At 68.9% G+C, this 56261-nt stretch carries 55 protein-coding genes and 1 tRNA gene (1 of these 56 running past the window's edge); 30 read left to right on the top strand and 26 right to left on the bottom strand.

Annotated elements, in window-relative coordinates; translation table 11 throughout:
- Positions 1-66: 66 nt before the first annotated feature.
- Positions 67-1866 carry a DEAD/DEAH box helicase gene (locus ESP57_RS01640; RefSeq protein ID WP_056008880.1) on the top strand — a complete coding sequence of 600 codons (1800 nt, stop codon included), beginning with the start codon at positions 67-69 and terminating at the stop codon, positions 1864-1866.
- Positions 1867-1931: 65 nt separating this feature from the next.
- A complete protein-coding gene (locus tag ESP57_RS01635) occupies positions 1932-3311 on the top strand; it encodes an MFS transporter (protein ID WP_129230350.1) in 1380 nt (459 codons plus the stop codon).
- Between the two features lie 35 nt (positions 3312-3346).
- Here ESP57_RS01635 and ESP57_RS01630 read toward each other — a convergent pair whose 3' ends face one another.
- The gene (locus ESP57_RS01630; protein ID WP_129230349.1) at positions 3347-4579 is read right to left on the bottom strand and encodes a trans-sulfuration enzyme family protein; all 1233 of its coding nucleotides are present in this window, start codon (positions 4577-4579) and stop codon (positions 3347-3349) included.
- Between the two features lie 109 nt (positions 4580-4688).
- On the opposite strand from ESP57_RS01630, the gene ESP57_RS01625 reads away from it, so the two are divergent.
- Positions 4689-5165, top strand: a complete 477-nt coding sequence (locus ESP57_RS01625; RefSeq protein WP_179550138.1) for an Lrp/AsnC family transcriptional regulator — start codon at positions 4689-4691, stop codon at positions 5163-5165.
- Positions 5166-5325: 160 nt separating this feature from the next.
- A complete protein-coding gene (locus ESP57_RS01620) occupies positions 5326-6429 on the top strand; it encodes a VIT1/CCC1 transporter family protein (RefSeq protein ID WP_129230348.1) in 1104 nt (367 codons plus the stop codon).
- A gap of 37 nt (positions 6430-6466) precedes the next feature.
- On the opposite strand, the gene ESP57_RS01615 is transcribed toward ESP57_RS01620, so the two are convergent.
- From ESP57_RS01615 to ESP57_RS01590, 6 genes are all read right to left on the bottom strand, one after another.
- On the bottom strand, positions 6467-7345 hold the full coding sequence (locus ESP57_RS01615; protein ID WP_129230347.1) for a DUF3097 domain-containing protein: 879 nt from the start codon (positions 7343-7345) through the stop codon (positions 6467-6469).
- Between the two features lie 86 nt (positions 7346-7431).
- Positions 7432-8619, bottom strand: coding sequence for an MFS transporter (locus ESP57_RS01610; protein ID WP_129230346.1), 1188 nt, complete (start codon positions 8617-8619; stop codon positions 7432-7434).
- 88 nt (positions 8620-8707) lie between these two features.
- A complete protein-coding gene (locus tag ESP57_RS01605) occupies positions 8708-12145 on the bottom strand; it encodes an error-prone DNA polymerase (protein ID WP_129230345.1) in 3438 nt (1145 codons plus the stop codon).
- Positions 12146-12192: 47 nt separating this feature from the next.
- Entirely contained in the window at positions 12193-13776 is a 1584-nt protein-coding gene (locus tag ESP57_RS01600; protein ID WP_129230344.1) for a DNA polymerase Y family protein, read from the bottom strand.
- Positions 13776-14492, bottom strand: coding sequence for a hypothetical protein (locus ESP57_RS01595; RefSeq protein ID WP_129230343.1), 717 nt, complete (start codon positions 14490-14492; stop codon positions 13776-13778). The genes ESP57_RS01600 and ESP57_RS01595 overlap by 1 nt, the downstream gene beginning before the upstream one ends.
- 202 nt (positions 14493-14694) lie before the next feature.
- Positions 14695-14778, bottom strand: a tRNA-Leu gene (locus ESP57_RS01590).
- Positions 14779-14891: 113 nt separating this feature from the next.
- On the opposite strand from ESP57_RS01590, the gene ESP57_RS01585 reads away from it, so the two are divergent.
- Positions 14892-16217 (top strand): M20/M25/M40 family metallo-hydrolase, encoded by a 1326-nt coding sequence (locus tag ESP57_RS01585; RefSeq protein WP_129230342.1) that lies wholly within the window; start codon positions 14892-14894, stop codon positions 16215-16217.
- Positions 16218-16288: 71 nt separating this feature from the next.
- Positions 16289-17107 (top strand): undecaprenyl-diphosphate phosphatase, encoded by an 819-nt coding sequence (locus tag ESP57_RS01580; RefSeq protein WP_056008847.1) that lies wholly within the window; start codon positions 16289-16291, stop codon positions 17105-17107.
- A gap of 19 nt (positions 17108-17126) precedes the next feature.
- On the opposite strand, the gene ESP57_RS18820 is transcribed toward ESP57_RS01580, so the two are convergent.
- The 3 genes from ESP57_RS18820 to ESP57_RS01570 are packed head-to-tail and all read right to left on the bottom strand — an operon-like array spanning position 17127 to position 18846.
- Positions 17127-17354 carry an SDR family oxidoreductase gene (locus tag ESP57_RS18820; protein ID WP_207904461.1) on the bottom strand — a complete coding sequence of 76 codons (228 nt, stop codon included), beginning with the start codon at positions 17352-17354 and terminating at the stop codon, positions 17127-17129.
- Complete coding sequence (locus ESP57_RS01575; protein WP_207904460.1) at positions 17351-17893, bottom strand: SDR family NAD(P)-dependent oxidoreductase; 543 nt, start codon at positions 17891-17893, stop codon at positions 17351-17353. Before ESP57_RS01575 ends, ESP57_RS18820 begins: the two co-directional genes overlap by 4 nt.
- Before the next feature lie 38 nt (positions 17894-17931).
- Positions 17932-18846 (bottom strand): PAC2 family protein, encoded by a 915-nt coding sequence (locus ESP57_RS01570; RefSeq protein ID WP_056008840.1) that lies wholly within the window; start codon positions 18844-18846, stop codon positions 17932-17934.
- 75 nt (positions 18847-18921) lie between these two features.
- Here ESP57_RS01570 and ESP57_RS01565 point away from each other — a divergent pair, with 75 nt between their 5' ends.
- From ESP57_RS01565 to lnt, 9 genes are read left to right on the top strand one after another with little or no spacing between them, the layout of a single operon-like run.
- Positions 18922-19596, top strand: coding sequence for an HAD family hydrolase (locus tag ESP57_RS01565; protein ID WP_243648365.1), 675 nt, complete (start codon positions 18922-18924; stop codon positions 19594-19596).
- Entirely contained in the window at positions 19593-20663 is a 1071-nt protein-coding gene (locus ESP57_RS01560; RefSeq protein ID WP_115957990.1) for a tRNA (adenine-N1)-methyltransferase, read from the top strand. The genes ESP57_RS01565 and ESP57_RS01560 overlap by 4 nt, the downstream gene beginning before the upstream one ends.
- Positions 20664-20705: 42 nt before the next feature.
- A complete protein-coding gene (locus tag ESP57_RS01555; protein WP_158556681.1) occupies positions 20706-21653 on the top strand; it encodes an FKBP-type peptidyl-prolyl cis-trans isomerase in 948 nt (315 codons plus the stop codon).
- 50 nt (positions 21654-21703) lie between these two features.
- Positions 21704-22744 carry a helix-turn-helix transcriptional regulator gene (locus tag ESP57_RS01550; protein ID WP_243648364.1) on the top strand — a complete coding sequence of 347 codons (1041 nt, stop codon included), beginning with the start codon at positions 21704-21706 and terminating at the stop codon, positions 22742-22744.
- Positions 22744-23763: a helix-turn-helix transcriptional regulator gene (locus ESP57_RS01545; RefSeq protein ID WP_129230341.1), complete on the top strand. Its 1020-nt coding sequence runs from the start codon at positions 22744-22746 to the stop codon at positions 23761-23763. The genes ESP57_RS01550 and ESP57_RS01545 overlap by 1 nt, the downstream gene beginning before the upstream one ends.
- Positions 23764-23801: 38 nt before the next feature.
- Positions 23802-24014 carry a twin-arginine translocase TatA/TatE family subunit gene (gene tatA, locus ESP57_RS01540; RefSeq protein WP_056008823.1) on the top strand — a complete coding sequence of 71 codons (213 nt, stop codon included), beginning with the start codon at positions 23802-23804 and terminating at the stop codon, positions 24012-24014.
- Positions 24015-24064: 50 nt separating this feature from the next.
- Positions 24065-24817 (top strand): twin-arginine translocase subunit TatC, encoded by a 753-nt coding sequence (tatC, locus tag ESP57_RS01535; RefSeq protein ID WP_056012707.1) that lies wholly within the window; start codon positions 24065-24067, stop codon positions 24815-24817.
- A gap of 12 nt (positions 24818-24829) precedes the next feature.
- Entirely contained in the window at positions 24830-27262 is a 2433-nt protein-coding gene (locus ESP57_RS01530; RefSeq protein ID WP_056008820.1) for a DEAD/DEAH box helicase, read from the top strand.
- Between the two features lie 30 nt (positions 27263-27292).
- Positions 27293-28858, top strand: coding sequence for an apolipoprotein N-acyltransferase (gene lnt / locus ESP57_RS01525; protein ID WP_129230340.1), 1566 nt, complete (start codon positions 27293-27295; stop codon positions 28856-28858).
- Here lnt and ESP57_RS01520 read toward each other — a convergent pair.
- The 4 genes from ESP57_RS01520 to ESP57_RS01505 all read right to left on the bottom strand — a co-directional run bounded on the left by ESP57_RS01520 (position 28855) and on the right by ESP57_RS01505 (position 31467).
- Positions 28855-29220: an RNA polymerase-binding protein RbpA gene (locus ESP57_RS01520; RefSeq protein ID WP_056008813.1), complete on the bottom strand. Its 366-nt coding sequence runs from the start codon at positions 29218-29220 to the stop codon at positions 28855-28857. The genes lnt and ESP57_RS01520 overlap by 4 nt on opposite strands.
- Before the next feature lie 84 nt (positions 29221-29304).
- Entirely contained in the window at positions 29305-30060 is a 756-nt protein-coding gene (locus ESP57_RS01515) for a glycerophosphodiester phosphodiesterase family protein (protein WP_129230339.1), read from the bottom strand.
- A gap of 10 nt (positions 30061-30070) precedes the next feature.
- Complete coding sequence (locus ESP57_RS01510) at positions 30071-31000, bottom strand: SPFH domain-containing protein (protein WP_207904459.1); 930 nt, start codon at positions 30998-31000, stop codon at positions 30071-30073.
- Positions 31000-31467, bottom strand: coding sequence for an NfeD family protein (locus tag ESP57_RS01505; RefSeq protein ID WP_243648418.1), 468 nt, complete (start codon positions 31465-31467; stop codon positions 31000-31002). Before ESP57_RS01505 ends, ESP57_RS01510 begins: the two co-directional genes overlap by 1 nt.
- 140 nt (positions 31468-31607) lie before the next feature.
- Here ESP57_RS01505 and ESP57_RS01500 point away from each other — a divergent pair, with 140 nt between their 5' ends.
- A complete protein-coding gene (locus tag ESP57_RS01500; RefSeq protein ID WP_129230336.1) occupies positions 31608-32381 on the top strand; it encodes an SDR family oxidoreductase in 774 nt (257 codons plus the stop codon).
- A gap of 88 nt (positions 32382-32469) precedes the next feature.
- Here the strand turns inward: ESP57_RS01500 and ESP57_RS01495 are convergent, their stop codons facing one another.
- A complete protein-coding gene (locus ESP57_RS01495; protein WP_056008794.1) occupies positions 32470-33081 on the bottom strand; it encodes an HdeD family acid-resistance protein in 612 nt (203 codons plus the stop codon).
- A gap of 177 nt (positions 33082-33258) precedes the next feature.
- Between ESP57_RS01495 and ESP57_RS01490 the strand changes: the two genes are divergently transcribed.
- The gene (locus tag ESP57_RS01490) at positions 33259-33933 is read left to right on the top strand and encodes a M23 family metallopeptidase (RefSeq protein ID WP_129230335.1); all 675 of its coding nucleotides are present in this window, start codon (positions 33259-33261) and stop codon (positions 33931-33933) included.
- Between the two features lie 18 nt (positions 33934-33951).
- On the opposite strand, the gene ESP57_RS01485 is transcribed toward ESP57_RS01490, so the two are convergent.
- The 3 genes from ESP57_RS01485 to ESP57_RS01475 all read right to left on the bottom strand — a co-directional run bounded on the left by ESP57_RS01485 (position 33952) and on the right by ESP57_RS01475 (position 36316).
- Positions 33952-34617, bottom strand: coding sequence for a DsbA family protein (locus ESP57_RS01485; RefSeq protein WP_129230847.1), 666 nt, complete (start codon positions 34615-34617; stop codon positions 33952-33954).
- A gap of 302 nt (positions 34618-34919) precedes the next feature.
- On the bottom strand, positions 34920-35987 hold the full coding sequence (locus tag ESP57_RS01480) for a permease prefix domain 1-containing protein (RefSeq protein ID WP_129230334.1): 1068 nt from the start codon (positions 35985-35987) through the stop codon (positions 34920-34922).
- Complete coding sequence (locus ESP57_RS01475) at positions 35984-36316, bottom strand: PadR family transcriptional regulator (protein ID WP_056012701.1); 333 nt, start codon at positions 36314-36316, stop codon at positions 35984-35986. The genes ESP57_RS01480 and ESP57_RS01475 overlap by 4 nt, the downstream gene beginning before the upstream one ends.
- A 395-nt stretch (positions 36317-36711) precedes the next feature.
- On the opposite strand from ESP57_RS01475, the gene ESP57_RS01470 reads away from it, so the two are divergent.
- From ESP57_RS01470 to ESP57_RS01460, 3 genes are all read left to right on the top strand, one after another.
- Positions 36712-37497: a maleylpyruvate isomerase N-terminal domain-containing protein gene (locus ESP57_RS01470; protein ID WP_129230333.1), complete on the top strand. Its 786-nt coding sequence runs from the start codon at positions 36712-36714 to the stop codon at positions 37495-37497.
- A gap of 196 nt (positions 37498-37693) precedes the next feature.
- Positions 37694-39964, top strand: a complete 2271-nt coding sequence (locus tag ESP57_RS01465) for a LuxR family transcriptional regulator (protein ID WP_129230332.1) — start codon at positions 37694-37696, stop codon at positions 39962-39964.
- Between the two features lie 47 nt (positions 39965-40011).
- Positions 40012-40581 (top strand): dihydrofolate reductase family protein, encoded by a 570-nt coding sequence (locus ESP57_RS01460; protein ID WP_129230331.1) that lies wholly within the window; start codon positions 40012-40014, stop codon positions 40579-40581.
- A gap of 19 nt (positions 40582-40600) precedes the next feature.
- Here the strand turns inward: ESP57_RS01460 and ESP57_RS01455 are convergent, their stop codons facing one another.
- On the bottom strand, positions 40601-40867 hold the full coding sequence (locus tag ESP57_RS01455; protein ID WP_056008782.1) for a hypothetical protein: 267 nt from the start codon (positions 40865-40867) through the stop codon (positions 40601-40603).
- Between the two features lie 75 nt (positions 40868-40942).
- On the bottom strand, positions 40943-41170 hold the full coding sequence (locus ESP57_RS01450) for an RNA-binding S4 domain-containing protein (protein ID WP_129230330.1): 228 nt from the start codon (positions 41168-41170) through the stop codon (positions 40943-40945).
- A gap of 138 nt (positions 41171-41308) precedes the next feature.
- On the opposite strand from ESP57_RS01450, the gene bsh reads away from it, so the two are divergent.
- Positions 41309-42283 (top strand): choloylglycine hydrolase, encoded by a 975-nt coding sequence (bsh, locus tag ESP57_RS01445; RefSeq protein WP_129230329.1) that lies wholly within the window; start codon positions 41309-41311, stop codon positions 42281-42283.
- A 113-nt stretch (positions 42284-42396) separates the two neighbouring features.
- Here bsh and ESP57_RS01440 read toward each other — a convergent pair whose 3' ends face one another.
- Complete coding sequence (locus ESP57_RS01440) at positions 42397-43281, bottom strand: AraC family transcriptional regulator (RefSeq protein WP_129230328.1); 885 nt, start codon at positions 43279-43281, stop codon at positions 42397-42399.
- 106 nt (positions 43282-43387) lie between these two features.
- Positions 43388-43720, bottom strand: coding sequence for a hypothetical protein (locus tag ESP57_RS01435; protein ID WP_056008771.1), 333 nt, complete (start codon positions 43718-43720; stop codon positions 43388-43390).
- 95 nt (positions 43721-43815) lie between these two features.
- On the opposite strand from ESP57_RS01435, the gene ESP57_RS01430 reads away from it, so the two are divergent.
- The gene (locus ESP57_RS01430) at positions 43816-44580 is read left to right on the top strand and encodes an SDR family NAD(P)-dependent oxidoreductase (protein WP_129230327.1); all 765 of its coding nucleotides are present in this window, start codon (positions 43816-43818) and stop codon (positions 44578-44580) included.
- A gap of 11 nt (positions 44581-44591) precedes the next feature.
- Here the strand turns inward: ESP57_RS01430 and dhaM are convergent, their stop codons facing one another.
- From dhaM to dhaK, 3 genes are read right to left on the bottom strand one after another with little or no spacing between them, the layout of a single operon-like run.
- Positions 44592-45317: a dihydroxyacetone kinase phosphoryl donor subunit DhaM gene (gene dhaM, locus ESP57_RS01425; protein ID WP_129230326.1), complete on the bottom strand. Its 726-nt coding sequence runs from the start codon at positions 45315-45317 to the stop codon at positions 44592-44594.
- Position 45318: 1 nt separating this feature from the next.
- Positions 45319-45966 carry a dihydroxyacetone kinase subunit DhaL gene (dhaL, locus tag ESP57_RS01420; RefSeq protein ID WP_056008762.1) on the bottom strand — a complete coding sequence of 216 codons (648 nt, stop codon included), beginning with the start codon at positions 45964-45966 and terminating at the stop codon, positions 45319-45321.
- 31 nt (positions 45967-45997) lie between these two features.
- The gene (dhaK, locus tag ESP57_RS01415) at positions 45998-46999 is read right to left on the bottom strand and encodes a dihydroxyacetone kinase subunit DhaK (RefSeq protein WP_129230325.1); all 1002 of its coding nucleotides are present in this window, start codon (positions 46997-46999) and stop codon (positions 45998-46000) included.
- 206 nt (positions 47000-47205) lie between these two features.
- Here dhaK and ESP57_RS01410 point away from each other — a divergent pair, with 206 nt between their 5' ends.
- Positions 47206-47991, top strand: a complete 786-nt coding sequence (locus tag ESP57_RS01410; RefSeq protein ID WP_129230324.1) for an MIP/aquaporin family protein — start codon at positions 47206-47208, stop codon at positions 47989-47991.
- A 92-nt stretch (positions 47992-48083) separates the two neighbouring features.
- Positions 48084-49598: a glycerol kinase GlpK gene (gene glpK, locus ESP57_RS01405; protein ID WP_129230323.1), complete on the top strand. Its 1515-nt coding sequence runs from the start codon at positions 48084-48086 to the stop codon at positions 49596-49598.
- 63 nt (positions 49599-49661) lie between these two features.
- Here glpK and trpD read toward each other — a convergent pair whose 3' ends face one another.
- A complete protein-coding gene (gene trpD / locus ESP57_RS01400; protein WP_129230322.1) occupies positions 49662-50714 on the bottom strand; it encodes an anthranilate phosphoribosyltransferase in 1053 nt (350 codons plus the stop codon).
- A 135-nt stretch (positions 50715-50849) separates the two neighbouring features.
- On the opposite strand from trpD, the gene ctaE reads away from it, so the two are divergent.
- From ctaE to ESP57_RS01370, 6 genes are all read left to right on the top strand, one after another.
- Complete coding sequence (ctaE, locus tag ESP57_RS01395; protein ID WP_056008750.1) at positions 50850-51482, top strand: aa3-type cytochrome oxidase subunit III; 633 nt, start codon at positions 50850-50852, stop codon at positions 51480-51482.
- Positions 51483-51531: 49 nt separating this feature from the next.
- Positions 51532-52326: a cytochrome bc1 complex diheme cytochrome c subunit gene (qcrC, locus tag ESP57_RS01390; protein ID WP_056008747.1), complete on the top strand. Its 795-nt coding sequence runs from the start codon at positions 51532-51534 to the stop codon at positions 52324-52326.
- Positions 52327-52365: 39 nt separating this feature from the next.
- A complete protein-coding gene (gene qcrA / locus ESP57_RS01385; RefSeq protein WP_056008744.1) occupies positions 52366-53442 on the top strand; it encodes a cytochrome bc1 complex Rieske iron-sulfur subunit in 1077 nt (358 codons plus the stop codon).
- A complete protein-coding gene (gene qcrB / locus ESP57_RS01380; protein ID WP_056008741.1) occupies positions 53439-55046 on the top strand; it encodes a cytochrome bc1 complex cytochrome b subunit in 1608 nt (535 codons plus the stop codon). Before qcrA ends, qcrB begins: the two co-directional genes overlap by 4 nt.
- A gap of 152 nt (positions 55047-55198) precedes the next feature.
- Entirely contained in the window at positions 55199-55975 is a 777-nt protein-coding gene (locus ESP57_RS01375; RefSeq protein WP_165877350.1) for a methyltransferase domain-containing protein, read from the top strand.
- 57 nt (positions 55976-56032) lie between these two features.
- A protein-coding gene (locus tag ESP57_RS01370; RefSeq protein ID WP_207904458.1) for a methyltransferase domain-containing protein crosses the window boundary here: on the top strand, positions 56033-56261 show its 5' portion. Its footprint extends 461 nt past the window's final position; 229 of the gene's 690 nt are visible here — the first part of the coding sequence; it begins with the start codon at positions 56033-56035; its stop codon lies off the right edge, out of view.

Below are 56261 nucleotides of genomic sequence, written 5' to 3'. Positions count from 1 at the left end.
GTTCCCGGTTCGGGGATCTCGCTCCCGGTTCGGGGATGTCGGGCGCCTCCGCTACGCTCGGATCCAGTGAGCACAGCGATCCCTTTCGGCCCCCAACCGGGCACGTCAGCCGCCGAGCACCTCTCACCCTCGTTCCCCGAACGCGCTGCGTGGGGCACGGCCTCGAAGCTCCGGGCCTGGCAGGCCGATGCACTCGAGCAGTACCTCGCCGAGCTGCCGCGCGACTTCCTCGCCGCCGCGACGCCGGGTGCCGGCAAGACGACCTTCGCCCTCCGGCTCGCGGCCGAGCTGCGTGCCCGACGCATCATCGACCGCATCACCGTGGTGGCGCCGACCGACCACCTGAAGCGGCAGTGGGCCGACGCGGCAGCCCGCGCCGGCATCCGGCTCGACCCCGATTTCCGCAATGCCCACGGCCGCAGTTCGCGCCACTATCACGGGGTCGCCGTCACCTATGCGCAGGTCGCCATGCGGCCGGGCCTGCACCGCGACGTGACGCTCTCGGGCAAGACCCTCGTCATCCTCGACGAGGTGCACCACGGCGGCGATGCGCTCTCGTGGGGCGACGCGATCCGCGAGGCGTTCGAGCGCGCCGAGAAGCGACTCTCGCTGACCGGCACGCCGTTCAGATCCGACACCGCGCCCATCCCGTTCGTGCAGTACGTGCCCGACGCCCAGGGTGTGCGGCTCTCGAAGTCCGACTACAACTACGGCTATGGTCGCGCCCTCGCCGACGGCGTCGTGCGCCCGGTGCTCTTCATGGTCTACGCGGGCCACATGCGCTGGCGCACGAAGGCCGGCGACGAGATGGAGGCGAAGCTCGGCGAGGACAACACGAAGGACATCACCTCCTCGGCCTGGCGCACCGCCCTCGAGCCGAGCGGCGAGTGGATCCCCGCTGTCCTCGCGGCTGCCGATCGACGTCTCACCGAGGTGCGGCACGGTATCCCCGATGCAGGCGGTCTCGTCATCGCGACCGACCAGACCGTCGCCCGCGCCTACGCGCAGATCCTCGAGCAGATCTGCGGCGAGAAGGTGACGATCGTGCTCTCCGACGAGAAGGAGGCGAGCTCGCGCATTGAGGAGTTCTCGGCGAACACCAGCCGCTGGATGGTCGCCGTGCGCATGGTGTCCGAGGGCGTCGACGTGCCGCGCCTCGCGGTCGGCGTCTACGCCACGAGCGCCTCGACGCCGCTCTTCTTCGCGCAGGCGATCGGCCGCTTCGTGCGGGCGCGTCGCCGCGGTGAGACCGCCACGGTCTTCCTCCCGAACGTGCCCGGCCTCATGGCGCTCGCCTCGCAGCTCGAGCTCGAGCGCGATCACGCCCTCGACCGACGCGGAGGCGATGACGACGACGACGGCCTCGACGACAGCCTGCTCGAGTCCGCCAACCGCGAGGAGCGCGCCTCCGAAGAGGAGCTGGGGCTCGGCACCTGGGAGGCCCTCGGGTCGGATGCCTCGTTCGACCGCGTGCTCTACGACGGCACCGAGTTCGGCACCCTCGCCGAGCCAGGCAGCGACGAGGAGTACGACTTCATCGGCATCCCCGGCATCCTCGAGCCCGAGCAGGTCTCCGAGCTGCTCAGGCATCGCCAGGCACGGCAGGCCCGGCGCGCGGGGGAGCGCCGCAAGCACGTGGTCGCCGACGAGAATCCCGAGCCGGTCGCGCTCTTCCGCACGCTCAAAGAGCAGCGGTCGCTGCTCAACAGCCTCGTCGGGCTCTGGGCCCGGCACACCGGCGAGCCGCACTCGCAGGTGCACGGCGAGCTCCGCCGCATCTGCGGCGGGCCGGCCGTCGCGCAGGCCACGGTCACGCAATTGCAGGCGCGCATCGAGTTTCTGCGGAAGCGACTCGGCAGCCGCTGACAGGGTCGACTGCAGCGAGCGGATGCCTCGGCTCGCGGCATCCGGAGCGGGTCTAGCATGGCCGTATGGACCGTCGTTCGCGCGTACTCGTCGTCGCCATCGTCGTCTCCTTCATCGCCTTCCTCGACGGCGCGGTCATCAACGTCGCGCTTCCCGCGATCGAGGCCGAGCTCGGCGGCGGACTCGCGCTGCAGCAGTGGGCCGTCGACGCCTACCTGCTGACGCTCGGCTCGCTCATCCTCCTCGCGGGCTCGTTGTCGGACTCGTACGGGCGCCTCCGGATCATCCGCATCGGGCTCTACGGCTTCGCCGCGACATCCGTGCTCTGCGCCATGGCGCCCGACGGCCTCGTCTTCGTCATCGGGCGTGGGCTGCAAGGCGCGGCCGGCGCCCTGCTCGTGCCGAGTTCGCTCGCGCTCATCATCGCGACGTTCCCCGCTGCGGCACAGGGAAAGGCGATCGGACGTTGGACGGCGTGGACGACCGTCGCGTTCCTCGTCGGACCGCTGCTCGGCGGTGTGCTCGTGGACCTCGTCTCCTGGCGGCTCGTCTTCTGGATCAACCTGGTGCCGATCGCCTTCTCCCTCGTCTTCATGCACGCGCTCGGTCGCGACGCCGCAAACCCTGCGAAGGAGCGCATCGACTGGCCGGGGGCGGCGCTCGGCGTCGTCGGCCTAGGCGGCACCGTCTTCGCGCTCATCGAGCAGGGGCGATTCGGCTGGTCGTCGCCAGTCGTCTACATCCCGCTCGTCGTCGGGCTCATCGCCCTCGTCGTGTTCGTGTGGTGGGAGAACCGGACTCCGCAGCCGATGCTGCCCCTCAGCCTCTTCCGGGCGCGCAACTTCGCGGCGGGAAATCTCGCCACGCTCTTCATCTACGCGGCGTTCTCGCTCGGGCCGTTCGCGATCACCATCTTCCTGCAGGAGTTCGCGGGATTCTCCGCGACCGCCGCCGGGCTCGCGACGCTGCCGCCCACGATCATGATCGTGTTCCTCGGCTCCTGGTTCGGCGGGTTGTCGACCCGGTTCGGGCCGCGCATCTTCATGACGCTCGGCCCGATCACGGTGGCCGTCGGGTACCTCCTCACGCTCACGGTCACGACCGAGGTGTCGTACTGGACCCAACTGCTGCCGGGCATCATCGTGATGGGGCTCGGCATGGCGATGACGGTGGCGCCGCTGACCGCTGCGATCCTCGGCGCGGTGGACCCGGCCCGGGCGGGCATCGGATCGGCCGTCAACAACGCGGTCGCTCGAATCGCAGGACTCGTCGCGATCGCCTCGATCGGCGTCATCGTCGGTGCTCAGCTCGATGTCGCGGGCTTCCACCGGGCGGCGATCGCGACGGCGGCGTTCCTCGTGGTCGGCGGCATCGTGTCGTGGATCGGCATCAGAAACCCCGTGCACGCCGCCTCGACGCCGGCGAGTGAGCCGGCGCGCGACTGAGCCGGGACCCGCTCAGCGCACGCCGGGACGGGTCCTCAGCGCGCGTTCGCGGCTTCCCTGGTTTCGGCGCCGCCGTCGAGCCCGCCGAGCTCGGCTGCCCGGTCGAGCGCGGCCATGAGGTCGTCGGTGAGGTCGTCGACGTGCTCGAGGCCGATCGCGAGGCGCACGATGCCCGCACCGGGCTTCGCCTCGCCGGCGACGGGCCGGTGGGTCAGCGATGCCGGGTGCTGCACGAGCGAGTCCACGCCGCCGAGGGACACGGCGTGCGTGACGAGCTCGCAGGACTCGGTGAACCTCGCTGCGGCGTCGTATCCGCCGACGAGGTCGAGCGCGATGATCGACCCCGGTCCCTCGAGCTGACGACCGATGAGGCCTGCAGGGTCTTGGCCGGGGAGCCCCGGGTAGTGCACGCTCGCGACGGCGGGATGGGCGAGCAGACGCTCGGCGAGCGCCGCGGCGGTCGCCTGCTGCGCGCGGACGCGCAGCGGAAGGGTGCGGAGGCCACGGTGCAGGAGGTACGCGCCCATCGGGTGCAGCAGCCCGCCGGTCAGGGCGCGAACCTGCCGAAGGCGTTCGACCCAGGCCGCGTCGGCGGCCACGACTCCGCCCATGACATCGCCGTGGCCGCCCAGGTACTTGGTCGCGCTGTGCAGCACGAGGGTGGCGCCGTGCTCGACCGGGCGTTGCAGCACGGGGGTCGCGAAGGTGTTGTCGACGAGCACGGGCACGTCGCCCGCGGCATCCGCGATCGCCCGGATGTCGAGGAGTTCGAGCGTCGGGTTCGCGGGCGTCTCGATGACGACGAGGCCGGTGTCGGGCCGAATGGCGCTCGCGATGCCCGCGGCATCCGTCCAGGTGACCTCGGTGCCGAGCAGGCCGCTCGCGAGCACGTGGTCGGTGCCGCCGTACAAGGGGCGCACCGCGACGATGTGGGGGCGACCCGCGGACGCCGTGGCGATGAGCACGGCGGCGAGCGCCGCCATGCCGCTCGCGAACGCGACCGCACCCTCGGTGCCCTCGAGCCCCGAGAGCGACGCCTCGAATCGTGCCACGCCGGGCTGCCAGAGCCGCTGGTACACCGCCGACCGGCCCTCGCCGAGGTCGTGGCCCGTTGCGAGTTCCTCATACGAGGCGCCGCCGGTCTCGACGTCGCCGAGCGGGTTCGTGGTGGAGAAGTCGATCACTGGCACATGGGATCCGCTCTCTCGAACGCCCGTCATACCGCCGTGGACGGCACGGGTCTCGAGATGCGACGACGATGTCTGCATGGGTCGAATCAAGCAGAATCTGTGACGTTCGGCAAACCAACGTGAAGGTTCGATGCGATACGCTCGAAATCTCGAATGTTCTGCAGTTTCGACCCCTGAGGAGACCACCGTGGCGCAGAAGCCGGAACTCGATCGAGTCGACCGGGCTCTCCTTCAGGCCCTCTCGACGAATGCACGCGCCTCGGGTGCCGCCCTCGCCGCGGAAGTCGGGGTCGCCGAGTCCACCGTATCGCTCCGGCTCCGACGCCTGCAGACCCTCGGTACCGTTCGCGGCTATCGCGTCGATGTCGACCTCGCCTCGCTCGGCGTCTCATTGCAGGCGCTCATCGCGATCCGTCTCGTCAAGCACGACCGCAGCGAGATCGACGCGTTCCGTCAGGCCGTGCCGCACCTGCCGGGCGTGATCGGCGTCTTCCACATGGCCGGCGCCGAGGACTACCTGATCCACGTCGCCGCGCGCGATGCCGAAGAACTGCGGGAGTTCGTGCTGAACTACCTGACAGGGCACCCCGCCGTCGCACACACCGAGACGAACCTCATCTTCGAGCACGCCGATGGCGACGGCTGGAACAAGCTCGTCGGCTGAACCCGGTTCGGCGATCCGAAATCCTGCCAATCCGCGTGAATCCGGCGATCGCGACGACCCTGCCCGATAGCGTGGCGGAGGCCGTTCGAACGGCCGCATGCGATGGCGCGGGACGAGCTCGGGTCGCAGGCAGCCGAGCGCCCGCGATGACGGGAGCAGGATGAACGACGTACAGCCGACCGGCGCGACCGGCACGGCCGCCGACCGGGCGAGATGGCGGCGATACCTCGCCGACGAACGCGCAGAGGCCGCCGTCTACCGCGAACTCGCAGCTCGCCGCGACGGCGAGGAGCGCGACATCCTCCTGGCCCTCGCAGCAGCAGAGGGGCGTCACGAAGCCCACTGGCTCGCCCTGCTCGGCGGCGATGACCGCGGCATGCCCCGAGCCGATGTGCGCACACGCCTGCTGGGCACCCTCGCGCGCCGATTCGGCTCGATCTTCGTGCTCGCGCTCGCGCAGCGCGCCGAAGCCCGATCACCGTATGCCACCGATCCCGATGCCACGGCCGCCATGGCCGCCGACGAACGCATCCACGGCGAAGTCGTGCGCGGGCTCGCCTCGCGCGGCCGGCGACGGCTCGCGGGCACCTTCCGCGCCGCGGTCTTCGGCGCCAACGACGGACTCGTCTCGAACCTGGCCCTCGTGCTCGGCATCGGCGCAACCGGCGTGCCCGCGGCGGTCGTGCTCTTCACGGGCATCGCGGGCCTCCTCGCCGGCGCCCTGTCGATGGGTGCCGGCGAGTACGTCTCGGTGCGGTCGCAGCGCGAGCTGCTCGAGGCATCCGCTCCCGACCCCTCCGCCCGTGAGGCGCTGCCCGACCTCGACATCGACGCCAACGAGCTCGCGCTCGTCTACCGTGCCCGCGGCATGGAGCAGCAGGAGGCCGTCGACCACGCCGCTCTCGTCGTCGCGCGCGTGCACGCGGCAGAGCAGTTGCAGGCGCCGACCGATGCATTGAGCGTCGTCGAGCACGACGACGAAGCGGTCGGCACCGGCCTGTCCGCCGCGATCTCGAGCTTCTGCTTCTTCGCGTCCGGCGCCCTGATCCCGGTGCTGCCCTATCTCTTCGGCATGACCGGCCTCCCGGCGATCCTGACGGCGACGGTGCTCGTGGGCATCGCCCTGCTCGCGACCGGCGCGATCGTGGGCCTGCTCTCGGGCGCCTCGCCGCTGAAGCGGGCGCTGCGCCAGCTCGGCATCGGCCTCGGCGCGGCGGCAGTCACGTACCTCCTCGGCCTCGCCTTCGGCACCACGATCGTCTAGCGGGAAGCGTCACGGGCACTCGCGCGCGGTCGACTCGTCAGCCGGCGGGTGCCGTCACGAAGTCGATGAGCTCCTCCACTCGGCCGAGCAGAGCGGGTTCGAGGTCGCCGTAGCCGCGCACCCGCCCGAGGATGTGCTGCCAGGCCCGCGCGATGTCGGCCTGCTCGCCGTGCGGCCAGCCGAACGCGTCGCACACGCCGTGCTTCCACTCGATGCCCCGCGGAATCACGGGCCACGCCTCCTTGCCGAGGCGCGCCGGCTTCACGCCCTGCCAGATGTCGATGAACGGATGCCCCACGACGAGCACGTTCGCCCCGTGCGGACCGCGCATGACGGCGTCGGCGATGCGCTGCTCCTTCGAGCCGGCCACGAGGTGGTCGACGAGCACCCCGGCCCTGCGGCCGGGTCCGGGCCGGAATTCGGCGAGCACGTCGGCCAGCACGTCGACGCCCTCGAGGTACTCGACGACGACGCCCTCGACGCGGAGGTCGGCGCCCCAGACCTTCTCGACGAGTTCGGCGTCGTGCCGCCCCTCGACGAAGATGCGGCTCGGCAGGGCGACTCGCGCGGGCGACGACTCCACGGCGAACGAGCCCGACGCCGTGCGCAGCCGACCGGTCGGCGCTTTCGGCTTCGGCTTCACCAGTTGCACGGCCTCGCCGTCGATGAGGAAGCCCGGGCCCAAGGGGAACATGCGTCTGGCACCGAATCGGTCCTCGAGCACCACGATGTTCTTCTCGATGCCGATCACGGCACCGCAGAACCCGTTCTCGGCGAGTTCGACGACGAGATCGCGTTCGGCCTCGACCGTCGGGATCACCGTGCGCCCGCGCGCCTTCCAATCGCCGGCGAGCACATCGCCGCCGTATCGGTCATGGGGGTCGCTGCGGAAGGAATCATGAGGCGTCGCGGGCACCGATCGAGGCTAACGGATGCCGCGTGGTCGGCGTTGCGCCGACACGGTGGTGCGGCGAACCACCTCTGGCGACATCCGACCTGGCGTCAGGTGGGCAGGTTCGCCTGCGAGCGAGCGGATGCACCGGTGCGGCGGAGGAGGACGAGCGTCCACAGTGCACCCATGGCGGCGACGGCCGCCCCGACGACGAACGCCCACGGGATGCCGGCGGCGTGGGCGACGAGTCCGAGCACGATCGGCCCCAGCCCGAGTCCGAGGTCGATGGCGGCACTCGCCGTTCCCGATGCCACGCCGCGCTGTGACGGTGACGCGGTCGCGAAGATCGCGCCGAAGAACGCCGGGGTGCTGAACGCGACGCCGATCGCTGCGACGCCAGTGCCGAGCACGAGGCCGATCGGCGACGCCCACGCCGCGATGAGCGCGAGGCCGATGCCGATCGTCACGAGCGCCGCTGCTCCGAGGGCGAGCGGAGGCACCCGATCGGGAAGACGGGCGAAGACGATGCGGCACACCACGACCACCCCTCCGTAGACGAGCAGCGGGGCGCTTGCGGCCACCGAGCCGACGGCCTCCGCCTGCAACGCCGCGAACGTGAGGAAGCCACCGATCGGCACGAGGGATGCGAGGAAGCCGAGCGAGATCGGCACCGCCGGTCGGTGGATGATCCGCCGATCCGCCTTCGCGGGCGGCGGCCCCTCCCTCGTCTCGCCGACGAGGAGCGAGAGACCGGCGGCGACCACGGCGAGGGCGGCAGCACCGATCCACGCGAGCCCGAATCCGGAGACGCCGACGAGCACCTCGCCGAGTGGCGGTCCGAGGGCGATGCCGAGGTAGAGACCGAGCGAGTTGTACGACAGGGCCTCGCCCATGCGTGCGGGCGGCGCCAGGTCGGCGAGGGCCGCGAATCCGGCGACGAAGAACGCCGCCTCGGCGACGCCGGCGAGGAGGCGCAACGCGATGATCGTGACGAGGTCGCCGGCGGTCGCGAGCAATGCCAGGCTCAGCGCTGCGGTGAGTGCGCCCCCGAGGAGCAGGGGCCGCCGGCCGAGGGTGTCCGTCAGGCGCCCGGCGACGGGACGCAGTACCAGGGCGGACAGGGCGAAGGCCCCGAACGCCAGGCCTGCCATCGCCTCGTCGCCGCCGATCGGGCCGGTGACGGTGAGCGGCAGTGCGTAGATCGACACCCCGACCGCGGTGAAGTAGGCGAGCTCCGCGACGCCCAGCGCGATGAAGGCGGGCGAGAACAGGCGCTGTGCGGCAGGCGGGCCCGTCATCGCGGGGCGCCTCGGCTCGGTGCTCGTGGATCGCAGCTGTCCACGACCTCAGGGTATTCCGCAGGACCGCTCCCGGCAGCTGCGAGGTTCAGCGGAAGTCGCGCGATCGGTGCGGCGCCGTCACGGTGAGTGGCTCGAATCGATCGGCGACGAGGTTGGTGACGCCCTCCGGCGAGCGCTCGAGCATGCCGCGCACGATCATGGCCGGTGCCTCGCGGGCGATGCGGCGGTAGCGGTTCCACACCCCGACGCCCGCGATGACGTTCAGCGTGCCCGATTCGTCTTCGAGGTTGAGGAAGGTGATGCCGCTCGCGGTCGCCGGCCGCTGGCGGTGCGTGACGACCCCGCCCACCTCGAGGCGCCGCCCCGACTCCGCCTGCTGCAGCAGGTCGATGCGGATGACCCCGCGCTCGTCGAGTCGTTCGCGCACGTGCCTGATCGGGTGGTCGTCGGGGGAGATGCCGGTGGCCCAGAGGTCGTAGACGACTTGCTCGGCCGGGCTCAGCATCGGCAGCAACGGCGGCTGCACGACGACGACGGAACCCGCGAGGTACTCCTCGCGGTCGAGCGCCGCCTCGCCCGCCATCCAGAGCGCCTCGCGACGTTCGAGGCCGAATCCGTCGAACGCGCCGGCCGCGGCGAGCGCCTCGAGCTGTGCGGCATCGAGCGCGCCCCGACGCGAGACGTCGGCCATGTCGCGATACGGCCCGCGGGCCTCGCGCTCGGCGACGAGCCGTTCGGCGACCGCCTGCCCGATCGAGGAGACGTCGGCGAGCCCGAGCCGCACCGCGAACGCGCCGTCACGCCGGTGCTCGGTGCTGCGGTCGGGCGCGCGACGATCGAACCCGCCGACGGGCGCCTGCACGGCCTCGGCGCACGCTTCGAGACCGGTGGGTGCGCGGCATCCGTCGTCGCGACCTGATTCGGCAGCGGCCGGGCCGCCGCCTGTGGCCTCGAGGCCCGCGTGCACCCCTGATCGCAGGATGTCGGGCCGCAGCACCTCCACGCCGTGGCGGCGTGCGTCGGCGGTGAGCGTCTGGGGTGAGTAGAAGCCCATGGGCTGGGCGCGCAGCAGCGCCGCGAGGAACGCGGCCGGGTAGTGCAGCTTCAGCCAGGAGCTCGCGTACACGAGGAGCCCGAAGCTCAGCGCGTGGCTCTCGGCGAAGCCGAAGTTCGCGAAGGCCTCGATCTTCTCGTAGATCGAGTCGGCGACCTCGCCCTCGATGCCGTTCTCGGCCATGCCGGCGTAGAGCTTCGCCTTCAGCCGCTCGATCTTCTCGACCCCGCGCTTGGAGCCCATGGCCCGCCGCAGCAGGTCGGCGTCGGCGGCGCTGCAGTTGCCGACCGCGACCGCCATCTGCATGAGCTGCTCCTGGAAGAGCGGCACGCCCAGCGTGCGCTCGAGCACCGGTTCGAGTTTCGGATGCAGGTAGCTGACCTGCTCTTCGCCCGTGCGACGGCGGATGTACGGATGCACCGCGCCGCCCTGCACCGGACCGGGCCTGATGAGCGCGATCTCGACCACGAGGTCGTAGAAGCACCGGGGCTTCAGCCGGGGGAGCGTGCCCATCTGCGCACGGCTCTCGACCTGGAACACGCCGATCGAGTCGGCGCGGCAGAGCATGTCGTAGACCGCCCCCTCCTCTTTCGGCAGGGTCGCGAGCTCCCACACCTCGCCCGTCGACTCGCGCACGAGGTCGAACGTGTACTGCAGGGCGGCGAGCATGCCGAGACCGAGCAGGTCGAACTTCACGAGGCCCATCCACGCGCAGTCGTCTTTGTCCCACTGCACCACGGTGCGGTTCTCCTTGCGAGCGTGCTCGATCGGCACCACCTCGCCGACGGGCCGGTCGGTGAGCACCATGCCGCCCGAGTGGATACCCAAGTGACGCGGGAAGGTCAGCACCTGCCCCGCGAGTTCGACGACGGCGTCGGGGATGTCGTGGTCGTCGCTCTCGACGACGGCGCCCCATCGCTCGACCTGCCGCGACCAGGCGTCTTGCTGTCCGGTGGAGTACCCGAGCGCCTTCGCCATGTCGCGCACCGCGGCCTTCGGCCGGTAGCTGATGACGTTCGCCACCTGCGCTGCGTTCTGCCGGCCGTACTTCGCGTAGACGTACTGGATGATCTCCTCGCGCCGGTCGGAGTCGAAGTCGACGTCGATGTCGGGTTCCTCGTCGCGGAGCGCCGAGAGGAAGCGCTCGAACGGCAGCCGGTACCCGATCGAGTCGACCGCGGTGATGCGCAGGGCGTAGCAGACCGCCGAGTTCGCCGCCGAGCCGCGACCCTGACAGAGGATGCCGCGGCGCCGCGCCTCGGCCACGATGTCGTGCACGATCAGGAAGTAGCCCGAGAAGTCCTTCAGCTCGATGACGTCGAGCTCGCGCTCGAGCCGCTCGCGCACGTGCTGCGGCACACCGGGGTAGAGCTCCTCGGCGCCCCGCCAGACGAGCACCCGCAGCCAGCTCATCGGCGTGTGCCCCGCCGGAACCTCTTGTCTCGGCAGCTTCGGGCGGGCACTGCGCAGGGTGAAGGCGAGATCGTCGGCGAGCGTCACCGAGCGCGCGACGGCGCCGGGGTAGCGGGCGAACCGGGCGGCCATCTCGGCACCGCTGCGCAGGTGCAGCTGATCGGAGGCCGGCAGCCACCCGTCGAGCTCGTCGAGGCTGCGGCGAGCCCGCACCGCGGCGAGGGCGGAGGCCAGGCGGTGCTCGGGCGGCGTCGCGTAGTGCACGGCGTTCGTCGCGAGGAGCGGGAGCCCCGCCCGCTCGGCGAGACCGGCGAGGGCGTCGTTGGCCTCCTGGTCGAAGGGATGCCCGTGGTCGAAGAGCTCGACGACGACGTTGTCGCGCCCGAAGAGCGCGGCGAGGCGATCGAGCTCGCGCGCCGCGGCATCCGCCCCGCCCTCGGCGAGCGCACGGCGCACGGCGCCCTTGCGGCACCCGGTCGGCACGACCCACTCGCCGTCGGCGCGTTCGGCGAGCGCTTCGAGGGAGTACACCGGTCGCCCCTTCTCGCCGCCGGCGAGCTGGGCGTCGGTGATCGCACCCGCGAGCCGGTGGTAGCCGGCCTCCCGTCGGGCGAGCACGAGCAGGTGCTCGCCCTCGGGGTCGGCGAAGCCGTTCTGCGGCCCCTGCAGCCCGAGCGAGAGCTCGGCGCCGAAGACCGTCTGCAGCTCGGGGAAGCTCTCGGCGGCCTCGGCGAAATGCACGATGCCGTAGAAGCCGTCGTGGTCGGTCATGGCGAGCCCCGTGAGCCCCAGGCGCTGCGCCTCCTCGACGAGCTGCTCGGGTGAGGAGGCGCCGTCGAGGAAGCTGAAGTTCGAGTGCGCGTGCAGTTCGGCGTAGGGCACGATCGGCCCGGTCGGCGCCGCGAGTCCCTCCGACGGACGGTACGGATGGCGCTTGCGGCTCCATGCGGGCGAGTCGCCGCCGTCGCCGATGGTCTTCGGGGCACCCGGCCGGCGCTCGTCGGAGAGCTTGCGCTCGAGCTCCGACCACGGAATGCCCGGATTGTTCCACCCCATCAGTCACCGCCCCCTCGTTCCTCTTGCGTCTTCAGTCGAGCCAGGGCTCAGTCGTACCTCGCCTCGGCCCACCAACCCGCTTCATCGCGCACGAGCAGCCATGCGCAGCCGTCGTCGTCGACGATCTGGAACCGGTGCACGCGTCTCGCGTGCTCGGCGTCCCACCATCGCTCGACGACGGGCCAGGGGCCGGCCCAGGCCCGTACGGGAGCAGGCTCAGCACCTGCGAGCGCGAACCGCTCGGGCTTGGCCGAGATCACTCCGCGTGCGTCGATCGTGACGACGGCGCCCCCGCCGTCGAGCAGCCCGATCGGCAGCCGCTCGCGGAACACGCTCGCCGGGGCCAGCGACGGCAGGCTGCCGGGCCACGGTGCACCCGCACCGGCACCCTCACCGGCGCGTTCGGGCGCCCGATCGCCCCAGGGCACGAGCACCTGCCGATCGGCGAGCATGCGACCCCCGCCGATCGCGGCCGTGACGACGGCGTCGTGGCCGAGCATGCTCTGCACGCGCGTGAGCCCGTGGTGCACGCGCTCGTCGGGCCCGCCGCCCCAGAGCCCCTCTTCGTGGTTGCCGGTCGAGTCGATGCGCTCGGGCACGACGCGCAGGCGCACGATCGGGCGGGTGAGCGCGCTGTCGGCGGTGCCCGCGCCCTGTAGCTGCCAGCGCACACGGTCGACGACGTCGGCGGGCGTGAACCAGCGCGGGTGCAACCAGCTGCGGCTGGAATGCCCGCCGGCCTCGTCGTCGATCTCGACGCGGATGCCGGTGCACACGAGCCGCTTCGCCCGCATGCGCTCGATGAACTCGTCTGCCCGGAGCCGGAAGGCGAAGGCGAGCTGGTCGATGCGGTCGAGCGGCGGCTCGAACTCCTGCGCGACCTCGAACTCGGGCGGCGGCGTGCGGGCGAGCACCCTCGCCTGCTCGCGCCCCGCGGCCCGATCGTGCGCGAAGGCGCCCGCCGCGCCGAACCGGCGACGCACGTCGGCCTCGGGCAGGGCTGCGAACTCGCCGAGCGTGCGCACCCCGAGGCGGTTGAGCAGCGTGCCGATGCGGGCGTCGACGACGAGGCGCACCGGCAGCGGCGCGATGAAGGCAGCGGATGCCCCGGGCGCGATGATGCCCACGGGGGATCCGCCCTCGCCGCCCGCCGCCCGTGCCGCCTGCTCGGCAGCGAACGGACCGTCGGCGACGCCGACCCTCGCGCCCACCACGTCGAGCGCGGCGACGGTGTCGAGCAGCGCCCGCGCCGCGGCATCCTCACCGCCGTAGTAGCGTGCCGGGCCGCGGGCGCGCATGGCGAGCGTGCCCGGGCGGACGAGCTGCACCCCGGGCACCGTCTCCTCGACCCGTCGCACGACCGGCTCGAAGACGCGCATGTCGAGCGAGGCGTCGTAGTCGAGCAAGGCGAGCCCGGGGGAGCGGTACTGCGCCTCGCGGAGCTTCAGACCGCGCACCACGCCGTCGCGGCGGGCTGCGGCCGAGCAGGCGTAGATCTGCCCGCCCTCGGTGAGGGCGACGGGCGAGCCGGGATCGAGGCCCGATTCGCGGCAGGCGGCGAACACCGGCCAATCGGGGCACCAGAGCACGATCGTGCGAGTGGGATCGACGTGCACGAGGTCGACCGCCATCAGACGGCCCGCCGGACGTACTCGTCGAGGCGCACCGGCTCGCCCAGTTGCGCCGGCTCGTCGTCGGAGACCCTGAACTCAAGCGAGCGTCCCGGCAGTTGGAGCCGGGAGCGGCCACGGCGGCCGAACTCCCCGCGCCCGCCCGCCGAGACGACGACGTCGCGATCGCTGAGGTGCCCGTGCCCGAGCTCGAGGCCGTGCCACCGGCTCGTCTCGACGCCGAGGCTCGCGTCGCTGCCCGGCCATTGGCCGGCGACGAGCAGCACGGTGCCGCGCTGCCTGAGGCGGGCCGTCAGCCGCGACGCCTCGGCGGAGGAGACCCGGCCGACCGGCCGCACGGCGACCACGGGGATGACGTCGGCGAGCGCCGCGACCACGGCGAGCCACTGCCGCCCGGGGTCGGGCACGAGCGCGAGCCGCTCGAGGTCGATGCCGAACCGCGAGGCGGCCTCGACGCCGAATTCGGGCATGCCGGCGACGGCGACCCACCGCCCGCTCGCCGAGGGGCCGGCGAGCAGCGCCATGAGCAGGGTCGTCGACCCCTCGACCGAGACGACCGTGCCCTCGCGGAGGCTGCCGCCGGGCAGCACCTGCTCGAAGGCCGGATGCGTGGGCACCGTCTTCGAATCGAGCCGCGTCGCCTGCATGCCCCGTATGCGGGCCTGCAGCTCCTCGACGCGCGACGGCGCATCGGGCGAAGCGAGGGGAGCGGTCATGGTCACCCTCACAGTTTCGAACACATGTTCGAATACGGCAAGTCGAGAGTGCCGACCGTCCGGAACATCCGACGACCTCGGGAAAGACATCCGATGAGCCCGGAGAAATCGCGGAAAAGAAATTCGCACGACCCGGTGACATCGCCCTGGAAATGCGAAAAGGCCGGATCAGAAAACTGATCCGGCCTTCTCGACACAAGCGTGCGCGAGGGGGGACTTGAACCCCCACGCCCGTTAGGGCACTAGCACCTCAAGCTAGCGCGTCTGCCATTTCCGCCACCCGCGCTCGTGTCAGGCCGTTCCGATCACTCGGTGGCCCGAGAGAAGACACTAGCACGGTTTCAGAGGTGCCTTCGACCACGGTGGCCAACCACGGATGCCCCGGCTAGCGTGAGTGCCATGGCCCCGTCACCCACCGGCACCCCTTCCGATGCAGAACTCGACGAGACGGCGATCGTCGCACGCGACCTGATCCGCTTCGACACCTCGAACTACGGCGAGGGCAAGGCCAACGGCGAGCGCGAGGCCGCCGAATACGTCGAGGCGCGCCTGGCCGCCCTCGGACTCGCTCCGCAGCTCTTCGAGCCAGAGCCGCGACGCACGAGCGTCGTCGCACGCGTGCCCGGCCGAGACTCCTCCAAGCCCGCACTGGTCGTGCACGGGCACCTCGACGTCGTTCCCGCCGACGCGCGCAACTGGAGCGTCGACCCCTTCGCGGGCGAGGTGCGCGACGGCATGCTGTGGGGGCGCGGCGCGGTCGACATGAAGGACATGGACGCCATGATGCTGACCGCACTCGGCGACATCATCGGCTCGGGCTCGCAGCCGGCGCGCGACCTCGTCATCGCCTTCTTCGCCGACGAGGAGGCCGGGGGAGGCGTGGGATCCAGCTGGCTCGTCGACCACCACCCCGAGCTCTTCGAGGGAGCCACCGAGGCGATCAGCGAGGTCGGCGGCTACTCGATCACGGTCGGCGGCCGCCGCGCCTACCTGCTGCAGACCGGTGAGAAGTCGCTGCTCTGGGTGCGCCTCGTCGCGAAGGGCACCGCCGCCCACGGGTCTCGGCTCATCCGCGACAACGCCATCACGAAGCTCGCCGGGGCGATCGCGACCCTCGGCCGCACCGAGTGGCCCGTACGCCTCACCGACACGACCCGCGAGCTCCTCGGCGAGATCGCGGGCGTGCTCGGTGTCGACCCCGAGCAGGTCTCGCCCGACGAGCTGGCCCTCGCCACGGGATCGGCATCGGGCTTCATCACGGCGACCCTCCGCACGACCACGAATCCCACGCTCCTCACGGCGGGCTACAAGCACAACGTGATCCCCGATCGGGCCGAAGCGCTCGTCGACATCCGCACCCTGCCCGGCGAGGAGGAGGCGGTGCTCGCCGAGGTGCGTGCGCTCGTCGGCGACGAGGTCGAGGTCGAGATCGTGCACCGCGATGTGGGGCTCGAGGCCGCGACATCCGGTGCCCTCGTCGATGCGGTGAAGCACACGCTCGGGGTGCACGATCCCGGCGCCCCGGTCTTCCCCTACCTGCTCTCGGGCGGCACCGACAACAAGGCGCTCAGCCGGCTGGGCATCGCCGGATACGGCTTCGCGCCCCTGAAGCTGCCAGAAGGCTTGGACTTCCCGGCGATGTTCCACGGCGTGGACGAGCGGGTGCCGCTCGACGCATTAGTCTTCGGGAGGCAGGTCTTGCGCGACCTCCTCCTCGACTACTGACCGACCCTTCTCGACTACCGACCGAACTCAGCCCTCCAGCTTCCGCGGAGGCGGAAGGCGGATGCACCAACGTGATCGAAGCGCTCATCCTCGGCCTCGTCCAAGGCCTCACCGAGTTCCTGCCGATCTCCTCGAGCGCTCACCTGCGCATCCTCGGGGAGTTCCTCCCCGGAGCCCAGGACCCGGGTGCCGCGTTCACGGCGATCACGCAGCTCGGCACCGAGGCCGCGGTCGTGGTGTTCTTCTGGCGCGACATCGTGCGCATCATCTCGCACTGGTTCGGTTCGTTCACCGGCCGCGTGCCGCGGAACGACCCCGATGCCCGCATGGGCTGGCTCATCATCATCGGCTCGGTGCCGATCGTGGTGCTCGGCATCGTCTTCCAGGACCAGATCGAGACGAGCCTGCGCTCCCTCTGGATCGTCGCGACGATGCTCATCGTATTCGGCCTCATCCTCGGCCTCGCCGACTGGGCGGGCGCCAAGCGCCGCAAGCTCGACGAGCTCACGGTGCCGCACGGCATCTTCTTCGGCCTCGCGCAGTCGCTCGCGCTGATCCCGGGCGTCTCCCGTTCGGGCGGCACGATCACGATGGGGCTCTTCCTCGGCTACGAGCGTGCGGCCGCCGCGCGCTACGCCTTTCTCCTCGCGATCCCGGCGGTCTTCGGCAGCGGGTTCTTCCAGCTGTTCAAGAGCCTCGACGAGCCCACCGTGTACGGCCCGATCGAGACCGCTGCTGCGACGCTCGTCGCATTCGTCGTCGCGCTGCTCGTGATCGCGTTCTTCATGAGCTACATCTCGAAGCGCAGCTTCCTGCCGTTCGTGATCTACCGGGTGCTGCTCGGCACCACGATCTTCGTGCTCCTCGGCACGGGAGTGCTGAGCGCCTGACTCCGGGTCGACGGCATGCTCAGCGTTCCTCGGGGTCGAGCCCTTGCGCGGCACGGCCGCCGTCGACCGGAAGAACGGCGCCGTTGATGAACGATGCAGCGTCGGAGAGCAAGAACGTCACGACATCCGCGACCTCTCCGGGCTCACCGGGACGGCCGAGCGGATGCAGGTGCGTGATCTGCCGCTCGAAGGCTGCACGAGAGGTGACATCGAGGCCTTCCAGCTGCCGCGAGTAGCGATCGGTCACGTGGAGCCCAGGGCGACCGCATTGGTGCGGATGCCGCGCGGCCCGTAGTCGACCGCCAGGGCGCGCGTCAGCCCCTCGAGCGCCGCTTTCCCCACGGAGTAGGACAGTGCGCCCCGAACCGCACGCTGCGCCTGGTGCGAGGACACGTTCACGACGGACCCGGCGACGCCGGTCCGGACGAATTCCCCGATGGCGGCCGCTGCGCCGGCCACGGTCGGCCTCAGGATCGCGTCGACGATGTCGAGCACGACCTCACTGCCCGCCTCATGCAGCCAGGCGTCTCGGAAGACGGCCGCGTTGTTGACCCATCCCGTGAGTTCGCCGAACTCTCGTGCCCGCTCGATCGCGGCCGACAGCACCGCGGCATCTCCCGCGTCGCCCACGACCACCGCGCCGTCGGCGACTTCATCGAGCCATCCCGCGGATCGGATGTCGACCACGACCACACCGGCGCCGGTCCGAAGGAGCGCCTCGGCGATGCTGCGCCCGACACCACCCGAGGCCCCGGTGACCACATGCACAGCCCGACGCTGTTCCATGCCCCAATGCTAGTTCGGAGCAGGCCGCCGGCGGCGGATCAGCGCGGGCCGTCGCCGCGACCGTCGGCGCGGCCCCCGGGCTCCTCGCCGCGGCGACGGAGGTAGCGCTCGAACTCCTGCGCGATGGCCTCGCCGCTCGCCTCGGGGGCGTCGACGGCGTCGCGCGCCTGTTCGAGCTGCGTGATGTAGCCGGCCATCTCGTCGTCGTCGGCGGCGAGGGCGTCGACCCCCGCCTCCCACGCCTTCGCGTCGACCTCGAGGCTGCCGCGGGGGATGGAGAGCCCGGTGAGCTCCTCGACCTTGCCGAGGAGGGCGAGCACCGCCTTCGGCGACGGGGCGTTGTGCACGTAGTGCGGCACCGACGCCCAGAGCGAGACGGTCGGGATGCCGGCGCGTTCGGCCTGATCGGCGATGACGCTGAGGATGCCGACGGGGCCCTCATAGGTCGAACGCTCGACGCCGAGCGCCGAACGCACCTCGGGGTTCTCGCTCGAGGCGAAGACCGAGAGCGGCCGCGTGTGCGGCGCGTCCGCGAGCATCGCGCCGAGCAGCACGATGCCCTCGATGTCGGCGGCGAGTGCCGCGTCGATGAGCTCGGCGGCGAATCCCTTCCAGCTGCGGGCGGGCTCGGCGCCGAGCAGCACGTGCAGCGCCTCGGCGCCCGGGCCGGTCACCCGGTCATCGTCTTCTTCTGATGCGGGCAGCCCGCCGGGGCCCATGATCGCTGCGCCCGGCCACTCGAGGCGACGTGTCCCGTCGTCGCCGAGCACGATCGTCGGGCGCGTGAACTGGTAGTCGAAGTACAACTCGGGATCGACTGCGGCGATCTCGACGAGGCCGAGGCGCTCGACGAGGAGCTTGGCCGCCCCGGTCGCCGCCTCTCCGGCGTCGTTCCATCCCTCGAATGCGACGACGAGCAGCCTTCCGCCCTCGAAACCGGCCGGCTGATTCACTCCTGGTGCCCCGCTTTCCGCCCCGGATCTCCGGGTTCACCTCCACAATAGGCCGTGCCCGTAGACTTGACGGTTGTGACCACTCGCCTCCCCGCCGCAGTCCTCTGGGACATGGACGGCACCCTTGTCGACACCGAGCAGTACTGGATGGCCGCCGAGACGGAGATGATGGAGTCCTTCGGCCTCCCGTGGAGCCACGACGACGCCCTCGAACTCGTCGGCAGCGGACTCTGGGAGGCGGCGGAGTTCTTCCAGCTGCGGGGCGTCGCGCTCGAGGCCGACGCCATCGTCGCGCGCCTCACGAACCGCGTGCGCGAGCAGCTCGAGGCGCACGGCGTTCCGTGGCGGCCCGGCGCCCGCGAGCTGCTGGAGGCGCTGCGCGAGGCATCCGTGCCCACCGCGCTCGTGACCATGTCGATCCGCTCGATGGCCGATGACATCGTCGCCGCCATCCCGTTCGAGGCCTTCGACGTGATCGTCTCGGGCGACAGCGTCGAGAACGCGAAGCCGCACCCCGAGCCGTATCTCACGGCTGCGGCCGAACTCGGCGTCGACATCGCCGAGTGCGTCGCCATCGAGGATTCGCCCCCGGGGCTCGCTTCCGCACATGCTTCCGGGGCGTTCGCCCTCGCCGTGCCGAACCTCATCCCGCTCGACGGACTTCCCGCCGGCGCGTTGTGGCCGACGCTCGACGGCACGGGCGTCGACGACGTTGCAGCACTTCTGCAGATTCGCGAGATCACGGCATGATCGAGAGCAGGGGCGAGCAGAGTGGTCCGTTCCGCGTGGGCGACCGCGTGCAGCTGACCGGTCCCAAGGGCCGGCTCCACACGATCACGCTCCAGCCGGGTCAGCACTTCCACTCGCACAAGGGCCTGCTCGCGCACGACGACCTGATCGGCCGCCCCGACGGCTCCGTCGTCGCCAACCAGGCCGGCGTCGAGTACCTGGCGCTGCGTCCGCTCCTCACCGACTTCGTCATGTCGATGCCGCGCGGCGCCGCGATCGTCTACCCGAAGGACGCCGCGCAGATCCTCGCACAGGCCGACATCTTCCCGGGCGCCCGCGTCGTCGAGGCCGGCGTCGGGTCCGGTGCGCTCTCGCTCTGGCTGCTCCGCGCCATCGGCCCGGCCGGCCACCTGTACTCCTTCGAGCGGCGCGACGACTTCGCGAGCGTGGCCCGGGCCAACGTCGCAACCTTCCACGGCGCAGACCCCGAGAACTGGTCGATCACGCTCGGCGACCTGGCCGAGATGCTGCCCGAGACGGTCGACGAGGCATCCGTCGACCGCGTGGTGCTCGACATGCTCGCGCCGTGGGAGTGCCTCCCGTCGGTCTCCGCGGCGCTGAAGCCCGGCGGCGTGCTGCTCTGCTACATCGCCACGGCCACGCAGCTCTCGCGTGTCGCCGAGGCCATCCGCGCGACGGGGGAGTACACCGAGCCGCAGTCGTCCGAGACGATGGTGCGCGGCTGGCACGTGCAGGGTCTCGCGGTGCGGCCCGACCACCGCATGATCGCGCACACCGGCTTCCTCATCACCGCTCGACGCCTCGCACCCGACACGATCCTGCCCGAGCTGAAGCGCCGGCCGTCGAAGACGGAGTTCAGTGATGAAGACTTCGAGGCCTGGACCCCCGGCGCGCTCGGGGAGCGCAACGTGAGCGACAAGAGCCTGCGCAAGCGCGTCAGGCAGGCGGATGCCGCAGCCACCCGTTCGCGCGCGGGCGACGAGTCCGCCGTGACCGAAGCGAACGGCGTCGCCGACCCGTCCGACCCCGAATCGCCCGAGACGAACCCCGCCGGTCTGGGCGGGTAGGCTTTCATCGCCCCTCACCGATCACCCAAGAATCGAGGATCAGTGCGCTCGTCATTCGCGCTCATCGCCACGGCCGGCATCATCGCCCTGACCCTGTCGGGGTGCGTTTCGGCGCCCGCTCCGGAAGCGGGGTCCGGTGATTCCTCCAACGCGGTCGAGGTGAAGGGCGACTTCGGCGACACGCCCCGCGTCGAGTTCCCCTCGCCGCTCGCTCCCGAAGAGACCCAGTGCACCGAGGTCATCGCCGGTGACGGCGAGCGTCTCGTCGACGGGCAGCAGAGCCTCGTCGGGCTCGCCGTGTACAACGGAGCCACGGGCGAAGAGCTGCAGGTCACCGGCTTCGGCGGCGAGACGGGCGACCCCGTGCCGCTCGCGATCTCCGAGAACACGCTTCCCGGTCTCAACAAGGGCCTCTCGTGCGGTTCCGTCGGGTCGCGGGTGGCCGTCGTCGTTCCCGAGAAGGACGGATTCGGCCCGAACGGCAACCAGTCCCTCGGCATCGAGCCCGGCGACAGCCTGGTGTTCGTCCTCGACATCCAGCGCGCCTTCCCGGCTCGCGCCGACGGTGCAGTGCGCCTCAGTCGCGACGGCTTCCCGGCCGTGGTCCTGGCACCCGACGGTCGCCCCGGCATCACGGTACCGAAGGCCGACCCGTTCGAGACCACCGAGGTCGAGGTCCTCAAGGAGGGTTCGGGTCAGGTCGTCGAGTCCGGCGACACCGTCGTCGTGCACTACACGGGCGTGACCTGGGCTGACAGCAAGGTCTTCGACTCGAGCTGGGAGAAGGGCGCACCTGCGATCATGACCGTCTCCGACGGCGCCGACAGCCAGGTCATCCCGGGCTTCTCTGAGGCGATCATCGGACAGAAGGTCGGCTCGCAGGTCGCGGTCGTGATTCCGCCGAGTGACGGCTATGGCGACCAGGGGAGCGAGAACATCCCGCCGAACTCGACCCTGTTCTTCGTGATCGACATCCTGGGCGTGATCTGAGCCCGTCGCGGCGGCCCTCGCCGTCACCGCGGTTCAGTAAGATCGCACCTGTGGCGAGCGGCGGAGTGAACAAGGGCGAGTCGAAGATCCCGGTCGAGGATCGCCTGTTCAGCCTCGTCTTGGCTCTGCTCGCGACTGAGACGGGCCTCTTGAAGTCCGAGATCCTCTCGACAGTGCGCGGCTATGCCGAGCGATTCGATTCTGCTGGTCAGAACGCGAATCTCGAGCGCCAGTTCGAGCGCGACAAAGACGATATCCGCGAACTCGGCATCCCGCTCGAGACCGTGGAGTCGCCCGACCGTCCGGGCGACAACCAGGCGCTGCGCTACCGCATCCCCAAAGGGCAGTACGACCTGCCCGCCGACGTGCGATTCACGCCCGACGAGCTCGCCCTGCTCGGTCTCGCCGCCGAGGTCTGGCGCGAGGCCTCGCTCTCGGCCGATTCGCAGCGCGCCCTCACGAAGCTCCGTTCGCTCGGCATCGAGCCTCGTGAACCGGTGATCGGCTACGCCCCGCGACTGCGAGTGCGCGACACCGCATTCGAACCGTTGCGGCAGGCGCTCGATCGTCGCCAGTCGGTGCGGTTCCGCTACTTCAAGCCTGGTGAGCCCGAGCCGCGCCGTCGCACGGTCGATCCGCTCGCCGTGGTGCTGCACGACGGCCGGTGGCACCTCCACGCGTACGACCACGATGCGGCGGCTTCCCGCACCTTCCTGCTCTCGCGCATCATCGGCGAGGTCACGCCCGTGCCCGGGTCGAGTTTCGATGCTCCGCCGCTCGGCGTGCAGGACCGCATCATCGCCGAGCTGCAGGAGCTGCACCAGCGCAACGTCGCCGATCTGGCGGTGACCGGCGGCAGCGATGCCGAGGTGCGGCTCGGCAAGCGCGCGATCGAGGGCGACGAGGACGCCGGGGTCATCCGTCTGCACTACACGGACGCCGCCGTCTTCGCCGACGAACTCGCCGCCTACGGTCCCGAGGTCCGAGTGCTGTCACCGGCGTCGCTGCGAGATGCCGTCCGCGACCGGCTGCGCGCCGTTGCCGCCGCGCATCGCGACGCGACCGATGCCGCCGATGGGGGAGAGCGATGATGGCCAAGCGGCCGAAGCCGTTGAAGGCGCCCGACAAGCTCGTCTTCCTGCTCTCGTTCGTGCCGTACCTGCTCGAACAGCGCGTCGTCGACGTGGCCGAGGCCGCCACTCATTTCGGGCTCTCCGAAGACGAGATCAGGCACGCCGTGCGACTCATCGCGACCTCGGGCCTGCCCGGGGAGACCGGCACCTACCAGCCGAACGACCTGTTCGACATCGACTGGGACTCCTTCGAAGAAGAAGACGTGATCGTCATCGTGCACCACGTCGCGATCGACGATGCGCCGCGGCTCTCCGCTCGCGAGGCGGCAGCCCTCATCGCCGGGCTGCAATACCTCTCGGCCTCGCCCGAGAACGCCGGACGAGCCTCGCTCGCCGCGCTCATGGGCAAGCTCACGGCCGGGGCATCCGCAGCACCCAGTCGCCTCGCCGTCGCCGAATCCGAAGCGGATGCCTCGCTGGCCCGCATCCGCGAGGCGGTCACGGGTGGTCGCCAGCTCGAGTTCGACTACCGCAACGCCCTCGGCGTCGCGGGCCGGCGCCGGGTCGACCCGCTCCGCATCCTGTCGCAGGACGCCGACTGGTATCTGCAGGCCTACTGCCACACGCGCGAAGACGTGCGCAACTTCCGGGTCGATCGCATGAGCGAACTGCTGGTCTCCGACGCCCCGATCGAAGACCACTCCGACCGCACGGTGCCCGACACCCTGTTCCAGGGTTCCGACTCCGATCTCGACGTGGTCGTCGATGTCGCGCCCGAGACGCTGCCGTTGCTCGCCGACTACCTCGCCGACTCGCGGACCGAGCAGGTCGACGGGCGACTGCGAGTCACATTGCGACTTGCGCACGTGCACGGGCTCAAGCGACTCGTGGCCGGACTTCCGGGCCTCGTGACCGTCGTGGCGCCGGCAGAGGCACGCGCGGTCGTCGCCGAGTGGGCGTCGGCGGGCCTTGCAGGCTACGCTGAAGCTGTTCCCTCCGATGTCGGGCGGCAACAGCCTGGCATCGACGACAGGTAGACTGTCGTCACCCTCACTGACGAAACGGACGAACCCCCATGTGGCAAGGCTTCACTGGTTGGCACGCGCTGATCATCCTCGTGGTCATCCTGTTGCTCTTCGGAGCTCCCAAGCTTCCCGCGCTCGCCCGTAGCCTCGGCCAGTCGATGAAGATCCTCAAGACCGAGGTTCGTTCCGACAAGACCGATCCCGACGCGAGTGGCGACGAGACGCCCAAGGCCGACGGCCCGGATTCCGGCAAGAACTCCTGACCACGGTGACCGCGGTGAAAGATCGCGGCGAGAAGGACCGCGAGAAGCGGATGTCGCTCGGTCAGCACTTGATCGAGCTCCGCAAACGCCTCTTCATCTCGGCGATCGCAATCGTCGTCGGCACCGCCCTCGGGTGGTGGCTGACCGATGCGTTCATCTGGGACGCGATTCAGGAGCCGGTGACACGGGTCGCTGAGGCGCAGGGCAATGACGCTGCAGTCATCTTCCCGACCATCTCGAGTGCGTTCGACCTGCGGTTGCAGGTCGCGTTCACCCTCGGGATCGTGCTGTCGAGTCCGGTCTGGCTCTACCAAATCTTCGCGTTCCTGGTGCCTGGACTGAACAAGAAGGAGCGACGGTTCTCGCTCGCCTTCTTCGCGAGCGCGATTCCGCTGTTCTTCGCGGGCTGCGCGGCCGGATGGTTCGTGCTGCCGAACATCGTGAAGCTCATGATGAGCTTCGTTCCCGATGGCGCCGAGTCGTTGCTCACGGCGAAGGAGTACTACGACTTCGTGCTGAAGCTGGTCGTCGCGATCGGCATCGCGTTCGTCGTGCCGGTGTTCATCGTGCTGTTGAACTTCGCAGGCGTGATCAGCGCGGCGGCGATCATCAAGTCGTGGCGGGTGGCGATCCTCGTGATCGTGCTGTTCACCGCGATCGCGACGCCGTCGGCCGATGTCGTCTCGATGTTCATGCTGGCGATCCCGATGATCGTGCTCTACTTCGCCGCCTGGTTCATCGCGCACCTGCATGATCGCCGTGTCGCGCGCCGCAACCTCCTCGAATTCGGGGAGCCTGTCTAGGCTGGAGGGGTGATGAGCCTCTCGCCGGCCGAGCGTTACGCGCTCTCTCGCCAGCAGCGCCGCCAGCCGCGTCTCGCCGACTTCGTCGCGGGCCAGCGATTCGACCTCGACCCGTTCCAGCTCGCCGCCTGCGGTGCGCTCGACGAAGGACGCAGCGTCCTCGTCGCCGCGCCGACGGGGGCGGGCAAGACCGTGGTCGCGGAGTTCGCCGTGTTCCTCGCCATGCAGGAACAGGGTGCGAAGGTCTTCTACACGACCCCGATCAAGGCGCTCTCGAACCAGAAGTACCAGGAGTTCGTCGAGGTCTGGGGTGCGGAGTCCGTCGGCCTCCTCACCGGCGACACGAACGTCAACTCGGGCGCGCGCATCGTCGTGATGACGACCGAGGTGCTGCGCAACATGCTCTACGCGGACTCGCCGCTCCTCGACCGGCTCGCGTATGTCGTCATGGACGAGGTGCACTACCTCGCCGACCGATTCCGCGGCGCCGTCTGGGAGGAGGTCATCATCCACCTCCCCGAAGCGGTGCGACTCGTCTCGCTCTCGGCTACTGTCTCGAACGCCGAGGAGTTCGGCGACTGGTTGCAGGCGGTGCGCGGCGACACCGACGTCATCGTCTCCGAGGAGCGGCCGGTGCCCCTCGAGCAGCACGTCATCGTGAAGTCGAAGATGCTCGACCTCTTCGACTCGTCGGGGCAGGCCTCCACGAATCGCGTGAACCCGGAACTGAAGCAGCTCGCCCGCGCGGGCGGTCGCTCGATCTCGAGCCGATCCACCCGCGGGCAGCGGGGCGGCGACCGGGGTCGCTATCACCGCGACGCGCGCGTCGGCAACGGCCGGGCCGATCGTCCCGAAGTCGTCGCGATGCTGCAGGGCAAGAACCTGCTGCCGGCGATCGTGTTCATCTTCTCGCGTGCCGGGTGTGATCAGGCGGTGCGTCAGGTGCTGCGCAGCGGCATCCGGCTCACCGAAGCGGCTGAACGCTCCGAGATCCGGGAGATCGTCGAGTCGCGTGCCCGCATGCTGCGCGATGAGGATCTCGCGGTGCTCGGGTACTGGGAGTGGCTCGAGGGGCTCGAGCGCGGGGTGGCCGCCCACCACGCCGGCATGCTGCCCGCGTTCAAGGAGATCGTCGAGGAGCTCTTCCAGCTGAAGCTGCTGAAGGTCGTCTTCGCGACCGAGACGCTCGCGCTCGGCGTCAACATGCCGGCGCGCTCCGTGGTGCTCGAGAAGCTCGAGAAGTTCAACGGCGAGGCGCGGGTGCCCATCACGCCGGGGGAGTACACCCAGCTGACGGGCCGTGCCGGTCGCCGCGGCATCGACGTCGAGGGCCATTCGGTCATCCAATGGGTCGACGGGCTCGACCCCGAGGCCGTCGCGTCGCTCGCCTCCCGCCGCAGCTATCCGCTCAATTCGAGCTTCCGGCCCACCTACAACATGGCGGTCAACCTCATCGACCAGTTCGGTCGCGAGCGCACCCGTCAGATCCTCGAACTCTCGTTCGCGCAGTTCCAGGCCGACCGGGCCGTCGTCGACCTCGCGCGCACCCTGCGCAAGCAGGAGGAGTCGATGGCGGGGTTCGAGCAGGCCATGCGCTGCCACCTGGGGGACTTCGGGGAGTACGCAACGCTCCGGCGCCGCATCGGCGAGATCGAGCGCCAATCATCGAAGGGCAATCCCACGCATGCGCAGCGCGAACGGATGCAGCGCGAGCTCACGGCGGCGCGCAAGGCGATGCGGGCGCACCCCTGCCACGGGTGCGCCGAGCGCGAGTCGCACGCCCGCTGGGCCGAGCGCTGGTGGCGGTTGAAGACGGAGCACGAGCAGCTCTCCCGGCAGATCAGGACCCGCACCGGTCAGGTCGCGAAGCGGTTCGACCGGGTCACCGAGGTGCTCGAGTCGCTCGGCTATCTCGACCGCGACGCATCCGGTGCCCTCGTCTCCACCACCTCGGGCCGCATCCTGAAGCGCATCTACGGCGAACGCGACCTGCTCGTGGCCGAATGCCTGCGTCGTGGAATCTGGGATGGTCTCGACGAGGCCGGCATCGCCGCGATGGCGGCAGCGCTCGTCTACGAGCCGCGTCGAGACGACAGCAACGTCGAGTACCGGCTCCCGCGCGGCCGCTTCCGAGAAGCGTTCGAGCGCACCACCGACACCTGGGCGGTGCTCGACGACGTCGAGCGCGATCATCGGCTGCCCGGCAGTGAGGTGCCGTCGCCTGCGCTGGCCTCGGCGATGCACTCGTGGGCGCGCGGCACGGGTCTCGGAACGGTGCTGGCCGACACCGAGCTCGCGGCCGGCGACTTCGTGCGTCTCTCGAAGCAGGTGGTCGACCTGCTCGACCAGATCTCGATCGTCGCCGATGCCGAACTGGGGGCGACGGCGCGATCCGCGATCGATGCCGTGCGGCGCGGGGTCGTGGCCTACGGCGCACCCGCGTGAACGGCCGCCGCGGTCGCTTAGGCTGATCGGGTGCCCGAGAACGTCTACCGCCCCCTTCTGCCGTTCTGGGGCGCGGTGCTGGCCGCCGCGGCCGGCGGGTTCGCCTACGACCTCGGCTTCCCGGGTGCGAGCATCTGGCCGCTCGCGTTCGTCGGCATCGCGCTCGCGCTCGTCAGCCTGATCGGGCGATCGGCGTGGGGGGCGGCCCTCGTGGGGCTCGTGTTCGGGCTCTCCTTCTACCTGCTGCAGGTCTCGTGGACCTCGCTCTACCTCGGCCCGGTTCCGTGGCTCGCGCTCTCGATCCTCGAGTCGCTCTTCGTCGCGGCCGGCGGCGTGCTCATCACGCTCGCCTACCGTTGGATGCCGCTGGTGAGCAGCTCCCGGTGGGTCCGGCTGATCGCACTGCCGCTGCTCGTCGCGGGCCTCTGGTGCGTGCGCGAGGCCGCCACCGGCAGCATCCCCTACGGAGGCTTCCCGTGGGGCCGGGCCGCACTCAGCCAGTCGCAGAGCCCCTTCGCCGAGGTCGTCTCGTGGGCGGGTTCAACGGGCTTGAGCTTCGTCATGGTCGCCATCGTGGCCGGAGTCATCGAATGGGTTCGGCTCGCCGGGTGGCGGCGGCCGGTCTCAGCCCTGCCCGTCGCCGCGCTCGTGGCCGTCGCGATGCTCGTTCCCGCGTGGCAGACCACGCCGGCGGGTGAGCTCCGGGTGGCCAGCGTGCAGGGCAACGGACCCTCCGGGTACTTCGATCAGCGCGAACCGGGCGACGTGCTCGCCGCGCAGCTCGCGGCAACGGAACCGATCCTCGACGAGCCGGGCATCGACGTGCTGCTCTGGCCCGAGGGCGGCTCCGACATCGACCCGACCCGCAGCGATTCGGTCGCGCGCATCTTCGATCGGCTGAGCGAAGACCTCGACGCACCCCTCGTACTCAACACCGTGACGAATCGCGACGACGAGTACTTCAACACGTCGATGCTGTGGCGCGCAGGGGAGGGGGCCGTCGATCTCTACGACAAGCGGCATCCGGTGCCCTTCGGCGAGTACATCCCCGACCGCGACTTCTGGTACTCGCTCGCGCCCGACCTGATCGGTCTCGTGCAGCGTGGATACACCCCGGGCACCAATGCGCCCGTGTTCGATCTCGGCAAGGCCGTCACCGGGCTCGCGATCTGCTTCGACGTCATCTACGACGACCTCGTCTGGGAGGGCGCACGCGACGGTGCGCAGCTCTACATGTTCCAGACGAACAACGCCGACTTCCGCGGCACCGACGAGAACGAGCAGCAGCTCGCCATTGCGCGGCTCCGCGCGATCGAGACCGGTCGCTCGGTCGTGAACATCTCGACAGTGGGCACGAGCCAGGTGATCGACCCGTCGGGTCGCACGATCGATTCGCTGCCGGCCTATGAACCGGGTGCGATGGTCACCGATGTCGAGTTGCGCGACGGACTGACGCCGTCGGTCGCGCTCGGTTCGAGCGTGCCGAACGTGATCGTGCTGGGGTCGCTGGCAGCACTCATCGCCGCCGGTTTCATCGCACGCCGTCGGTCTCGCGACCTGGGCGGCGACGAAGCCGTCGGAACCGATTCGGCCTAGGCGCCGATCTTCTGCTGGCCGCGACGGGCCCGCAGGTAGCTGAGACGCTCCTCGAGCAGCTCCTCGAGCTCGGCACGTGTGCGTCGTTCGAGCAGCATGTCCCAGTGCGTGCGGGCGACCTTCTCGCCCGAGCGGTCGATCTCGACCGGCTTCGAGTCGACGAGCAGCACAGCGGATGCTCCGCAGTGCTTGCATTCCCACGACTCGGGCAGCTCGGCCTCGGTCGAGAACGTCATCACGGTCTCGCGCCCGCAGGTCTCGCAGCGATAGGTGTATTCCGCACGGTCGGCGAACACCACGCCGTCTTCACTCTGCAGGCTCTGTGCGCCGATGCGCATGCCTCGAAGGCTCCTGTCCGCCATGGCGTACTCCTCTCGCTCGTCTCTATGTCTAAACGATCAAGCTGGGCGTTCCCTTTCCGGACCCTGAGGTTTACCGGGGAATTCTCAGTTTCGAGCGAGGATGAGCGGGAGAGCGAGGTCGGCGCGATCGGTCACGAGGCCGTCGACGCCGAGGTCGAGCAGTCGTGTCATGTCGGCGGGGTCATTGACGGTCCAGACATGCACCTCGGCGCCGGCGCGATGGGCGGCGGCGACGAAGCGTTCGGTGACGAGGGGGAGCACGCCGATCCGCTCGGGCACCTGCAGGGCGTGCGCGCCGCGAAGCGCGCGGCTCACGGCTCGGGTCGAACCCGTCAGCGAGGCGAGGCGGGTTCGGACGACTCCGGCGCCGCCGACCGAGGTCGCCGCGTCGAGCACATACGCCGCGAGTCGCCGGCGCCTGCCCTCGGAGAAGCTCGTGAGCAGCACGCGCGACCCGGCCCGGAGCTTCGCCACCGAGGCGACGGTCGCCTCGACCGCGCTCTCGATCTTCACGTCGATGTTGAATCGGGTGTCGGGGAACGCATCTAACGACTCCTCGAGCGAGCAGAATGCTTGGCCGTGGCCGAGGTCGATGCGTCGCAGTTCCGCCATCGTGAGCTTCGAGACCTCGACGTCGCGGTCGGCGACGCGCGCGAGCGTGGGGTCGTGGGCCACGACGGCGACGCCGTCGGCGGTCAGGTGCACGTCGGTCTCGACGTACTCCGCTCCGATCGCGACGGCCTTCGCGAAGGCGAGGAGGGTGTTCTCAGGCGCTTCGAGGGCGAGGCCGCGGTGCGCGAGCACTCGCGGCCTCGACGGCTCGAAATAGGCGGTGGCCACTGACCTGCCGTCAGAGCCGCTGACCGGCCGCCCCAGGGGCCTCCGGTGCCTGCGGGGGAGCGGTGGGCGTGAAGGCCTTGCCGATGCCCTTCAGCGCCTCGGTGAGTTCGCTCGGCACGATCCAGAGCTTGTTCGACTCGCCCCGCGCGATCTGGGGGAGCATCTGCAGATACTGGTAGCCGAGCAGCTTCGGGTCGGGATCGCCCTTGTGGATGGCGTCGAAGACGGTGAGGATCGCCTCGGCCTCGCCCTGGGCGCGGAGCACCGCGGCCTTGGCGTCGCCCTCGGCCTCGAGGATGGCCGCCTGTCTGGCACCCTCCGCGGTGAGGATGGCGGACTGCTTGGTGCCCTCGGCGGTGAGGATGAGTGCACGCCGGTCGCGCTCGGCGCGCATCTGCTTCTCCATGGAGTCCTGGATGGAGTGGGGCGGGTCGATCGCCTTGAGCTCGACGCGTCCGACGCGGATGCCCCATTTGCCCGTGGCCTCGTCGAGCACGATGCGCAGCTGGCCGTTGATGTTGTCGCGCGAGGTGAGCGCCTCTTCGAGGTTCAGGCCGCCGACCACGTTTCGCAGTGTCGTGGTCGTCAGCTGCTCGACCGCGCCGAGGTAGTTCGCGATCTCGTACGTGGCGGCACGGGCGTCGGTCACCTGGAAGTAGACGACCGTGTCGATCGAGACGACGAGGTTGTCTTCGGTGATGACCGGCTGCGGCGGGAAGGAGACCACGGTCTCGCGCATGTCGACGAGCGGCCGCAGGCGATCGATGAACGGCACGAGGATGTTCAGTCCCGGGCTGAGGGTCTTGTGATAGCGCCCGAGCCGTTCGACCACGCCCGAGTACGCCTGGGGGATGATTCGGATCGACTTCGCCAATACGACGATGACGAAGATGACGATCGCGACGACGACGACCGTCGCGATGATGCCGGAAACTTCCATCAAACCCCAGTGCTCCTCTCCATCGGAACGACGACCGCCGTCGCTCCGTCGATACCGGTCACGAGCACACGCTCGCCGACCGCGACATCCGCTTGCTCGGTGATGGGCGACAGTCGAGCCGTCCACACGTCGCCGTTCTGCAGGCGCACCTGGCCACCCGCGGAGGTGACGGTGCGCACGACCTGGCCGTCGGCGCCGATGAGCGCGTCGATGTTGCTGCGCGTCGGATCACCGCCGCGCCGGAGCATCCGCAGGAGCGGTGGCCGCAGCAGCAGGATCAATGCGACCGCGACGAGCGCGGCGATGATGAACTGCGCCCACCACGGGATGCCGAACAGACCCGACAGCAGACCGGCGACGCTGCCGAGTGCGAGCATCAGGAACGTCATCTCGAGTGTGAAGACCTCGATCGTGGCGAACGCCAGGATCAACACGAGCCACACGATCCACGCGTACTGGGTCAGCACATCCAATTCGTTCTCCTTCGCACGGCCTTCTACTGAAACTATCAGGGCGGTCGACCCAGTGGGCCGTGCCTGTGGACTTGATAGTCTCGGTTCGCCTGTTCCCTGCGGACCACGTCCGTCAAGCATCGAGGAGTTCCACTGTGACCAACCCGCTCGCCCCCGGATCGTTGGACGGCCGCGTCGCCCTCGTCACCGGCTCTTCGCGTGGAATCGGTGCCGACACCGCCCGCTACCTCGCGGGTGCCGGGGCATCCGTCGTCATCAACTACCGCAGCAAGGCCCCGCGCGCCGAGAAGGTCGTCGCCGAGATCACCGAGGCCGGTGGCACCGCCGTCGCCGTCGGGGCGGACCTCACCGACGCGTCCTCCGTCGCCTCGATGTTCGAGCGTGCCGCTGCTGAGCTCGGACCCATCGACGTCCTCGTGCTGAATGCCTCCGGCGGCATGGAGACCGGCATGGGCGAGGACTACGCGATGCGCTTGAACCGCGACGCGCAGGTCAACGTCGTCGAGGGCGCGCTTCCGCACCTCGCGCCAGGCGCCCGCATCGTCTTCGTCACGAGCCACCAGGCGCACTTCATCCGCACGACGCCGACCATGCCCGAGTACGAGGCCGTGGCCCTCTCGAAGCGCGCCGGCGAAGACGCGCTCCGTGCGAAGCTCCCCGATCTCGAGGCCGCCGGGTTCGAGTTCGTCGTCGTCTCGGGCGACATGATCGAGGGCACCATCACGGCGACCCTCCTCGAGCGCGCGAACCCCGGAGCGATCGAGGCCCGCAAGCAGGACGCCGGTCGCCTCTTCAACGTCGCCGAGTTCGCCGCAGAGGTCGCTTCGGCCGCGGTCGAGCCGGTGCCCGCTGAGCACACGCGCTACGTCGGCGACACGTCGGGCTTCGCGCGCGTGGGCGACGCCTGATCAATTGAAACGTCGTCCCGGCTCGGCCGAGACAGCGGAAAGCCCGCCGAAGCAGACTGCTTCGGCGGGCTTTCGTCGTTCGTCGGGACTACTCCGCGGCCGGCGTGACGCCGCGTCCGAAGGTGAACGCGCGCACGATCTGCACGATTCCGAGGATGATGAGGCTGATGCCCGCGATGACGAAGAGGATGGCGATTCCCCACAGCGGCGAGAACAGCACCACGATACCCGCCACGATGCTCAGGATTCCGAAGAAGATCGCCCATCCTCGCGAGCCCGCGTCGCTCGACTGCGCCAACGCGACGATCCCCTCGATGATCCAGAGGATGCCGACGAGGATGCCGAGGAAGATGCCGAAGAAGACGGCGGACTCGCTCGGGTTGGCGAGCACGATGATGCCGCCGACGACGAACAGGAGTCCGAGGATGATGTCGAGCGTGCGTGCGCCGCCCGAGATGCCCTTCGAGAAGATGCCGAGGCCGAGGTAGGCGATGCCGGCGATCAGGAAGTAGATGCCGAACAGCACCGTGATGACGATGGCCGAGTTCTTCGGCCAGAACGTGATGAGGAGGCCGAAGATGAGTGCGACGGCGCCGCTGATGCCGAGCGTCGCGCGGATGGTGTTGATCGCCGACTTCGTCAGTGACGATGCGTCGAGCGAGAATGACGCGAAGACCCCGGTGGGTTGCGACGTAGACATGGTTGTGTCCTTTCTGGCGGCGGGTGCCGTGCAGGGTCAGGTTATGGCCGTCGATCGCCTGAGTGTCGGATGTGAATGCGCGAGTCTTCGGATGTCGCGGGGTGACCATGTGGTGGCGTAGATGGCCGAATTCGTCGGATCCGACGCCTGCGAGAACGGGGCTGACAGTATCGGAGCATGACGGCAGAGCTGTTGCACCTCCCGTTCACGGGCCTCTGGATGGCCCAGAACAGCCCTGCTCGGCGCGTGCCGAGCCACGGGGTCGACCTCTTCGGCGAGCGGTACGCGATCGACTTCGTCGCGGTCGACCGGCGACGCCGCACTTCGGAGCAACGCGACTGGCGAACCGTCCTGACGACCGAACCGCCTGAACGATTCCTCGGGTTCGGGCAAGCCATCCTCGCGCCGGCCGACGGCGTCGTCGTCGACCTACACGACGGCGAGCCCGACCACGAGGGCCGGCGCTCCCAGCTCGCCCTCGTGCCGTATGCGCTGGGCCAGGCCGGGCGACTCCGGCAGGGAGTGCACGCGATCGCTGGCAACACCGTGACCATCGCGCTCCGCGGCGGAGATGCGTTCGTCTCGCTCGCGCACTTGCGTTCGGGTTCGATCCGTGTCGCCGTCGGCGACCGCGTCGCGGCGGGGCAGGCGATCGGGGAGTGCGGCAACTCAGGGAATTCCACCGAGCCCCATGTGCACTTGCAGGTGATGGACCGCGTCGACCCATCCAACGCCGAGGGACTGCCGATGGCATTCCGGAGGTTCAGCGAATGGCGGTCGGGGTCCGATCAGCCCGTTGTCGTCGAAGCGGGGATCCCCGGCGAGCGGTCGATCGTGGAGGCGCTCACCTGAACTGCATGCTCGAGTCGGCTACTTCGACGTCGCGACCGCTCGCTCGAGGGCGGCGCGAATGTCGTCGGGGGAGGTGAGGGGCACGAGCTCCTCGTTGATGAAGATCGTCGGGGTGCCCTGCGCGCCGAGCGCGACGGCGGCATCGAAGTCGAACTGCACTCGCGCCTCGGTGGCGGGATCGGCGACCGCTTCGTCGTAGGCCGCCATGTCGAGCCCGAGGTCGTCGGCATACCCGCGGAAGACGTCTGCCTTCGACACCTGCTGCTCACCCCACTCGGCCTGCGTCTCGAACATGCGGTCGTACATCGCCTCGAACTCACCCTGCTGAGCCGCAGCCTCGACGGCGATCGCAGCAGTTCGCGAGTTCGTGTGCCCCGGCATGGGGAAGTACCGCGTCACGAAGGTCACCTCGCCGGCGTAGTCGGCGCGGAGCTCCTCGACGAAGGGGTACACCGCAGCGCACACCTCGCACTCGAAGTCGAGGAACTCGGTGAACGTCACCGTGCTGCCCTCGGCGACGTCGAGTCGGTGGCTGTTCTCGGCGACGACGGGCGGAGGCGTCGAAGCTGCGGCGCCGGGCACCGCAGCAGGAGCCTGGTTCGCGGTGACCGCGAAGACGATCCCGACGGCGGCGACCACGAGCCCTCCGATCACCGCGAGCTGGATCTTCGTGCTGTTCTTCATCGTCACGGGGGAGTGCCTCTCGAGCCGGTGCAGGGCGGATGCCTCGGAGACCGTCGTCTCCGAGGCATCCGTTGGTCTCGATCCAGCGTATGGGCGTTCGCTCGGCGACGTTCTCAGTCTTCTGGGATGGCCCGACCGAACGTCTCACGCCTGAGGCAGACGATGCCTGAGCACGAACGGACGGCGGGGGAGTCGAGACGCCAAGGGTGGAGAAGGATCGTCGACGGGCGGCAGCCTCAAGGTTGCACGGAGAGGTGACGGCGTGGCGTGACGATGCGGCGGGAACGGGCCCCTGTGCGCTTTCATTGGGCGGCGCGGTACCGCTCGACCGCGCTCAGCCCGGAGGCGAGGGCGCCGAACAGCACGGCAGCGATCGGCCAGATCACCCACGAGATGCCCCAGGCGCTGCCGACGAAGCTCCAGGCGAGGAAGATCGCGACCACGAGCGGCCAGTAGAACGCGGCGATCACGCCAACGATGCTGCGCCGTTCGTCGCTGGCGTGCCCGTCACCATCGGTCTTCGTCAGGGTTTCGGCGACCGACTGCGCCCAGTTGGTGGGGATGAAGACGACGAGCCCCGTCGCGACCATGACGAGCGTGCCGGCGACGGCGACGCCGATCCAGCTGTTCGTCACCGCGGGCGGAGCGAGCAGGCTCATCGCGAGCACCGGGGATGCGGCGAGGATCCAGAGCCCGATGGCGACCTGCAGCGCAGTCGCCCGCCTGGGAGCGACCTCCGCAGCGAGTTCGTCTGCCCACCGATCGACGCCGGGAGCCCTCGTGAATTCTCCCGCGGCGAGGCGACGGAACGGGGCGAGCTCCTGGTCACGACGCACGACCATGAGCACACCAGTCACGACGACGACGAGCAGGCACGCGAGTCCGATCAGCACGGCAGGATCCTGGCCGAGCCCGATCGCTCCGCCCGAGCTGAGCGTCACGAGCGCGACGAGCGCTGCGGGCGAGACGACGAACATCGCCACGGCGAACGCGAGCCGGGGTTCGGTGCGGCGGCGCACGTCGGCGTAGCGCTCAGCCTCGTCGCGAGTGACAGGCGCCGGCGCAGGGCGCCTCGCAGTGTCAGAGCCGGCGTACGCCGGGGGCACGGTCGTGGCCGACAGGACGGGTGCGGCCGAGGACGACCCCGGCGCGATTTCGGCCGAGATGCCAAGCTGCGGCGCGAGCTCGTCGAGGTTGCCGAATTCGGTGATGACCCGGCCGACGGCCTCGTTCTCGCTCAGCCCCGCGGCGAGGTAGCCCGTGTAGGCGTCTTCCATCATGGCGTGCAGTTCGGCCTTTGCCTCGAGCATGCGCGGGTTGTGCGGGTAGGCGCTGAACATCGTCTCGAGATAGGCGGTGATGACGTTCATGCTTCGACTCCTTCGATGAACCGGTCGACGACCGACTTCGTGTCGTGCCATTCGGCGACCTTCTGCTCGAGGTGCTCGAGCCCGTTCGCGGTGATCTGGTAGTAGGTGCGCGGCTTGCCCGACGCCGAAGCGCCGGCGTACGAGGTGACGAGGTTCGCCCCCTCGAGCCGCTTGACCGCCGTGTAGAGGGTGGTCTGCTTGATCGTGTACTCGGTACCCGTCACAGCGTGGATCTGCTGCGCGAGTTCATAGGCGTACGACGGCCGCTGGCGCAGCAGTGAGAGCACCATGAGGTCGACGTAGCCGCGGATCGCATCGGCGCTGATCATGCTGACCTCCATTCGAGCTTCGTGGCGATACCACCCTGAACGTACTATGTGTGCCGTAGTACGTCAAGCGCGCGGCACGGCAAGCGATGAGTTCCAGGTGCGGTCATCGGCACGCCGATTCAGCCCGTACGCCATCGAGCGTCGGAACGTGAACGATCGGAGATCCGTCGGCGCGTGAGTTGACATGCCTGAGATGCTGCACCGCGTGAAACCGCTTTGAGAACTTCTCCCACAGAATTCGAGCTCGAAAGTGCTGTTCCCGGCACGAATCACAAGTAGCCGATAATGCACATTATGTCGGAACGAAAGGCGGGAAGGGGCAGATCTCTCCCGTCGAGGCGCTCCTTCTGGGAAGCTTCCGCGCAGTATTCGGAACATGGTGGTAGAACGGCGGGATGCACAGGCTTCTCACGTTCGCTGATCAGCTGAGGCTGATCGACGAACGGTCGGCCGCCTTCAGCGCCGCGGTCGCCGCGGTACCGAGCCTCGACGTCCGGATGCCGACCAATCCCGCGCGCACGCTGTTCGATCACGTGCAACACGTGGGCATGGGTCGCCGCAAGGCAGCCGCGATCGTCACCGCCGGGCCCGCGGACGGCCCGCCGGCCGAGTCCGCATGGCAGGCCGGCAAGGGTGCGCCTCGAGAGCGCGAGGCCCTCCTGAATTGGTGGGCCGAGTCCGTCGCGCACCTGTCGAGTGTGCTGCGCGAGGCGGGCCCAGACCGCGAATGCTGGACATGGTGGGATGACTCGCCCACACCCCCAACCTCCGGGGCGTGGGCGCGGCGCCAACTGCACGAGATCGCCGTGCACACCTACGATGTCCAGCTCGCTGAAGGTGCCCCTCAGCCGATACCCGAGAACATCGCCCTCGACGGTTTCGACGACTGCCAGTTCACCCTGTGCGCGACGACGGTCGCCTGGCCGCACGACCCCGCCGTCGTCGACTACCACGCCATCGAGGGCTGGTCCTGGCGCCTCCGGCTGTCCCCCGACGGCGCACAGGTCGCCCGCCTCGCTCCTGCTGCCAGCGAGCACGCTGACCTGCCCGACGCATCCGCCCGGGGCACTGCCAGTGACCTGGTGCTGTTCTTCTACAGCCGCATATCGCTGCAGTCGGTCGCGTTCGAAGGCGAGCGTCGCATCTTCGGTCAGCTCGCCGCCTGGGACCCGTCCGTGTGACACATCGCCAGCATTTGCGGAGCACCAGTCAGGAGGCGTCGCCAACAGATCAGCGGCGAAGGGTTCTGCCTGATCGTGAGACCACGCCGACGATTCCCTTCACACGAACCAGTTCGCCGGATCGGTAGTATCTGAAAGCCGCGCAGTGCATCGGGGTGTGCGTTCACTGCTGAAGTCGGTCGATGGGGAGACACAGATGGTGACCGTTGAACGCGAGCTCAGGGATCTGATCCTTGAAGTCAAGACCACGGGTCCTGACTTCGATCGGGGTTTCGTGCATCGCGATGACCTCATCGAGAGCGTCAGGTCCGGTCCGTCTCGGCTGGTCACCGTCACTGCCCCTGCGGGCTACGGGAAGACCTCGTTCCTCGCCGAATGGCGACAGCGCGAAGATCGCGCCACCGGATGGCTCACCCTCAGCAGCGACGACGACGACCCCGCAGCGCTCATGCGTCTGCTGACTCGCGCCTGCTCCCCCTTCACACCTGTGGCTGCTTCACTCGACGATCAGATCCTGACCGCCGATCGTGGTGTGCTCGGCCGGATCGCACCGGTACTCGCGCGTGCCCTCTCCCAATGCGAGCAACCGTTCGTGCTCTTCATCGACGACACCCACGTGCTGGAATCACTCGACTCGATCGACGCGCTCAACGTCGTGCTTGCGGGCGTGCCGGCGCGCTCCCAGGTCGTGCTAGCCAGCCGGCATCGGCCGACCTCCTTCGCCCGCGGGCGCGTGGCAGCATCTGCGGCCCATGTCACGGCGGAAGATCTCCGAATCGATGTCTCCGGGGCTGCCAGGATCGCCGAGGGCGCAGGCGCACAGGTCTCCCCCGAGATGCTCGGGAACTGGGTTGAGCAGAGCGGCGGCTGGGCGGCGGGCCTGCACATGTGCGCCCTGTTGTCGCGAAGGGGCCCGGTCGCGTCGATCGGAAGCCAGGATCTGCTCGCCGACTATCTCTACCGCGAGTGCTTGCGCGAGCTGCCCGACGACATCCGCGGGTTCCTCGTTTCCACGTCGATTCTGAAGTCCCTCGTTCCCGCGATGTGCGATGCGGTGCTGGGGCGCTCCGACTCCGCGGGCATCCTCCGTGATCTCGAAGCTCGTCAGCTCTTCATCACCGCGGATCCTCAGCGCCGTTCCTATCGACTTCACCCGTTGTTCGCCGAGTACCTGCAGGCCGAACTCGATCACGACGCCGGTTCGACGGTTGCCGACCTCCACAGACGGGCATCCGGCTGGTGCCAGGAGCATGGCCTCCTCCCGGAGGCGATCAACCACTCGATCGCCGCAGGTGATTTCGCGACGGCCTCCTCGCTCGTGGCGCTCGCTGCGCTCAATACGTACACAGCAGGCGAAACGACGACCCTCGGGCGGTGGATCGAGCAGATCGGCGACCCGAACCTGCTCGCCAACCCGTTCGCCGTCGTGGTCGTGACGTGGTACTCGCTCCTGTCCGGTACCGACGGCGCTGCGCAGAAGTGGGCCTCGCTGCTCGGCAGCATGCCCGACGGCGCCCCGCGGGTCGATGGAATCGATGTTTCGTCGGCGAAGGCGATGGTGCGGGCCATCACCATGAAACGCGGCATGCGAGAAGCACTCGCCGACGCCGAATTCGGGGTTCAGGCGGAGGCCGTCGAGAGCCCATGGCGCGATCCAGCGCTCCAGATCCTGGGCAGCACCCTTCTCCATACGGGAGACGAGACCCGAGCGCGCGAAGTCCTGCGTGAAGCGATCCACACGGCGGAGGCACACGGAAACCCCGCCACCATCGTCATGTGCGAGATCGAACTCGCACAGCTCTCGATCGATGCGGACGACTGGGTCACGGCCGACGCACACGTGCAGCGAGCACTCGACGCGATTCGTACCGGCAACATCGACGGCTACGTCATGTGCGCTTATGCGCATGCGGCCGCGGCATACTGCGCATTGCACGCCGGGCGCCGGGTGACCGGGCAGAAGTTCCTGGCTCTGGCGATGTCTGAACGCGGCCGCTGCGGAAGCGCGGTTCCCTTGATCAGCATCCCCACGCGTCTCTTCCTCATCCACGCGAACCTGCAGATGGGCGATATCGAGGCCGCCCGGATGTTGTCCCGCGAAATCAAGGAGATCCTGCCGCCGCGCGAGGGCCGCGAGGTACTGGACGCTCGTGTGGCTGCGGCGGTGCGAGCGATCGATGAGAAGGACCGTCTCGGTCGACACGCTGCGTCGACCGCATTGACGGTCGCCGAACAGCGCGTCCTCCCCTACCTCCAGACCCACTTGACCCTCGCGGAGATCGGCAAGCGACTCTACGTCTCGAGGAACACCATCGGCAGCCACGTGTCCTCGATCTTCCGGAAGCTCGCCGCATCGACCAGGTCCGAGGCCGTGGAGAACGCAACCGCTCTGGGGTTGCTCGGCGGCCTGAGAACCGCCTCGTTCGACGAGCATGAGCCGATGACGATGGCGCCGGCCGACGTCTGACCTCGGTCCGGTCTACGCGAGGGACGCAGGAAGGGAGAGCGACGAGAATGAGGCCGCTTCGATACTCGATCAACGTGACGCTCGATGGCTGTTGCCATCACGAGGCGGGACTCCCTCCGGATGAGGAGTCGATGCGCTACTGGACCTCGGAGATGGAACGAGCCGATGCCTTGCTGTTCGGGCGGGTGACCTACAGCATGATGGAGTCCGCATGGCGGAAGCCGGCCGCGGGCTCGTGGCCGGACTGGATGGATGCGTGGCAGGTGCCGTTCGCCGAGGCGATCGATGGGGCGAAGAAGCACGTCGTATCGACGACACTGAGCGAGGTCGACTGGAATGCCGAACTCCTGCGCGGCGAATTGGGGCCGGCGGTTCAGCGGCTCAAGCAGGAGCCAGGCGACGGCCTATGGGTCGGCGGCGTGGCACTCCCCCTGGCGCTGGCGGATCTGGGGCTGATCGACGAGTACGAGTTCGTCGTGCAGCCGGTCCTTGCCGGACACGGTCCCACGTTGCTCGCCGGTCTCCGTGAGCGTATTCAGCTCGAACTCGTGGATCGCCACGAGTTCCGGTCTGGCGCGGTCGCTATGCGCTACCGGCCGGTGCACGCTGCCGGTTGACGTGGATCACACCGCTCGACTACCAGACGGTGCCGCCGCCGACTGAGATTCCGCCCCAGGTGAGCGCGATGAAGATCGCCGCGAACACGACCGGTGCGATGCCCTTGCCGTTGCGCGCGAGCCCCTTGAAGAGCGCGATCACCGCGAGGATCGCGGCGATGATGGAGAGGGCGCCGCCGACGATCAGCCCGATGAAGAGCGGGATGGGCATGAGCACGAGGCCGGCCAGTGCAAACCAGAACGCGGCCCAGGCCGCCGGGTTGGAGCGTTCGACAGAGGAAGACATGCTTCATTATGTCGTCTCGGCGGCCCGCAGCCTCGTCGGTGGCCGCGCGTCGTCGCCTCCCGGGTCGGGGCGCCGTCACGAGCTGACGCGAACCCCGCGCCCCTCGAAGCTGACGATGTCACCGAGCTGCAGCTGCCGTCCACGTCGACGATCCACCTCGCCGTTCACTGCCACATGGCCGTCGACGATGGCCTCTTTCACGTCGCCACCGGAGTCCAACAGGCCAGCGAACTTCATGAACTGCCCGAGGCGGATGACCTCACCGCCGATGTGGACGTCGTCGATGGGATCCGTGTTCGTCATCCCCGAATGCTAGTCGACGGCACCCACGGGGACAGGTTTCGCACATGGCTGGACCGAAGACACAGGGGTAGCCAAGAAGTCTCTCGCCTAGCTAGCGTTGGGCCCACTCGACCACGAAATGGAAAGTGGGGGCCTTTCATGTGCACAGGACTGAGCTACACGACGCGGGATCATTACTTCGGTCGCAATCTCGACCTGGAGTTCTCGTACAACGAGACCGTCACCGTGACACCACGGAATTTCCCGTTCGAGTTCCGCAAGGCGTCTGCGCTCCCGACGCATCACGCGATCATCGGGATGGCGACCATCGCGGACGGCTACCCGCTGTACTACGAAGCGACGAACGAGAAGGGCCTCAGCATGGCGGGGCTCAACTTCCCGGAAAACGCCGACTACAAGCCCGAAGCGGAGGGCAAGACGAACATCACGCCGTTCGAATTCATCCCCTGGATTCTCGGGCAGTTCGAGACCGTCGACGAGGTGAAGACGGCCCTCTCGACGCTGAACCTCGTGAAGATCGACTTCAGCGAGACGTTCCCACTCTCCCCATTGCACTGGATCATCTCCGACCGCACGACGTCGATCACGGTCGAAAGCGTGAAGGACGGTCTGAAGGTGTACGAGAACCCCATCGGGGTGCTCACCAACAACCCCACGTTCGACATCCAGTCCTTCAACCTGAACAACTTCATGCACCTGTCGAAGAACCCGCCCGAGCCGAACTTCTCACGCGAGCTGGAATTCGACGTGTACAGCCGGGGAATGGGCGCGATCGGCCTTCCCGGAGACCTGTCGTCGGCATCTCGCTTCGTCAAGGCGGCCTTCACGAAGATGAACTCGGTGTCCGGTGACTCCGAATCCGAGTCGATCAGCCAGTTCTTCCACATACTCGGGTCTGTCGCGCAGCAACGGGGGTGCGTCGAAGTGTCGCCCGACAAGTACGAGATCACGATCTACTCGTCGTGCTGCAACACCGACCAGGGCATCTACTACTACACGACCTACGAGAACAGTCAGGTGACCGGGGTCGACATGCACAAGGAAGACCTCGACGGAACCGATCTTGCTGCGTATCCGCTGGTCACAGGCCAGCAGGTGCATATGCAGAACTGAGGTTCGTGCGCCGCGCCGATCGCCCGGTCGTGAAGCGGTCGCCGACGCGGTGAACACGATCGCGATCGCCGGTGCAATCCAGCGGAGGATTGCGGCGAACGCCGAATGGGCGATCAACCCGGCGCATCCGCTTCGGTGCGTTCCACCGGCAACCACAACTCGCAGGTCGCCGTACTGAAGTCGGGCGCGCGGTCGAGGACCGCCACGATCGAGGGGCCCGGCCTCAACTGCCAGGGGTTCGAGGGGAACCATTCGGTGGCGGTCGCGGCCCACGTGGACTGCAGCGCCGCCGGATAGGCGCCCTCGACGCGGAAGACGGCCCAGGTGCCGGCGCCGACCTCGATGGCGTCGAGGTCTTCCGGCACCGAGGTCGCCTCGGCGACCGCGACGCCATGGAGATAGGTCAGCTCGCTGCCCTCCGTGTAGTCGGGATCCACATCGGCACTCACCTGCAGGAGCCCCGCCGGCTCCGTGTCGCCCAACCCCTTCAGGCGCTGATGCTCGGTCGGCGGCAGCGCGGCGATGTGCGCTTGGATGTGCGGGTTGGCACCGTGGTGGATGAGCGGCACGCGTGCCGAATGTCCGATGAGTCGGAACGCAGGTCGATCGGCGATGCGGGTGTCCATCGGGGTGTTCCCTTCTACGGTCAGGCGGAACCTGAGCTGCGATTGTGTGCGAAGGGGGCCACCGTTCCGGCGGACATCGCCGGGGCCGACGCCGTGCACCGATCTGAACGCCCGGTTGAACGCCTCGGTCGAGCCGTAGCCGAACCTGGTCGCGATGCCGAGCAGGTCACCGTCTCCCAGGACCTCGGACGCGGCGACCGACATGCGGCGGCGCCGCACGTACTCGGACAACGGCATGCCGGCCAATGATGAGAACATCCGGCGCAGGTGGTAGTCCGTGGTGCCGAGGCGGCCCGCAAGGCCGGCGATGTCGATCTCCTCGGTGAGGTGATCCTCGACGAAGTCGACGAGTCGATTGAGCAGTGCGATCACGGATTCCCCCTTCGACGTCCAGCCTGCTCGTCGATGAGGGGCTCCACCCGACTATCGCCGTTCGATGCGATCGCTCCGCACGAGGAACGCCGATGACGCCCGATCGTCAGTCGTTCGCGTGCCGCTCTGCGTATTTCTCGAGTCGCCGCCCAGTGGCCGGCATGCCGAGCTCGTTGTAGGGCCCATCGACCTCGCGCTCTGGCAGCCGTTCGTCGGTCGGGCACACGAGCACGGTGTTCGGCGTCGAGTGATCGATGAAGTGCTCGAACATCGGGTGTCCGCAGATCGGGCAAGCCTTGCCATCGGTCGGCTCGAGTTCCGCTTCATCGGCTGGGGTCGGCGGATTGGTGAAGACCGGCTCCAGCACCCGGTCGACCTTCTCGAAGAAGTGGGTGAATGCGTTGCCGTCGTCGCGGCTCGCTTCGTCACGTGCCATCATGCGCCTGATGGTACGCCCGCTTCAGTCCGCACCGCCACTGCCCGCTCCCCCACCGTCCGCGGCACACGGCACGGCATCGCGAATAGGCTTGATGCATGACGGATGCCTCAGCCCCACGCCAGGTCACGATCATCACCGGCGCGAGCCGCGGAATCGGCGCTGCCATCGCCGAACGCCTCGCCGCCGACGGGCACGACCTCGTGCTGACCTATCGCGAGCGACGTGACGAGGCCGATGCGATCGCACGTCGCTGCGCGGCATCCGGTGCCCGAGTGCTCCTGCTGCAGGTCGACCTCGCCGATCTCGAGGCCGCGTCGACCGTCGTGCCCGCGGCGATCGCGGAGTTCGGCAGGGTCACCGGCCTCGTCAACAACGCCGGCATCACGGGGCGCATCGGGGGGTTCCTCGACGCGAGTCTCGACGAGAGCGAGGTGCTCTTCCGGGTGAACGTACTCGCCCCCATCGCGCTCACGCGGGCCGCGATCGCGCACATGGCGACCGATCGCGGCGGTGCGGGCGGCAGCATCGTGAACATCTCCTCGGGTGCGGCTCGCAGCGGATCCCCGAACACCTACATCCCCTACGCCATGAGCAAGGCGGCGCTCAACGCGCTCACGACGGGGGCGTCGAAGGAGTTCGGCCCCGTCGGCGTGCGGGTCAACACGGTCTCCCCCGGTACGACGCACACCGAGATCCATGCTGAGGCCGGGCGACCCAATGCTCCCGAAGAGCGCGCACCGAACATCCCGATGCGCCGTGCCGGTGAGCCGCACGAGATCGCCGGTGCGGTCGCCTATCTCTTCTCAGCGGATGCCTCGTACACCACGGGTGCGGACATCCGTGTCGCGGGCGGCAACTGACGAGATCACGTTCAGCTCTCGCCGAACCCGGACTCCGCGAGTGCCGCCAACGCGTCGACCGCTTCGCGGCCGCTGAGATCTCGGCTCGAGATGTCGACCTGGGCCCCCTTCGTCAGGCCGAGCGACATGATGCCGAGCAGGCTCTTCGCGTCGGTGCCGTTCACGGTGACCTTCTGCGGGAACGTGCTCGCGAGCTTCACGAGTTCCGCGGCGGGCCGGGCGTGCAGCCCGTCGGAGTTCACCAGACGGATGCTTCGGGTGTAGCCGGATGCCGCGGCGCCAATGTTCGCACCGTCATCCGCGGTCTCCCCGCTCGAGACGGCCCCCGCGCTCGCAGCCGTGGCCGCCCCTCGTGCCGACTCGGCAGCGGCGACGACGACCTCGAGCGGATCCCCCGCCTCGGCGGCGACTGCTGCGGCGACGCCGCCCTCGACGAGCGGAGCGTCGACGATGCGCACTCGTGCGCGAGCATCGTCGTCGAGGAAGTCGAGTGCGGTCTCGGCCGTGAGGATCGCAGAACCGAGATCGCACAGCACGACGACTCCTGAGCCGGAATCGGCCTCGGTGATGCCGGCGCTCACGAGATCGAAGCTCGTGCCGATGCGACCGTCATCGGTGCCGCCCGCGGCGACGAGCGTTGCGGTCGGCGCCATCTGCCTCGCGAGCTCGACGAGCCCCGTCGCGATCGCCGCCGAGTGCGAGACGAAGAGCAGCCCGACCTTCCCCGGAACGGCCATGTCAGGCACCCGCGGATGCCGCCGCCGCGTCGGCGGCCGCTCGAAGCAGCAGTGCGCTCGACTCGGCACCCGGGTCGCGGTGACCGGCCGATCGTTCGCCCAGATAGCTCGCACGGCCCTTCCGCGCGACCAGCGGCTCCGTCGCGACGGCGCCCGCCTCCGCCGCGTCGGCAGCCGCCGCGAAGACGCCGGCGGCATCGACACCCGCCGCGGCCGCGGCATCCGCTGCATCGACGGCTGGAGTCCACGCGTCGATCATCGTCTTGTCGCCGGACTCCGCCTTGCCGCGCGACACGACGCCGTCGCGCGCTGCCGTCAGAATCGCGGCGATCGCCGTACCGTCGAGCGACACGGCACCACCGGCGGCCGCCGCGGCCTTCAGGTAGGCGGTGCCGTAGAGCGGACCAGCCGCACCACCGACCGTCGAGATGAGCGTCGTCGCGACGAGTTTCAGGACATCGCCCGGCGTCGATCCCGCGGCGAGATCGTCGAGCTTCGGCAGCACCGCCTGGAACCCTCGATCCATGTTCTCGCCGTGATCGCCGTCGCCGATCTCGCGGTCGAGCGTGATGAGCTCGACTCGGTGATCGGCGATCACCTGCGCGCTTCGTCTGACCCAGTCCACGGCCCAGGTGATGTCCAATCCCACCGAGATTCCCCCTTCGATCATTCGCTCGGGCCTAGCGGCCCCACCGCAGCGCAGCCGTCTGCACCGGGGCATCCCACAATTCGATCATCTCGTCATCGAGCTTCAGCAACGTGATCGACATTCCCTGCATCTCGAGCGCGGTGATGTAGTTGCCCACGAGAGAGCGGGCGATCTCGATGCCGCGCTCCTCGAGCACTTCCGCCGCCCGCCGATAGGCCAGATACAGCTCGATCTGCGGCGTGCCGCCCATGCCGTTGACGAAGAGCAGCGCTCGCTCGCCGCGCTCGTACGGGAGGTCTTCGAGGATCGGCTCGAGCAGCCGATCGACCAGGCGATCGGCGGGTTCGAGCTTGACGCGTTCCCTCCCGGGCTCCCCGTGGATGCCGATCCCGATCTCGATCTCGTCTTCGGCGAGCGTGAAGCTCGGCTCGCCTGCATGGGGCACGATGCACGGCGTCAGGGCGAGCCCCATGGAGCGCGCACTGGCGTTCACGCGCTCCGCGACGGCGACGACCTCGTCGAGCGAGTCCCCGCGTTCGGCAGCGGCGCCCGCGATCTTCTCGACGAGCACGGTGCCGGCAACGCCCCGGCGACCTGCCGTGTAGAGCGAGTCCTTGACGGCCACGTCGTCGTTCGTGACGACGGAGCGGACCTCGATGCCGTCGGCGGCGGCCAGGTCGGCGGCCGTCTCGAAGTTCAGCACGTCGCCCGTGTAGTTCTTCACGATGTGGAGCACGCCGGCCCCTCCGTCGACCGCCTTCGTCGCGGCGAGGATCGGATCCGGCGTCGGCGAGGTGAACACCGCACCCGGTACGGCGGCGTCGAGCATGCCGAAGCCGACGTATCCCGCGTGCAGGGGCTCGTGCCCGCTGCCGCCACCGCTCACGATGCCGACCTTGCCGGCGATCGGCGCGTCGGCACGCACGACACGGATCGGATCGAACTCCACGCGCACGAGATCGGCATGGGCAAGGCCGAACCCTGCGACCGACTCGTCGACGACCCGCTTGGGATCGTTGATGATCTTCTTCACGACATCCCCTTCCTCGACTGCCGGGCGCCGTTCAGCCGTGCAGCGACGTCGACGCAGCATTCCCCCGCCAACCTACGCCCGACGTGCGCTCAACCGTAAGGGGGCAGTGCGAATCTCACCCGCCCCATTCCCCGCCGTAGCCGCTCTGAGTATCGTGGGCTGTGTTCCGCCCCTGGGCGATGCCCCCGGGCTAGCGAAAAGGATGGATGGTCAACGTGGACAATCTCGGAGTGTTGTTCCTCAGCGAGCTCGTCGGTACCGCGATGCTCGTGCTCCTCGGCTGTGGTGTCGTGGCCAACGTGGCCCTCGCCAAGACGAAGGGCTACAACGGCGGATTCCTCATGGTGACGATCGGCTGGGGCCTCGCGGTCTTCGCCGGTGTCATCGTCTCCTACGCGTCGGGCGCGCACATCAACCCGGCCGTCACCCTCGGTCTCGTCGCCAACGGCGCGACCGAGTTCGGCAACGCCGGGCTCGGCCTCACCGTACCGGTCGATCCCGTCTCCGTGAGCGCCTACATCGGCGCCCAGTTCATCGGAGCGATCATCGGCGCCGTGATCGTCTGGCTCGCCTACAAGCAGCACTTCGACGAGGAGCCGCAACCCGCCTCGAAGCTCGGCGTCTTCTCGACGGGTCCCGGCATTCGCAACTACGCCTGGAACCTCGTCACCGAGATCATCGGCACCTTCGTGCTGGTCTTCGTCGTGATCGGCTTCGGCGGCGGCAGGCAGGGCGACGGCGGTCTCGCGGCCCTCGGAGCGTTGCCCGTGGCACTGCTCGTGATCGGTATCGGCGTCTCCCTCGGTGGCCCGACCGGCTACGCGATCAACCCGGCCCGTGACCTCGGCCCGCGCATCGCGCACGCCATCCTGCCGATCCACGGCAAGGGCGGCAGCGACTGGTCGTACTCATGGGTACCCGTGATCGGCCCGGTCATCGGCGGACTGCTGGCCGGGTGGCTGGCGATCCCGCTGCTGCCCATCATCACCTGATGACGTCGGGGCCGGTCCGTCGGGCCGGCCCCGCGTCATCCGCGGCACGACCGCCGGTCTCGGCCGGCTGAGCAGATTGAGAGAGAAACCGAATGGCCGACTACATCCTCGCGATCGACCAGGGCACGACCTCGTCGCGCGCGATCATCTTCGACAAGGCCGGATCGATCATCTCGACCGGACAACTCGAACACGAGCAGATCTTTCCGCAGGCCGGCTGGGTCGAGCACAACGCCACCCAGATCTGGGACAACACGCGCGAGGTGATCGGCCAGGCCCTCGGCAAGGCCAACCTCACCCGTCATGACATCGCCGCGGTGGGCATCACGAACCAGCGCGAGACCGCGGTCGTCTGGGACAAGACGACCGGTCGCCCCGTCTACAACGCCATCGTCTGGCAGGACACCCGCACCCAGCCGATCGTCGACCGGCTCGCGGCCGACGGCGGCGTCGAGCGATTCAAGCAGCAGGTCGGCCTCCCGCTCGCGACCTACTTCTCGGGCACCAAGATCGTCTGGATCCTCGAGAACGTGCCCGGTGCGCGTGAGAAGGCCGAGGCCGGCGACCTGCTCTTCGGCACGACCGACAGTTGGGTGCTCTGGAACCTTACCGGCGGCGTCGACGGCGGCGTGCACGCGACGGATGTCACGAACGCCTCGCGCACCATGTTCATGGACCTCGAGACCCTCGCCTGGGACGACGACATCCTCGCCGCGTTCGGCGTGCCGAAGTCGATGCTTCCCGAGATCAAGTCGTCCTCGGAGGTCTACGGCCACGCGCACTCCTCGAGCCTGCTGCGCGAAGTCCCGGTCGCCGGCATCCTCGGCGACCAGCAGGCCGCGACGTTCGGCCAGGCGGCGTTCGACGCCGGTGAGTCGAAGAACACCTACGGCACGGGCAACTTCCTGATCTTCAACACGGGCGAGGAGATCGTCCACTCGAAGAACGGGCTGCTCACGACGCTCGGCTACAAGCTCGGGGATGCCGCTCCCCACTACGCACTCGAGGGCTCGATCGCCGTCACCGGGTCGCTCATCCAGTGGCTCCGCGACAACCTCGGCCTGTTCTCGAGCGCCCCTGAGGTGGAGGCGCTCGCCAAGACGGTCGAGGACAACGGCGGTGCGTACTTCGTGCCCGCGTTCTCGGGCCTGTTCGCGCCGTACTGGCGCCCCGACGCCCGCGGCGCGCTCGTCGGCCTGACCCGGTACGTCAACAAGGGCCACATCGCCCGCGCCGCCCTCGAGGCGACCGCGTTCCAGACGCGAGAAGTCCTCGAAGCGGTGAACGCCGATTCCGGTGTCGACCTGACGGAGCTCAAGGTCGACGGCGGCATGATCGCCAACAACACCCTCATGCAGTTCCAGGCCGACATCCTCGGCGTGCCGGTCGTGCGACCGGTCGTCGCCGAGACCACGGCACTCGGTGCCGCCTACGCGGCGGGACTCGCGGTCGGTTTCTGGTCGAGCCTCGACGAGCTGCGGGCCAACTGGCAGGAGGATTCGCGCTGGGAGCCCTCGATGGACGAGGCCGAGCGCGACCGCCAGATCCGACTCTGGAAGAAGGCCGTCACGAAGACGTTCGACTGGGTCGACGCCGACGTGAAGTGACATTCCGTGCTCGCTGAGCCTGTCGAATCGGGACCCCTTCGACAGGCTCAGGGCGCGGGAAAATCAGGCCTTCGTGGCCGCGATCCACTGCTCGAGCTTGCGTGCGGCGGCGCCGCTGTCGATGGCCGCCTCGGCGATGGCGATCTTCTCGGTGAACCGATCGAGGATCGCGCGCTGGAACTGGCTCGGATCCTTCGCGAGCTCGAAGGAGACGAGGCCGGCAGCGGCGTTCAGCACGACGATGTCGCGCACCGGACCCCGGGCACCGGCGAGCACCTCGTGCACGACGACGGCATTGTGCTGCGCGTCACCGCCCGCGAGCTGATCGATCGTGGCACGCGCGATGCCGAGGTCACGGGGATCGAGGTCGTGCTCCTTCACCGTGCCGAGCGACACCTCCCAGACATGGCTGTGGCCGGTCGTGGTGAGTTCGTCGAGGCCGTCGTCGCCGCGGAACACCAGCGCCGTGGCACCTCGGGTCTGGAAGACGCCGACGATGAGCGGCACGCGGTCGAGCTGCGCCACACCGACCGCGGATGCCTCGGGGCGGGCCGGGTTCACGAGCGGGCCGAGGAAGTTGAAGACGGTCGGCACGCCGAGCTCGGCGCGCACGCGTCCGGCGTGACGGAAGCCGGGGTGGAACGCCGCCGCATAGGCGAAGGTGATGCCGGCGTCGCCGAGCACCTCGGCAACGCGCTCGGCAGGCAGCTCGAGGTCGAGTCCGAGGGCGGCGAGCACGTCGGAGGAGCCCGACGACGAGCTCGCGGCGCGATTGCCGTGCTTGATCACCGGCACTCCGGATGCCGCGGCCACGATCGACGCCATCGTCGACACGTTGACCGTGCCGAAGCGGTCGCCGCCGGTGCCCACGATGTCGAGCGCCATCGGGTCGACAGCAAGCGCCACGGCGTGGTCGAGGATCGCGTCGCGGAAGCCGACGATCTCGTCGACCGTCTCCCCCTTGACGCGCAGGGCGATGAGGAAACCGGCCAGCTGGGCCTCGCTGATCGAGCCCGTCATGACCTGCTCCATGCACCACGCGGCATCCGAAACACTGAGATCGGACCCCTCGAGGAGGGAATTCAAGATGTCTGGCCAGTTCTGTCCTGCGGGCATGCGTCGATCCTATCTGCGTGATTCACGGCGGATTCGCGGCCTTCGCCCAGCCCAACTTAGGCTCCCCTTACCCGTCGGGAGCGACACGACTCCCCCGGATGACGAAAACTCAGGCCTCGTTTCAGCCATAATGGGATGGTGACGAGCACCTCAATCACTTATCAGGCGAGCGCGCCCCTGATCAAACGACCGAACACCGTAGCGGTGGGAACGATCGTCTGGCTCGGCAGCGAGGTCATGTTCTTCGCGGGACTCTTCGCGATCTACTTCACGCTGCGGTCGACATCACCCGAGCTGTGGTCCTTCGAGGCCGGCAGGCTCAACGTTCCGTTCGCGGCGGTGAACACGCTGATCCTCGTGCTGTCGTCGGTCACGTGCCAGTTCGGCGTCTTCGCAGCCGAGCGCCTCCAGCCGTATGCGACCGGATGGAAGCCGACCCAGTGGGGCGTGGTGGAGTGGTTCTTCCTCACCTACGCCATGGGCGGTGTCTTCGTCGCTGGCCAGGTCTGGGAGTACGCGACGCTCGTGTCCGAGGGCATCGCACTCGACTCGAACGCGTACGGCTCGGCCTTCTACCTCACGACGGGCTTCCACGCCCTGCACGTCACCGGCGGCCTGATCGCGTTCCTGTTCGTCATCGGCCGTGTCTTCGCGGTCAAGAACTTCGGTCACCGCGAGGCGACGAGCGCGATCGCCGTCTCGTACTACTGGCACTTCGTCGACGTGGTCTGGATCGGGCTGTTCTTCGTCATCTACGTCCTCAAGTAAGTCGCATCAGGAGCGTCAGCACAGCATGCCCGTGAACAGGAAGATACCCATGACTCGCCAGAAGCGACGCACCGGACGCCGGCACCCGCTCGCCACCGTCGCGCTCCTCGCGCTCGGCCTCGTCTTCACCGGCGGCGCATACGCCGCGCTGAGCAGCGGCACGATCGCGCAGGCCGAGGTCGACCCGAGCTCGCAGCAGACGATCGAAGAGGGCAAGAAGCTCTTCCAGGCCAACTGCGCCACGTGCCACGGGCTCTCCGCCCAGGGCACCGACGAAGGTCCCAGCCTCATCGGCGTCGGCGCAGCAGCCGTCGACTTCCAGGTCGGCACGGGCCGCATGCCGATGCAGATGCAGGGCCCCCAGGCGCAGCAGAAGCCGCCGCAGTTCACCGACGAGCAGGTCAAGCAGCTGGCGTACTACGTCGCCTCGCTCGGCCCCGGCCCCGACATCCCCAGCGACCACCTCGTCAATGGCGGCGGAGACGCCGCGAACGGCGCGGAGCTCTTCCGCATCAACTGCGCGATGTGCCACAACGTCGCCGGCGCCGGCGGTGCGCTCACCGAAGGCAAGTTCGCTCCCCCGCTGACGGACGTCTCCGGCGTGCACATCTACGAAGCCATGGTCACCGGCCCGCAGAACATGCCCGTCTTCAACGACCTCAACATCTCGCCGGAAGACAAGCGCGACGTCATCACGTACCTCAAGTACGTGCAGGACAACCGCTCACCCGGCGGCATCGAACTCGGCTCCCTCGGGCCGGTCGCAGAGGGTCTGTTCATCTGGATCTTCGGTCTCGGCGCAATCGTCGCGATCACCGTGTGGATCACGGCGAAGTCCAACTAGCGCACGCCCCGGCACAGAAGTAGCTGAAGAAGGAGAACCATGGCACAGGACGACCACAGCGGCGCAGAGCTCGCCGCTGCCGACTCGTCGCACGCCGCGCACGACATCGCCGTCTCGCCGGGTACCGCGGTCATCGCCGCCGACTCGTTCGAGAACCCCGGCTTCCCGCCGCACCGGCCCCGAGTCACCGACCAGGAGCCGAAGCGCGAGAAGCGTGCCCAGCGCACCGTCTACACGCTGTTCTACCTGTCGATCCTCGGCAGCGTCTGGGCGATCGCCGCGTACATGCTGTTCCCGATCGAGTCCAACGACGTCGGTGCGGTCCGCCTGAACAACATGTTCTTCGGTCTCGGCGCGACCCTCGCCCTGCTCGCCATCGGTTTCGGCGTAGTGCACTGGGGCAAGGCGATCATGGCCGACGTCGAGCTCGTCGACGAGCGCCACCCCATCGGCGGCTCCCCCGAGACGCAGGCGGCCGCGGTCAAGGTCTTCGCTGACGCCGACCGCGAGTCGGGCTTCACCCGCCGTGCCGCGATCCGCAACAGCCTCATCGGTGCGCTGCTCGTCTTCCCGCTCCCCGCGATCGTGCTGTTCCGAGGATTCGCGCCGCAGGACCAGATGCCCGTCGAGCTGCTCAGCCACACGATGTGGAAGAAGGGCACCCGACTCGCGCTCGACCCGTCGGGCGTTCCGATCAAGGCCGGCGACGTCACCATCGGCAGCGCGTTCCACGTCATCCCCGAGGGTCTCCAAGACCTCGAGCACGGCAAGCTCGAAGAGAAGGCCAAGGCAGCGGTGCTGCTCATGCGCCTCGAGCCTGGCGAGCTCAACCATGCGCCCGGTCGCGAGAACTGGGCCTACGAGGGCATCGTCGCGTACTCCAAGATCTGCACGCACGTCGGATGCCCCGTCGCCCTGTACGAGCAGCACACGCACCACCTGCTGTGCCCGTGCCACCAGTCGCAGTTCGACGTCGCGAACGCCTGCGAGGTCATCTTCGGCCCGGCCGCTCGTCCCCTGCCTCAACTTGCGATCGACGTTGACGACGAGGGCTACCTCATCGCGCAGCACGACTTCACCGAACCCGTCGGTCCGAGCTTCTGGGAGCGCAATTGACCACCGCACCGTCCGCAACCGCGCCGCAGAAGCGGTCGTTCACGTCAGCTGCGTCCGTGTACGTCAACGAGCGCACGAGCATCGCGGGATTCGTCAAGGAGCTCGGCCGTAAGGCCTTCCCCGACCACTGGTCGTTCCTGCTCGGCGAGGTCGCGCTCTTCAGCTTCGTCGTCGTGCTCATCTCGGGCACCTTCCTGACGTTCTTCTTCCAGGCCTCGATGGTCGAGGTGCACTACGACGGCTCGTACGTGCCCCTCAAGGGCGTCGAGATGTCGGTCGCCATGGCATCGACGCTCGACATTTCCTTCGACATCCGCGGCGGGCTCTTCGTGCGCCAGATGCACCACTGGGCGGCTCTGCTCTTCGTCGCGGCCATCGGCCTGCACATGCTGCGCATCTTCTTCACGGGTGCGTTCCGCAAGCCGCGCGAGCTCAACTGGGTGATCGGCTTCACGCTCTTCATCCTCGCGATGGCCGAAGGCTTCACCGGTTACTCGCTTCCCGACGACCTGCTCTCGGGCAACGGCCTCCGCATCATCGACGGCATGGTCAAGGGCATCCCCCTGATCGGCACCTGGACCTCGTTCCTGCTGTTCGGCGGCGAGTTCCCGGGCACCCAGATCGTCGGCCGTCTCTACACGCTGCACATCCTGCTGCTGCCCGCGCTCGTCGTGGCGCTCGTCGCGCTGCACCTGGTGTTCGTCGTCGTGCACAAGCACACGCAGTACGCCGGCCCGGGCAAGAGCCAGCAGAACGCGGTCGGCCCGCCCATCCTCCCGATCTACGCGGCCAAGGCCGGCGGGTTCTTCTTCATCGTGTTCGGCGTGCTCGCGCTCATTGCCTCGATGTTCACGATCAACCCGATCTGGAACTACGGTCCGTACGACCCCTCCCCCGTCTCCGCCGGTACCCAGCCCGACTGGTACATCGGCTTCGCCGACGGCGCCCTGCGATTGATCCCGCCGGGCTGGGAGTTCGTCTGGCTCGACCGCACGTGGTCGTTCAACATCCTCGTGCCGTTGATCGTGATCGGCATCTTCATCGTGACCGTGCTGATCTACCCGTTCATCGAGGCGTGGGTCACGGGCGACAAGCGCGAGCACCACATCGCAGACCGGCCGCGCAACTCCCCGACGCGCACGGCGATCGGTGCTGCAGGTGTCACGTTCTACGCCGGCCTCTGGGCGGCGGCGAGCTCCGACATCCTCGCGACGCACTTCTCGCTCACGATGGAGGGCGTGATCCACGCGCTCCAGGCGGTCGTCATCATCGGCCCGTTCGTCGCCTACTTCATCGCGAAGCGCGTCTGCATCGCGTTGCAGAAGAAGGACCGCGAGATCGTGCTGCACGGCTACGAGTCCGGGCGCATCGTGAAGCTGCCCGGCGGCGAGTTCATCGAGGTGCACCAGCCCCTCGACGAGTACGACCGCTGGAGGCTCGTGAGCCAGGAGTCGTACGCGCCGCTCATGATCCGCCCCAACGCGCGGGGCAAGATCACCGCAGGCCAGCACGTTCGTGCGGCGCTCTCGCGCTGGTTCTTCGAAGACCGCATCGCGCCGGTCACGAAGGGCGAACTCGAGTCCGGCCACGACACCCACCACTGACGATCCCGTCAGAGAGATTCGGGCACCGCGCCATGTCGATCGATTCGACCTGGCTGCGGTGCCCGAACTGTTTCCACGATCTCGAGCCGGTCACCGAGCGAGTGCTGGGGTGCGAGTTCGGGCACCGATTCGACCTCTCGAAGCATCACAGCGTGACCCTGCTGCCGCCACGAGCGCCCCGCACGATCGGCGATGACCGTCAGATGCTCGAGGCTCGCGCCGAACTCCTGGAGTCCGGCGCCTACGCGCCGATCGCCGAGGCGCTCGTTGCGGCGATGCAAGCCTGGCGAGCGGGCGACGCTTCAGGGGCCGGTCTCAGTCAGCTCGATTCGTCGCGCGACGACGCATCGACAGCAACCCGCATCGCCGATCTCGGGTGCGGTACCGGCTATTACGCCGACGCGCTCAGGCACGCTGCGCCGGGCGCCTCCATCCTGCTCGCAGATCGGTCCCCTGCGGCCGTGCGCATGGCCATGAGGGCGGTCTCCGGCTCCACGGGCGTCGTGCTCGATCTCTGGCGGCCGCTCCCGATCCGCGACGACACAGCCGACATCGCACTCAATGTCTTCGCCCCGCGGAACCCTCCCGAGTACGCGCGCATCGTGCGTCCACGCGGGATGCTGCTCGTCGTGGTGCCGACGTCGGTGCACTTCGAGGAGCTGCGTCGCCTCGGCGCGGCGCTCGACATCCCCGAGGGCAAAGCCGAGTCCGTCTCTGCACAGCTCTCCGAGGTGGGTTTCGCAAAGGCCGGTTCGACGCGGGTCGAGTATCCCCTCGTCGCCGATGCCGAGACACGCGAGTTGCTCGTCGACATGGGTCCCGCCGCCCATCATCGGACCGACGGTGAGCGGTCGGCAGCATCCGATGCTCTCTCCGTGACCGTGTCGGTCGATGTCGTGACGTTCGTGCGTTCGCCTGCCGTTCAGTGACGGTCGACGATTCGCCTGGGTCTCGCCATCGATCGGCATCCGGACGAGAATGAAGCCATGGACGAGTGCTGCGATCCGCGGGTCCCATGCGGATTCGACGACGTCTTCGGCACCCGATTCGCCGCGAAGCTGGCGCGCCGCTATCGACGGCACGGCCTGACCGACTCCGAGCGCCGCGTGACAGACCGCATCTCGGCTCTCGGCGTCGACGGCAGGTCGGTCCTGGAGATCGGCGGCGGCATCGGCGCCATGCAGCTCGCACTGCTGGCGCGAGGTGCGGCGTCGG

This window comes from Agromyces fucosus (assembly GCF_004134865.1).
GTDB lineage: Bacteria > Actinomycetota > Actinomycetes > Actinomycetales > Microbacteriaceae > Agromyces > Agromyces fucosus.
Note: the sequence above shows the minus strand (reverse complement) of the source record. Positions and strands in the feature narration are given on the sequence as shown.

Bases quoted from the DNA above. Each gene is read 5' to 3' on its own strand.
- ESP57_RS01490 (WP_129230335.1), top strand. From the start codon at position 33,259: ATGACGGCAGAGCTGTTGCACCTCCCGTTCACGGGCCTCTGGATGGCC.
- ESP57_RS01510 (WP_207904459.1), bottom strand. From the start codon at position 31,000: ATGGAAGTTTCCGGCATCATCGCGACGGTCGTCGTCGTCGCGATCGTC.
- qcrC (WP_056008747.1), top strand. From the start codon at position 51,532: ATGACTCGCCAGAAGCGACGCACCGGACGCCGGCACCCGCTCGCCACC.
- ESP57_RS01635 (WP_129230350.1), top strand. From the start codon at position 1,932: ATGGACCGTCGTTCGCGCGTACTCGTCGTCGCCATCGTCGTCTCCTTC.
- ESP57_RS01530 (WP_056008820.1), top strand. From the start codon at position 24,830: ATGAGCCTCTCGCCGGCCGAGCGTTACGCGCTCTCTCGCCAGCAGCGC.
- ESP57_RS01575 (WP_207904460.1), bottom strand. From the start codon at position 17,893: ATGGAACAGCGTCGGGCTGTGCATGTGGTCACCGGGGCCTCGGGTGGT.
- tatA (WP_056008823.1), top strand. From the start codon at position 23,802: ATGTGGCAAGGCTTCACTGGTTGGCACGCGCTGATCATCCTCGTGGTC.
- trpD (WP_129230322.1), bottom strand. From the start codon at position 50,714: ATGCCCGCAGGACAGAACTGGCCAGACATCTTGAATTCCCTCCTCGAG.
- ESP57_RS01630 (WP_129230349.1), bottom strand. From the start codon at position 4,579: ATGCAGACATCGTCGTCGCATCTCGAGACCCGTGCCGTCCACGGCGGT.
- ESP57_RS01435 (WP_056008771.1), bottom strand. From the start codon at position 43,720: ATGATGGCACGTGACGAAGCGAGCCGCGACGACGGCAACGCATTCACC.
- ESP57_RS01450 (WP_129230330.1), bottom strand. From the start codon at position 41,170: ATGACGAACACGGATCCCATCGACGACGTCCACATCGGCGGTGAGGTC.
- ESP57_RS01485 (WP_129230847.1), bottom strand. From the start codon at position 34,617: ATGAAGAACAGCACGAAGATCCAGCTCGCGGTGATCGGAGGGCTCGTG.
- ESP57_RS01430 (WP_129230327.1), top strand. From the start codon at position 43,816: ATGACGGATGCCTCAGCCCCACGCCAGGTCACGATCATCACCGGCGCG.
- ESP57_RS01410 (WP_129230324.1), top strand. From the start codon at position 47,206: ATGGTCAACGTGGACAATCTCGGAGTGTTGTTCCTCAGCGAGCTCGTC.
- qcrA (WP_056008744.1), top strand. From the start codon at position 52,366: ATGGCACAGGACGACCACAGCGGCGCAGAGCTCGCCGCTGCCGACTCG.
- ESP57_RS01460 (WP_129230331.1), top strand. From the start codon at position 40,012: ATGAGGCCGCTTCGATACTCGATCAACGTGACGCTCGATGGCTGTTGC.
- ESP57_RS01600 (WP_129230344.1), bottom strand. From the start codon at position 13,776: ATGGCGGTCGACCTCGTGCACGTCGATCCCACTCGCACGATCGTGCTC.
- bsh (WP_129230329.1), top strand. From the start codon at position 41,309: ATGTGCACAGGACTGAGCTACACGACGCGGGATCATTACTTCGGTCGC.
- ESP57_RS01520 (WP_056008813.1), bottom strand. From the start codon at position 29,220: ATGGCGGACAGGAGCCTTCGAGGCATGCGCATCGGCGCACAGAGCCTG.
- ESP57_RS01475 (WP_056012701.1), bottom strand. From the start codon at position 36,316: ATGATCAGCGCCGATGCGATCCGCGGCTACGTCGACCTCATGGTGCTC.
- ESP57_RS01495 (WP_056008794.1), bottom strand. From the start codon at position 33,081: ATGTCTACGTCGCAACCCACCGGGGTCTTCGCGTCATTCTCGCTCGAC.
- ESP57_RS01465 (WP_129230332.1), top strand. From the start codon at position 37,694: ATGGTGACCGTTGAACGCGAGCTCAGGGATCTGATCCTTGAAGTCAAG.
- glpK (WP_129230323.1), top strand. From the start codon at position 48,084: ATGGCCGACTACATCCTCGCGATCGACCAGGGCACGACCTCGTCGCGC.
- ESP57_RS01455 (WP_056008782.1), bottom strand. From the start codon at position 40,867: ATGTCTTCCTCTGTCGAACGCTCCAACCCGGCGGCCTGGGCCGCGTTC.
- ESP57_RS01610 (WP_129230346.1), bottom strand. From the start codon at position 8,619: ATGACGGGCCCGCCTGCCGCACAGCGCCTGTTCTCGCCCGCCTTCATC.
- ESP57_RS01620 (WP_129230348.1), top strand. From the start codon at position 5,326: ATGAACGACGTACAGCCGACCGGCGCGACCGGCACGGCCGCCGACCGG.
- ESP57_RS01595 (WP_129230343.1), bottom strand. From the start codon at position 14,492: ATGACCGCTCCCCTCGCTTCGCCCGATGCGCCGTCGCGCGTCGAGGAG.
- ESP57_RS01545 (WP_129230341.1), top strand. From the start codon at position 22,744: ATGGCCAAGCGGCCGAAGCCGTTGAAGGCGCCCGACAAGCTCGTCTTC.
- ESP57_RS01480 (WP_129230334.1), bottom strand. From the start codon at position 35,987: ATGAACGTCATCACCGCCTATCTCGAGACGATGTTCAGCGCCTACCCG.
- dhaM (WP_129230326.1), bottom strand. From the start codon at position 45,317: ATGGCCGTTCCGGGGAAGGTCGGGCTGCTCTTCGTCTCGCACTCGGCG.
- ESP57_RS01470 (WP_129230333.1), top strand. From the start codon at position 36,712: ATGCACAGGCTTCTCACGTTCGCTGATCAGCTGAGGCTGATCGACGAA.
- ESP57_RS01585 (WP_129230342.1), top strand. From the start codon at position 14,892: ATGGCCCCGTCACCCACCGGCACCCCTTCCGATGCAGAACTCGACGAG.
- ESP57_RS01560 (WP_115957990.1), top strand. From the start codon at position 19,593: ATGATCGAGAGCAGGGGCGAGCAGAGTGGTCCGTTCCGCGTGGGCGAC.
- tatC (WP_056012707.1), top strand. From the start codon at position 24,065: ATGTCGCTCGGTCAGCACTTGATCGAGCTCCGCAAACGCCTCTTCATC.
- ctaE (WP_056008750.1), top strand. From the start codon at position 50,850: ATGGTGACGAGCACCTCAATCACTTATCAGGCGAGCGCGCCCCTGATC.
- ESP57_RS01605 (WP_129230345.1), bottom strand. From the start codon at position 12,145: ATGGGGTGGAACAATCCGGGCATTCCGTGGTCGGAGCTCGAGCGCAAG.